Genomic DNA, 57,671 nt, shown 5'->3' on the forward strand with positions numbered 1-57,671 from the left:
AAAATCTAAAATCTAAAATCTAAAATCTAAAATCTAAAATCTAAAATCTAAAATCTAAAATCTAAAATCTAAAATCTAAAATCTAAAATCTAAAATCTAAAATCTAAAATCTAAAATCTAAAATCTACTTCAAGGCTTTCACTTTGTGACCATACAAACCAAACGATAAAATGATAACAAAACAAAGTAGAGGAATAATATATCCAGACTGAATATCATCGTGTTTCATATCAATTAAAGTTCCCATTCCGTACGGAAGAATTGCACCGCCCACGATTGACATTACAAGCCATGAAGAACCCGTTTCAGTATTCGATTTTAAACCAACCAATCCTAAAGAGAAAATTGTTGGAAACATAATGGACATAAAAAAACCGATTCCGCCCAAAGCATAAATAACTACAATTCCGGTTCCGTAAATGGCCAATAAACAAAGTACAATACTGGCAGCACAGTAAATAGAAAGCAAGATATAATCTTTTACAAACTTCAGGAAGAAAGTACCAATAAAACGTCCCGCCATAAACAAGAAGCCATAAATACCAAGATAATACCCTGCTGTTTTTTCGTCTAAACCAGCACCTTGCTGTGCAATTCTGATAAAGAAACTCGTAATACAAACCTGTGCTCCAACATAAAAAAACTGCGCAGCAACAGCCCAGCTTAAATGACGAAATTTTAAAACAGAGAAAAATCCGGGTTTTATTTCAGCTTCGGTATGTTGTGGTTTCATCGAAGGCAGATGCATGAAATAGAATATAATTGCAACTAAAACCAGCACACTTCCTAAAATAATATATGGCATTTTTACCGCAGCTGCTTCGCCTAATAAATAAGATGCCTTTTCAGCTTCGGGCATTGCGGCCATTTGTTCTGGAGTATGGTTTTTTCCGGAAAGTATAAATAATGAACCTACAATTGGTGCAACCATTGCGGCTAATCCGTTAAAAGAAGCTGCTAAATTTAATCTTTTAGAAGAAGATTCTGCCGGGCCTAAAATCGCAGCATACGGATTGGCACTTGTTTCTAAAATTGTTAATCCGCAGCCAATTACAAATAATGCAAATAAAAACAATTCATAAGTTCTTGTATTTGCTGCAGGCACAAATAGAAATGCTCCGGCAGCAAAAACTAATAATCCGGTAATAATACTGTTTTTGTAACCAAATCGCTTAATAAGCATTCCCGCCGGAATAGCCATTATAAAATAAGCAAAAAATACAGAAGTATCAATCAATGTCGATTGACGGTTGTTTAATTCGCATGCCTTTTTTAGATGCGGAATTAAAATAGAATCCAGGTTGTGTGCCATTCCCCAAAGGAAAAACAAACTGGTAATTAAAATAAATGGCAGAAGATAGTTTGTTTTTCCGCCTTCTGTCGGCACTTCGTGCTGATCGCCTGTTTGGTTTGTTACTTGCATTAGTTAGATAGTTTTTTTAAGGTTCAAAGTTACTGAGGTTCAAAGGTACTGAGGTTCAAAGATGATATTCAAAGTTTATAAATCTTTGTTCCTTTGCCGCTTTGAACCTTTGCACTTCAAGTTAATTATAATTCTGCAAATGAAATTCCTGGATTTTTGCTGCTGATGTAACAGGCTTCAACAACTTTCATGGTATCTAAAACGTCCTGTACGCTTGTTAATAATTTAGAATCTGAACCTTCCTTAAAACGCATTAAATTTGCCATAGTTCCAATAAAAGCTTCCGGGAACCACGAACCTTCAAGTTCGATTTTTTTCCATTCATATCTGCCTTTTTCATCCTCAATGGCATATTCAAAAATATCAGGAAGCCCGTCTGGATAATTCATTAATAAACCCATTTTGGTTTTGATCGCACCTTTTGTTCCTTCCCATTTAATGTAACTTTCTTCGTGATCTGGCCCAAAATGATGATCGTGGTTCGTATTGATAACGACATGTTTGTCTTCGCCATAATCTAAAATAATTGAAGAACGGCTTGATGATAATTTTTTAAGCGGATGCTTAGCTGTTTTTGCCATCACACTTTTTGGATTTCCAAGAAACGAACGAATGCAGTCAATATAGTGAACACTATGAAAAAGAATTTCCAATCTGGGATGTTCTTTAATTAACGGAAATAATTCCCAAGGCGTATTTACCGTTACTTTAAATTCAAAATCGTACAAATCACCTACAAAACCTTTATTAATTAAATATCTTGCAGCGTTTACAAATGGAGAAAATCGTAACTGGAAATTGATTGCAGCAACAAGTTTTTTTCTTTCGCAGACTTCTACAATTTCTCTGGACTGAGCCAAATCATTTCCCATTGGTTTCTGAATCAAAACTGCTGCTCCGTCAGGCAATTGCTCTAATATTTCAATATATTGATCTGGTAAAACCGTAATGTCATAAACGGCATTTGATGGTGCATTTTTAACTGCGTCGGCAACGTTTTCAAAAACATGCTGAATCTCAAATTCTTTGGCTAAATCATGCGCTTTTGCAATCGTCCTGTTAGTAATGCCAAAAACCGTAAAACCAGCCATTTTGTAAGCTGGCAAATGAGCATCTTTTACAATTCCGCTTGCACCAATTATGATAATTGGCTGTTTGGTTTCGGGCAGTAAAGGCTTATATGGAATATTCATAATTTTATATAATTTTTTGAATTACATTTTGTATTTTTCGTAAAGTGAATCAGAAAGGGTTACTTTCTGTCGAAATTATTTTATAGTCGAAAAAAATAAATGTAAAAATCACAATTACAAAATTAGAAATAAGATTGAATTGGGCAAGAAAATGTAACTTTTTACATTATTTTTTTTGATAAAACTTTTACGCAAGACTTTATTTTTTACAAAGCAAATAAAAAATGTTATAATTTATTAAAGAATGATCATTTTGTTGTATTAGTAGAAAAATAAAATGCAAATTTATATTTAATCGATTACATTTGTAATTGTGTATTTTACATTTATAAAATTATAAGCACTATTGATTAAATTAATTGAGATTCTTAAATATTAAATTATAATAAAATGTTTTCATTACAAAGTAAAAAAGCAATCATAACAGGAGGAGGCAGCGGGATTGGAAGAGCAATTGCAGTCTTGTTTGCAAAGCAAGGAGCAGAAGTTCATATTATTGATTTATCTATTGAAAGCGCACAAGATGCTGTCGATGAAATTAAAAATGCAGGAGGAACTGTATTTTCGTATGCATGTAATGTTTCCAGTCAGGCTGATGTAAAAGCGGCTTTTGAAAAAATAGGAAACATCAATATTTTGATTAATAATGCCGGAATTGCCAATGTTGGAAAAGTAGACACTACTTCTGAAGCTGATTTTGACCGGGTAATGGATGTAAACGTAAAAGGAGTTTACAACTGTTTGTTTGCTGCCATTCCACAATTCCGACTTTCAAATGGTGGTGTAATTTTAAATATGGCATCAATTGCTGCCTGGGTTGGAATCTCAGATCGATTTGCATATTCAACTGCAAAAGGAGCTGTAATGGCGATGACTTTATCTGTAGCAAGAGATTATTTAAGTGAAAATATCAGATGTAATTCTATTTCTCCGGCAAGGGTTCATACACCCTTTGTAGACGGATTTATCTCTAAAAATTATGCCGGAAAAGAAGAAGAAATGTTTGATAAACTTTCTAAATCGCAACCAATTGGCCGTATGGGTAAACCAGACGAAATCGCCGCTCTGGCTTTATACTTATGCAGCGAAGAAGCCGGATTCATCACAGGATGTGATTACCCGATTGACGGAGGATTTATTAAATTAAACAATTAGATACTGAGATTCTAAGATGTTAAGACTCAAAGAAAAAACTCAGTATCTTAGAATCTCAGCATCTTAGCAACTTTTAAAAATAACCTAAAAATAAGAATACAATGAAATTAATACGTTTTGGAGAAATCGGAAAAGAAAAACCAGGAGTTTTAATTAATGAAAAAAGATATGATGTTTCTTCTATCGTTTCAGACTTTAACGAAAGTTTTTTTGAAGAAAATGGTTTAGAAAAACTGCAAAAAGCATTAGAAAGCAATCCGGTTTTACCAGAAGTTGGTGCCAGTGTACGTTTAGGCTCTCCTGTTGCGAGACCTTCAAAAATAATCTGCATCGGATTAAATTATGTGGATCACTGTAAAGAAACAAACGCTCCAATCCCTACAGAGCCTATCATCTTTTTTAAATCGACAACTTCTTTATGCGGTCCTAACGATGATGTGATTATCCCAAAAAACAGTGTAAAAACAGACTGGGAAGTGGAATTGGCATTTGTTGTAGGTAAAAAAGCAAGTTATGTTGAAGAAGCTGAAGCTTTAGACTACGTTGCAGGTTACGCTTTATTGAATGATTACAGCGAAAGAGAGTTTCAAATTGAACGCGGCGGACAATGGGCAAAAGGAAAAGGCTGCGATACATTTGCGCCTCTTGGACCATTTTTGGCTACAAAAGATGAAGTAAAAGATGTCGATAACTTATCGATGTGGCTGAGTGTAAATGGTAAAAAATATCAGGACAGCAACACATTAAATCTGGTTTTCAAAATTCCATATTTAGTACATTACTTAAGTCAGTTTATGACTTTGCTTCCTGGCGATATCATTAGTACAGGAACGCCTCCGGGAGTTGGTTTGGGTATTAAACCAGATCCAATTTACTTAAAAGCGGGCGATGTTGTAGAACTTGGAATTGAAGGTTTAGGAACAAGCAAGCAGACTGCGGCTGCATATAAAAAGTAATTATTATCTCGTTGAGCATAATTATTTAAACACATAGAGACATAGATATTCTATGCTCAAAAAAAAAGCATTTCACTTGCCTAAATGCATAGCTATGTTTAAATGATATATCATTTATTTTAGTCTACTTATTAAAAAAGGAAAAACCTATGTTTCTATGCGTTAAATAAAATTTTACGAATTGTGTGTTCTACAGGTAGTTAAAAAAAATTAAATATGAAATTTATTGTATGCGAAAAGCCGCAGGAATTTAAACTAAAAGAAAAAGAAATTCCGGAACCAAAAGAAGGAGAGGTTCTTTTAAAAATTAAAAGAATTGGAATCTGCGGAACTGATATTCATGCTTTTGGCGGAACGCAGCCTTATTTTGAATATCCCAGAATTTTGGGACACGAATTAGCGGCAGAATATGTAAAAGGAAATGCGGCAGGTTTTAAACCGGGCGATAAAGTAACTTTTATTCCGTATTTCAACTGCGGAAAATGTGTTGCGTGCCGAAACGGATTAACAAACTGCTGTGTAAATATTAAAGTTTTTGGGGTTCACATTGATGGCGGAATGGCTGAATATGTTTCAATTCCGGAACAGTATTTACTTCATGGTCAGGGATTAGATTATGACGAACTTGCTTTGGTTGAACCGCTTGCAATTGCAGCTCACGGAGTTAGAAGAGCGGCTGTTAAATCAACTGATACCGTTTTGGTAATGGGAGCAGGGCCAATTGGAATTGGATTGATTCAGTTTGCTAAAATTGCCGGAGCAAAAGTTATCGTAATGGATATCAACGATTATAGATTAAACTTCTGTAAAACCGAATTAAAAGCCGATGAAACTATCAATCCGTTAAACGATGATGTAGCAGCGAAACTGACTGAATTGACAAACGGTGATATGGCAAATGTAGTAATCGATGCGACTGGAAATCAGAAAGTAATGAACAGCGCTTTCAATTATATTTCGCATGGCGGAAGATTTGTTTTAGTGGGACTTCAAAAAGGAGAATTGAGTTTCAGTCATCCTGATTTCCATAAAAGAGAATCTACTTTAATGAGCAGCAGAAACGCGACTATTGAAGACTTCGAATATGTAATGAAATGTTTGAAAGAAGGCAAAATCGACCCAAAAAAATACATTACACACAGAACAAGTTTCTTAGAAATGATTACTGATTTCGGACAATTAATTGATCCTAAAAATAATGTAATCAAAGCATTAATTGAAATAGAATAAATGATTTAAACACATAGAAACATAGATTTTTTTGTTCGCAAAAGAGAGTAAAAATGAAACTAGTTTCTCACACATAGCTATTGTTAATGCAAGTGAAACGCCTCTTTGCACGTTTTGATGCTATGTTTCTATGTGTTTTAAAAAAAAATAAAGCTATTGAAAACCTTAAATAACCACAAAAATGGATTTAAATTTAAAAAATAAGATTGTTGTCGTTTCCGGTTCGGCTGGAAAGGAAGGCAGTATTGGAGAAACAATCATTAACCGAATTGCAGATGAAGGTGCGATTCCGGTTTTGGTTGACAGAAATGCAAGAGGTTTTGCTTACGCGGAAAATCTTCAAAAAAAAGGAATAGATTCTTTATTTGTGCAGACCGATGTAACTGATCCTGTAGAAATAGAAAATGCTGTGAAAACAATCGTGGCAAAATACGGAAGAATCGACGCAGTTATTAACAATGTTGGTGTAAACGACGGTGCAGGTTTAGATGCTTCTTACGAGGAATTTATGGATTCTTTAAAATTAAACGTAGTAAGTTACTTTTTACTGGTTAAATATGCGCTTCCGTACTTAAAAGAATCAAAAGGAAATATCTTGAATATTGGTTCAAAAGTGGCTTTAACCGGGCAGGGCGGTACTTCTGGTTACGCTGCTGCAAAAGGCGGTGTTTTAGGACTTACAAGAGAATGGGCGGTAGATTTAATCCAATTCGGAATACGTTCAAATGCCATAATTATTGCTGAAAGTTATACTCCGGCATACGAAGACTGGATTAAAACACTGGCAGATGGAGAAACCGTTTTAAAGAAAATCAACAAAAGTATTCCGTTTGAAGGCAGAATGACGAAAACAGAAGAAATTGCAGATACAGCGCTTTTCATTATTTCTGATCGTTCATCGCATACTACAGGACAATTTGTTTTTGTGGATGGCGGTTATGTACACTTAGATCGTGCTTTAATCAACGATGTAAACTAATTCAGAATGAATAACCGAATAGATTCTCATCAGCATTTTTGGAAATTTGATCCCGTTAGAGACAGCTGGATTGATGAAACGATGGCTGTAATTCAAAGAGATTTCCTGCCGGAAGATTTATTGCCATTGCTTACAGAGAATAAATTTTCGGGTTGTGTAGCGGTTCAGGCAAGTCAGTCTGAAGAGGAAACCAATTTTCTTGTTGATCTGGCTTCAAAAAATGATTTTATAAAAGGAATTGTGGGATGGGTTGATCTTCGGGATAAAAATATATCAGAACGATTACGTCATTTTTCTTCGAATAAAACAATTAAAGGATTCCGACATGTTGTGCAAGGTGAAGCTGATGATTTTATGTTTAGAGAGGATTTCCGAAACGGAATTGCAGCTTTAAAGCCATTCAATTATACTTATGATATTCTGATTTTTGAACGTCAATTACCAGCTGCAATAAGTTTGGTAAAGGATTTTCCAAACCAAAAATTTGTAATCGATCATATTGCCAAACCAGATATTAAATCAGGAAATATTGATTCTTGGAAAAAAGGAATCGAAGAAATTGCAAAGCACGAAAACGTCTGGTGTAAGATTTCTGGAATGGTTACAGAAGCCGACTGGAAAAATTGGAAACCAGAAGATTTAAAACCGTATTTAGATGTTATTTTTAAAAATTTTCCAGTTGATAAATTAATGTATGGATCTGACTGGCCAGTTCTTAATGTAGCTTCAGATTATAATGAGGTGGTAAAAACTTTAGAAGATTATATTTCGAAGTTTTCTGTTGAAGATCAGAATAAGATTTGGTTTGAGAATGCGAATTTTTTTTACAGCTTATAATAAACCTCAATATTGTCATTCTGAGGAACGAAGAATCTTCGCAAGTGACTCCGTAAAGATAAGATAAACCCAAAGTTTGTCATTTCGATCGAAGGGAGAAATCACACACGAAACTCGACAAAGATTAGCTATCATCTTTGTGGAATTCCTAGTGTGATTTCTCCCTTCGGTCGAAATGACAAAAAAAACATAGCCGTGGTTTCAACCACGGGCTATGTTTTGAAATTTGGAATTTGAAAATTTCAAATTAAAACTTAACCGCTTTTTTAGGAACGTTTTTATCAATAGTTGTCGTCTTAGAAAAATTAGCCGAAGAACCGCTCAAATCAATATTCTTGCTCGCTTCACCATTAATCGTAATTGCATTTGATGAAGAAGGATTAAACTCGATATTTTTCAGCGAAAGGTTTTTGGTATTGTAAATTTCAAAGGCATTTTTAGCTTCAATATCCAATTGAGCGTTGCTGATTTTAATTCCGTTAGCGTCAATTATAGAAAAACCTTTTTGTGCTTTAGCAATTAGGTTTGAAATTTCGATATTTTCAAGATTCATTTCAGGAAGACCTTGTAAAAATACGGCCTGCTGTGCGCCTTTAATCGTAATATTTTTGATTACGATATTTTTAAACTGAGGCGTTTCTTCGTTTACAGGAATTGCTTTTGTGCTAACGGTATTTCCACCTTCTGCTAAAGTTTCAGCAATAGATTTTCCTCCATAATACAAATCAAACGAAATCGCTTGTGATGGAATATCAGTCATAAAAACGTCTGAGATATAAATGTTTTCTACAACACCGCCACGCCCGCGAGTACTTTTAAAACGAAGTCCGACATCAGTTCCCATAAAAGTACAATTGGAAACGTGCAGGTTTTTTACACCGCCAGACATTTCACTTCCAACCGTAACTCCACCGTGACCGTGATACACAATATTGTTTTTTACAATGATATTTTCGCAAGGAACACCTCTGTCGCGTCCGTCTTTATCTTTACCCGATTTAATGCAGATTGCATCATCTCCCACATCAAAACTAGAATTTTCAATTATTACATTTTTGCAAGATTCCACATCAAGACCGTCACCGTTTTGAGAAAACCACGGGTTGCGAACTGTTATATTTCTAACGATTAAATCTTCAATTAATAGTGGATGAATATTCCACGCAGGAGAATTTTGAAAAACTGGTCCGTCAAATAGGACTCTTTTGCTGTTTTGAATGCTAACTAAAACGGGACGCAGGAAATCATGAATGGCTTCAAAATCTTCTTTCGTTTTTAAGTCATGGCGAATATTCTGATCGGCACCTTTAGCACCTTTTAAATATTGTTCAGATGGATACCAACTGTCTTTCTTTTCATTTAAAACACCTCCGGAAGCTACAAACTTCTTCCATTGTTCATCTGTCAATTTACTCTTTTTAACTTGTCGCCAAGCTTCGCCAGATCCGTCCCAAACACCATTTCCGGTAAACGCAATATTCTCTAGGTTTTTTCCATAAATAGGAGAGATACAGCGCCAAGTGTTTAAACCTTCAAAACTGGTTTCGATAATTGGATATAAAGTTTTGTCTGTTGAAAATTTAATTAAAGCGCCAGTTTGAGCATGAAGTTCAATATTGCTTTTTAGGATAATCGGTCCCGTCAGCCAAATCCCAGGAGGAATAATTAATTTTCCACCACCTTTTTTAGAAAGAGCATCAATGGCATCTGCAAAAGCTTTTGTATTTAAAACGTAACCGCCATTTACAGCCCCGAAATCTTTTAGATTTACTGTATTAGCAGGAATTACAGGTTCATTAACTTTTGGCATTTTAAACTCAATATTCGCATAAGTATCTGCCGAAGTTGTGTTTTGAGCATTACCAGTCTGCAAATTCGTACAAAGCATAACTGCCATTGCAAGAGAAAAAAGATTTAATCGGTTGGTTTTCATTGTTAGTAATTTTTTGGTGTTATTTTTATAGATGTGAAAAATTACTTCTCACATAAATAATAATATTTAAATGTAATCGATTACACAAATCTATTAAAAAAGTTTAAAAGATAGCCACGAATTCACGAATTTTCTTTTTAATACTTTATCTAAAAATATTATTCGAATTAATTCGAATAAATAATCGCAAAGATTTTAAAAATAAAATTCGTGAATTGCTTCGCCTGTTCGCTATCGCTCGAGTCGTGGCAAAAAAACTCAAACAGGAGGGTACAGGATGCATATAACTTTATGTTCGAGTAAATTGGACGAATTATTTGGTAAAAGTGTTAAAAATACAATTATTTGTAAATTATATATGTTTAAAATTGACTGCCTTATAATTTTTAGCCAGAAAAAAAATAAAAATATTAAATAATGCGTTTGAATTCATTTACTAAAATCCTGAGCTTCTTTTTAATCTTCTGTATCTCGTTTTCTATGAATGCGGCTGAAATTTGGGTTTCTCCAAAAGGGAGTGATAAAAACTCAGGGACAAAAGAAAGTCCGTTGGCAACCGTTCACATGGCAATGCGAAAAGCGAGGGAACTTCGTCGTTTAAAAGATCCATCTATAAAAGACGGAATCCGAATCATAGTAATGAACGGAACGTATTATTTAAACGAACCATTATTTGTGCGTCCTGAAGATTCTGGAACAGCAGAAAGTCCGACAACAATTGAAGCCGATGTAAATGCAAGACCCATTATAAGCGGTGGAATCGAAATCAAAAACTGGACAAAATCTACAACCGTTATCAACGGACTTAAAAAAGGATCAGTTTGGGTGGCCGATGCTCCTAAAAAAGCGGGAAGCCTAATTGATTACAGACAATTATGGGTAAACGGAAAAAAAGCCGTAAGAGCTAAAAATACTGCAGGAACCACAATGGAACGCATTTTATCGTGGAATCACGAAGAACAAACCTGTTGGATTCCGTTTAAAGATAAATCGGTAAAGTTCGAACCGGGAATGGAAATGTTTATTGTGCAATGGTGGTCGAACGCTAACCTTCGAATCAAAAATATCGAAGTTCAAAAAGACAGCGCCAAACTTTCGTTTGAAGAACCAGAAAGCCGTATTCAAAGCGAACATCCTTGGCCAGCACCGTGGATTTCTAAAAACAACGGAAACTCTGCTTATTTCTTAAACAATGCTTTTTCTCTTTTAAATGAAGCGGGAGAATGGTATTTAGACAAGAAAAATGCTAAGATTTATTACATTCCAAGAACTGGAGAAGAAATCAGTTCGGCAGTTGTAACTGTGCCGGTTTTAGAGAATTTAGTTGAAGTAAAAGGAACAATCGATTCTCCTGTTCATCATTTTCAATTTAAAGGAATTTCGTTTCAGTACAGCAACTGGCTTCGTCCGTCACAGCAAGGTCACGTGCCGTTGCAGTCGGGTTTGTATTTGTTGGATGCTTATAAACTGAAACAACCGGGAACACCAAATCAGGCGAGTTTAGAAAATCAAGCTTGGGTAGGAAGACCACGCTCGGCAGTTGAAGTAAATTATGCTAATAATATTCAGTTTGAATCTTGCCGTTTTGAGCATTTATCTTCGACTGGTTTAGATTTAAATAAAGGAACAAATCACAATACGGTAAAAGGAAATTTATTTAAAGATATTGGCGGAAGTGCCATCAATGTTGGAATATTCTCTGAAGAAGCTTTTGAAGCACATTTACCTTTAATCATCAAAGACGAAAGAGAAATGTGTTCGGATGAAGTGATTTCAGATAATTTAATTACCAACGTAACGAATGAAGATTGGGGAACGCTTGGAATCAGCGCTGGTTTTGTTAGAAATATTACGATTGAACACAACGAAATTTCGGATGTATCGTATTCTGGAATGGCAATGGGCTGGGGTTGGACGCATACGCCAAACGTGATGCAGAACAATAAAATTCTGGCAAATAAAATCCATCATTATGCGAAACATTTACATGATGTTGCGGGAATTTATACGCTTTCGGCTCAGCCTGGTAGCCGAATTGAAGAAAATTACATTGATAAGGTTTACAATAGCCCGTATGCACACGATCCGTTTTTATGGCTGTATTTATATACCGATGAAGGAAGCGAAGGTTTTACGATTAAAAACAATTGGATTGCCGAAAAGAAAATCCTTAAAAACCATAACGGCCCAAAAGGGAATATTTGGGAACACAATGATCCGTATGTAAGTGCTAAAATTAAAGATGCAGCCGGAATCAGAGCGCCATATAAAGATTTAGAAAAAGAAGTCGTTATCGATGAAAAATGGGGATTGCAGGAAATGCCAAAACCGTATGCAATCGAATTAATAGGTTCTGATTTTGATATCGAAAAAATCAAATCAACGCTTACAGGATTTAGAATTGTAGGTCAGGAATTGTACCAATGGAAAAATCATTTGGTGATTTACGGGAAAATGAATCAGCCAGAAAGAACGAAACGAAAATTGGCGGGCGCTTTTCCTTCTTTAGAAATAAAAATCTATGAGGATTTAGTTTATGATTTCCAAAACTTCGAAAGATGTAAAGATTCAAAACCAGCATCGGATTGGGAGAATATTGTTTTGACGGCGAATTTACCTTCTGACGAAAAACTGCAAAAAGAATATATAGAGTATCATAAAACACAATTCGAAAAATGGCCAGAAGTAGCCAAAGGTTTCTGTAATGCTGATTTTCAGCAATTACAAGTCTTCAAAAAAGACAGACAATTAATCTTGGTAATCAGTATTCCGAAAGGAGAAAATCTGGATAAACTAAATCCGAAAACAACACAAAATAATCCTCGTGTAGACGATTGGAACGCCTTAATGAAAAAATACCAAAGCGGAATCGAAGGCGCAAAACCAGATGAAACCTGGATTTTCTTAAACAAAGTAGAAACGAAATAATATTTTGCCACAGATTGAAAGGATTTCCACAGATTAAAAAATCCATTTAATCCTTTTAATCTGTGGCAAAAAAAAAACAAAATCAACAATCTAAAATAACCACACCTCATGTTAAAAATAGCCATTCTAGGACTTGGAGAAGGACGAAGTACAATGTCGGCTGCTATAGAAAGTTCAAAACTAGAACTCGTTAAGATATGCGACCGAAACGAAGAATTGTGCAAACAGCGAGCAAAAGAATTCGATTTCCATTCTTACACTACTAATTATGACGATTTATTGAATGATAATTCAATTGATATTATAGCGATTTATACGCCCGATCATCTTCATGCACAACATGTAAAACAAGCTTTATTGCACGGAAAACATGTCGTTTGTACAAAACCATTTATTGATGATCTTTCGGATGCTAAAGAATTGCTAGAATTAAGCAAATCGACAGGAAAGAAAGTTTTCATCGGTCAAAGTTCCCGTTTCTTCGAACCAGCCAAAAGACAAAGAGCCGATTATGAAGCAGGTTTAATAGGAGATTTAATTACGATTGAAGCACAATATCACGCCGATCATAGATGGTTTTTAAAGAAAGAATGGTCGCTTTTGCAATCATTTAAATGGTTGTACGGAGGTTTGAGTCATCCTGTAGATTTCATCAGATGGTATTTGCCAAATATTCAGGAAGTAATGGGCTACGGAATGATCAGCAGTAACGGACAAAATGCAGGATTAAAGAATGAAGATACGATGCATTTTATCTTCAAAGCAACCGATGGAAGAATCGCGCGTGTAAGCGGTGTATATACTTCGCCAACTCAGCCAGCGCAACGCGACAGTGGCATGAGTACAATTTTAAGAGCAACAGAAGGAGCAAGTCAAGCCGATTATCATGAATTACGTTATGCCGTTACAGACAAAACTGGAGAAGAAAAAGTGATTACTTGGGGCGACAGCACGATAAAATATTATTTCCGTTTTGAAGGGCAAAGTCATCATGGCGGGGAATATCAAAATTATTTAGAATATTTTGCAGATAGTATCGAGCAAGGTTTTGAGGCTTATCCAAACATGGAAGAAGGAATTGGAACCGTGGCTTTATTACAAGCAATGGATAAATCTTTGCAAACTGGAATACCGGTTAAAATTGCCGATATTCTTAACGAATACGGGCTATGAACAGTATTTACGATAAATTAACCACGCTCGATTTTGTTATTGTTGTGGGTTATTTAGTGGCTTTATTGGTCATTGGATATGTGGTAAGTATGAAACAGAGAAAGAAAAACGAAACGCTTTTTCTGGCCGGAAATTCCTTAAACTGGTACAGCATTGGGTTTAATATGTGGGGAACCAATGTTGGGCCTTCGTCATTATTGGCTTTTGCGAGTATTGGTTACGCTACGGGAATTGTAGCGGGAAATTTCGAATGGTATGCTTTTGTGTTTTTACTGCTTTTGGCAATGGTTTTTGCGCCAAGATATATTGCAAGTAAAGTAAGTACGATGCCCGAATATATGGGAAAACGCTATGGCGACAGTACTCAGAATATCTTGGCTTGGTATGCTTTGGTCAAAATATTAGTAAGCTGGCTGTCTTTAGGATTATTCAGCGGAGGCGTTTTAGTACGACAGATTTTGGGAATTCCGATGTGGCAGAGCGTTACCGTTTTAGTGATTTTCTCTGGAATATTTACATTTGCGGGAGGATTAAAAGCGATTGCTAAAGTGAATGTTTTTCAGATGATTCTGCTAATTGTAGTTTCATTGACACTTTCCTTTTTAGGTTTGCAAAAACTAGGCGGAATCGATGTTTTAATTGCCAAAACACCTTCTAATTTTTGGAATCTAATTCGTCCTTCTGATGATGCACATTATCCGTGGCCTGCTATTTTATTAGGATATCCTGTAGCTGCAGTTGCTTTTTTCTGTACCGATCAGTCGATGGTTCAGAGTGTTTTGGGAGCTAAAAATCTGGAGCAAGGACAATTGGGTGTAAACTTCATTGGATGGCTAAAAGTAATGGCTTTGCCGTTGTTTATTCTTCCCGGAATTTTGTGTTATGCCTTATATCCAGAATTAGGAAGCAATTCTGATTTGGCTTATATGACCATGGTTACGAATCTTTTTCCAAGCGGAATGAACGGTTTGGTAATCTGTGTAATGATTGCGGTTTTGGTGGGAACTATTGGTTCTTCGTTAAATGCTTTGAGCACCGTTTTTACGAATGATATTTACGTGAAAAAAATAAACCCATCGGCGACGATTCAGGATCAAATTAAAATTGGTCGTTTAACGATTGCTGCTGGCTGTGGTTTTGCGATTTTGATTGCCGTTGCGATTGACAATATAAAGGGACAGAATTTATTCAACATTTTTCAGGCGGTTTTAGGTTTCTTGGCGCCTTCGTTATCTGTTGTGTTCCTTTTGAGTGTTTTCTGGAAACGCACTACCAAAAAAGCCGTAAATGCAACACTTTCGTGGGGTTCGGCTTTTAGTTTGTTTGTAGGTGTTTTATATTTATGGATTTTTCCTGCTGATAAATATCCAGCTTGGCCTCACTTTTTATTGATTTCCTTTTACATTTTTGCTGTGCTTTTAATAACAGCAGTGATTATTTCTGTAACCGATAAAAATCCTGAAGTTAATTTTTCAGATGAAAGAGATATTCCTAAAACTAGTAAGAAGGTGAAGCTTTTGTTTGGTTTGTTGGGATTGACGATTTTGGTTTTGTATTTGGTTTTTAATGGGAATTAAGAATTTTCAATATAAAAAAAGCACTTTTTTAGTATTAAAGAAGTGCTTTTTTTATAATTATTTTAAAGAAGAATTGAAGTTGAAAATGATTTTAAATCCCTTATATTTGAGTAAATCTATAAGAAGGCTTAATAAATTTAATTTATTGTTTAGTAATAAAAGTGTTTTCATTCAAACAGTTGCAATATTAATTTAAATGCGACAATTGTATTAAATCAATTTATGGCAGGTTTTTATTTTCCAAGTAGTGGTATTCTTCAAAAAGTTTTTGATTTAGTTCAAGGTTTTTATTTTGAAATAGATAAGAATGATACAGTCGTATTACTTTTGAAATTTGAAGCTTCAGTTATTACTAGTTTAATTAAAGGGGCTAATATTGAACTAATTTTAAGGAATCCCAAAATTTCACCTAGAACTATAACTTTGTATATTCATGATCACCCAGTAAGCCCTCTTTGGACAACATGGTATGAATTTAGCAATGAAGATACAAAATTTAAAGGTTTTGATAGAATCGCTATTAAATTATTAGAAGCTACTGAAGTTCGGGTAGTTTATTTTAATGAAATGAATATTTCCGTATTCACTAAAATTCTGAAGAAGAAAAATCATTTTGAAGAATTTAAGATTTGGTACGATAATATAGAAAGCTCAAAGACTAAGTTTGAAACTATTTATGATGGTTATTTTCTGCCTGAAAATCCATCTAAAGGATTTTCTATTCAAATTGAGAATGAAGATTATTCGAAAGAAGAAAAAATAATAATTTCTTCATATACTGAAACTTTAAATTGGGGAGAAAAATCAATTAACGATAAAGAATATTATAATTTAAATGATTTTCTTGAAGATGGAAAACATGGTTACAACCAAGAATTATCAATAAGAGCTAATCTTACACGATATTTTCTCCCTAATCAAGAATTATTTCATTCTTTACTAAAAACCGATAATACTGAATTAACTGATTTTTTGATCGAATATCGTAACGCAGTAATTATAATTGAATCAAAATATATTTTAAGTAACAAACAAAGACAATTGAATTCAGCACTTGTTAAGGCAGTTGATCAATTAAATAATGCAGAGCAAATAATATTTACTCAAACATCATCAATTCAAAATATTGAACTGAATGATAGATTACAAAATTGTGAAATTGTTATAAAGATTTGTCTACACAATGATAATGTGATTTTGACTGAAAAAAGTACTAGAAATGTAGTTGAAAAATATAATAAAAATGATTTGCCAATATTTATGTCTGTTGCTACATTTTCTCAGTTGCTTGCAAAGATCTATTTGCTAAATAATGAAAAAGTAAAATTTAATATTTTTAAAAACCTAATTACTTTGTATGAAAATCATTTAGAATCTAATGATAAAATATTAGCAATTAGTAGTACTTATTTTTGAGTAAAAGACTTAATTAGTGTTATAAAATTAAATTCGGATTACTTCGTAGTCGAAACCAACAACTCCCGAATATCAACCTTCAAATATTTAGAAATCTCATAAAGTGTTTCAACAGTTGGCTGAACTTCATTAGTACACCAACGAGAAACAGTTGATTCAGTTTTACCTAAATGACTAGCTAAATCTTTGCTAGTTCTATTATTTTCGAGCAAAACAATCTTTATTCTATTTAGTTTAAGTTTCGACAAAATGCTGTTTTATTTATTTCTAATGCAAATATGAGAAATAAATGTTAGGCATTTAATTATATTTTAAAATCATAAAATTATTTTTTTAACAAATATAATTTGCATGAAAATATAATTTGTTTTAGTATTGTGTTGTAAAAATATTCTTATGAAGATAGATGAAAATGTGAAGCGTTTAGAAAAGCGAAAATTAAAAATACATAAAAAGTTTGTTTCACGATCATATCATCGTTATGTCATATTTCCAGAAATACGTCTTTGCGGAAAATGGCTTCAGAAAATCGGTTTTAATTACGGGAATTTCGTAACGATTGAACATCAGCAAAATAAAATCATTATTACAACCAATAATGAAATTGAAACGAAATAAAAATCATCTATTTAAACATAACCTGTGGTTTCAACCACGGGGACGCAATATATAATATTCCGTTTATCAAAATACGTTTCCCGTGGTTGAAACCACGGGCTATGTTTTGAAAAAGATTATAAATAATAATGCGAAGCTATTTTATAAGTTGCCTCCAGTTTTAACTGGAGTTATATGTAAAAAGAATAGAAAAAGGCTTTAGCCAAATTGTAGATATTTTGGCTAAAGCCTTTTGAGCTTTGTATTTTTTCTCATCCCGATTTATCGGGACGCAATTAAATCTTATTTTTTTAATAAAAACTTTGCGTCTTAGCGACTTTGCGAGATTAAATTATTCCTGAACCTTCTTTTTCTTCTCCAAATTAGGCAAGAACCCAGTAATAATACCAATCAAAGGCAGAAACGCACAAATCTTAAATACATATTCAATACTAGTAGCATCGGCAATTTTCCCTAAAATAGCAGAACCTAAACCACCCATTCCGAAAGCAAATCCAAAGAAAAGACCCGCAACAAGTCCGACTTTTCCGGGCAATAATTCAGTTGCATAAACCAGAATCGCTGAGAAGGCCGAAGAAAGAATCAATCCGATGATTACAGATAAAGTTCCAACCCAGAACAAAGAAACATAAGGTAACATTAAAGTAAACGGAGCAACACCTAAAATAGAAACCCAGATTACGTATTTTCTGCCATATCGATCTCCAATTGGCCCACCAATCAAAGTTCCTGCAGCAACAGCTCCCGAGAACAAGAATAAATACACTTGTGACTGCTGAATCGTAATATGAAATTTATCTATCAAGAAGAAAGTATAGTAACTTGTAATACTACTCATATAGAAATACTTAGAGAAAATCAAAACCAATAAGATAATCAACGAAGCAATTACTCTGTTTTTAGACAGATGATGTGTTTCTATTTGGTGAGAAGCTTTATTAGCATTTCTTTCAGATAAATGTGCCGTGTACCAAATCGCAATTTTATACAAAGCAAAAACACCAACTAAAGCGATAATACAAAACCAAGCGATATAAGATTGTCCGTGTGGTATAACAATAAAAGCAGCTAATAAAGGTCCGATGGCACTTCCGGCATTTCCTCCTAATTGAAAAATAGACTGCGCCAAACCTCTTTTTCCGCCCGAAGCCAAATGCGCCACACGTGAAGATTCAGGATGAAAAATCGAAGATCCAATCCCAATTAAACTTACTGATAATAATAAATAAACAAAGCTTGAAGATATCGAAACCAGAAAAAGTCCAACCATTGTAAAACACATTCCAACAATCAGTGAATAAGGTTTTGAGTTTTTATCGGTATACATTCCCACAAACGGCTGTAAAATAGAAGCTACCATTTGATAGGTTAAAGTAATAATACCAATTTGGGTAAAACTAAGATTAAAATTTTCTTTAATTAATGGATAAACCGAAGGTATAACAGCCTGCAAAAGATCATTAATTAAATGAGAAAAACTTATGATGAATAAGATAGAATAAGTGGTTTTTTTAACTATGTCAGGATTTGCTTTAATAGTGTCCATGAGATATTTTTTGATTTTTAAATTAGGTTAAAAAACAACAGCTGCATTATTTTTTGCAAAGATTAAAAGAATACTAATGTCAGAATTGCTATATTTGGACAATGAATAGTCAATATCGGACATATAGAATGGCTACGGATTTTGGATACCAAGTAGATTCCTCAATCCCAGTTATTGGTTATACCGAAATGGTAACCAACGAGATGTGTATTTCGCACTCGCATCCAAGAGGTCAGTTAATATACGCAACTCGTGGCGTCATGAATGTTGTGGTTGGCAATCATATTTGGGTTGTGAATCCGTTGCAGGGCTTATGGCTTCCGGGCGGCGTAGAACATCAGGTTACTTTTCAGAAAGACGTTAATTACTACAGCGTTTTTATCGATCCGTCTGCAATGGAAGGATTGCCAACAAATAGTTTTTCATTTGATATTCCGATGTTTTTAAAACAGCTGGTTTTTAAAATTATTTCTTTTGGAGTTGAAGGAAATCTTACTCCATCTCAAAAAAGAATTAGTGACGTTTTTTTAGATGAATTAGCTTTAATCGAACCAAGCGCCACTTTCTTGCCAACAACCAATCACGAAAGACTTCAAAAAGTTGTTGAACTTTTAATGAATGATGTTTCAAGCAAAAATACAATAGAATATTACGCCGAACTTTCTTTTATGAGCACTAGAACTTTGTCTCGGTTATTCATCAAAGAATTAGGAATGAATTTCAGCGACTGGCGTACTCGCTTAAAATTATTAGAAGCTATAAAACGACTTGGCGAAAAACAATCTATAAAAGAAATTGCCTTCAATTTAGGTTACGAAACTACAAGCGCTTTTATTTATATGTTTAAAAAGCATTTAGGCAAAACGCCTTCTAATTATATTTTAGAAGATGAAAACGATAAATTATCGGCTTAGATTGTAAACGTAAATTAGAACGCAGATAAAACGGATTTACTTCGTAAAGACGCGGACTGACGCGGATTTTTTCTTTTAGTTTTATTTAAATTAACCACAATCATTGTCATTTCGACGAAGGAGAAATCACACTAGAAACTCCGCAAAGTATGGCGTCCAATCTTTGTAGACATACGCGTGTGATTTCTCCTTCGTCGAAATGACAAAAATGCGCAATAATTAAAATCCGTTTTTCATCCGCGTCTTCGCGATAGCGAATCCGTTTCATCCGTGTCCCATAAAATTCTAACATCATTTTTTTTAGTACTAAAAAAGTGATAACCCATAATTTTTCCCTTAAAAAATTATCAAAAAGTACTGTTTTTTATGAAATAGCAGGATAGTGCAGGGTGTGAAATGTAAAGAGAACATTTATCTTTAGTCCCAAAATACACTTACTATGCTAAACCGTTTTTCCATTTTTAAGACTTTACTTCTTTTTGCTGCTCTTTTTTCTTGTTCTTTAGTATCAGCGCAGGAAAAACGAAAAGAAGCGACATGGATCTGGTATCCAGGTGATTTTGAAGTTTGGTTAAGCAATAAAATGCAGGTAAGACGTACAGAACGTGAAGCGGTATTTCCACCGCTTTGGCAATATTACAGTCCTTATGCCTTGGTCACTTTTCAGACAGAAGTAGATATTCCAAAACCAGACGAGGTGAAAATCTTCTCAGAAGGACCTTTTCAATTGCTTTTAGATGGCGTTCAAATTTATGGACAGCCAAAATCAATTACAGTTCCTGCGGGAAAACACAAAATTTCCTTTAAAGTTTATAATCAGGAAGTGCTGCCGGCTATTTATATTTTGGGTCAGTATGTTAAATCTGATGCATCTTGGAAGGTAACCAACGAAGATAAACTTTGGATTGATGAAACTGGAAAAGCACAACAATCTGGTACGCCTTGGGTTCCTGTTGGTTCTTGGGATTTTAATTCTCCAGAAAATAAACCTTCAGGATTTAAACTAACAACCAAACCTTTGATTGCAAAGAAAACAGAGAAAATAGGAGTTGGTCAGTTGGTAGATTTTGGTAAAGAAACTTTTGGTTACATTAAAATTCACGGTTTAAAAGGAAAAGGGAAACTAGCATTGTATTATGGAGAATCTCGTGAAGAAGCATTGGATTCTGCTAAATGCGAAACTTTAGATCATTTATCTTTTGATGGAAAACAATCTGAAACCTACACACATGATGGATCGAAAGCATTTCGTTATGTTCAGGTGCAAGCAGATGCAGGAGTAAAATATGATTCTATTTCGATGTTGTATGAATATCTTCCATTAGATTATCGTGGAGCATTCAAATCTTCGGATGAACAATTGAATAAAATTTGGGATGTGTCTGCTTACACAATGCATTTAACGTCTCGCGAATTTTTTATCGACGGAATTAAACGTGACCGCTGGGTTTGGTCTGGCGACGCTTATCAAAGTTATTTGATGAATTATTATTTGTTCTTTGATTCGGCTTCTGTCGAACGAACGCTGTTAGCGCTTCGAGGAAAAGATCCTGTTACGGCTCACGTAAATATCATAATGGACTATTCGCTCTATTGGTTTGTGGGCGTTTATGATTATTATTTACACACAGGCGATACAAAATTCATCAAAACTTTTTATCCGAGAATGAAGTCTCTTATGGATTTCTGTCTAGAAAGAAGAAACAAAAACGGATTCCTGGAACCATTAGAGGGAGACTGGGTTTTTATTGATTGGGCAGACGGACTTCCAAAAACAGGAGAAGTTAGTTTTGAGCAAATGCTTTTAGCGAGAAGTTTAGAAGCAATGGCGGTAAGTGCTGAAATTGCTGGAAAAACTGAAGACCAAAAGCAATATCAAAAATTGGGTGATGACTTAAAAACAAAATTGTTTGATGTGTTTTGGGATAAAAAGGAAAACGTAATGAAACACCAGCGTATCGATGGAAAAATCCAAAACATCGTAACGAGATACGCGAATATGTTCGGTATTTTCTTCAATTATTTTACTGAAGAACAGAAACAAAGCGTAAAAAATAAAGTGTTACTTAATAAAGATGTTCTTCAAATTACTACACCATATATGCGTTTTTACGAATTGGAAGCCTTGTGCGCAATGGGCGAACAGGATTATGTTTTAAAAGAAATGAAAGATTATTGGGGCGGAATGCTGAATGAAGGCGCAACATCTTTCTGGGAAGAATACAATCCGAACAAAAAAGGAACAGAGCATTTAACGATGTACGGACGTCCTTACGGAAAAAGTCTTTGCCATGCTTGGGGCGCAAGTCCGATTTACTTATTAGGAAAATATTATTTAGGTGTAAAACCAACTGCTCCGGGATATTCAGAATACGAAATCAAACCAAATCTTGGCGGTTTAAAATGGATGGAAGGAAAAGTACCAACACCAAACGGAGAAGTTGCCGTGTATTGCAGTACTAAAGAAATCAAAGTAAAAGCAGGTGAAGGACAAGGGAAATTGATTTTTGAAAGTTCAGGTAAACCAAAAACAAATTCAGGTACCATTACAGAATTAGCAAAGAATAAATATCAATTGATTGTAAAACCGAATGTGGAGTATAAAGTGAGTTATAGGGCTTTGCGAGTTCTTAGTTATTAGTGCCTAGTAATTAGTTTATAACGTCCAGTTTGTCATTCCGACTGAAAGGAGGAATCACACTCGTAACCATAAAGATTGTCGACTACTGTTGCGGAATTCCTAGTGTGATTCCTCCTCCGTCGGAATGACAAAAAAACAAAAAAATAAAAAACCAATGTTTTCAAAAAATAAAAAATACAACTTCAAATTTAAAACCGCTTTCCTAATGTTATTAGCAGTCTGCATCCAAGCGACAGCACAAACAACAGCATGGAAACCAGCGCCATTTGAAATTGTAAAATCAAATTATAAAACTTTCAAAACGACACAATACGCTCATGTATTTTCAGGAAGCAAACACAATATTGTTCGTTTAGCTCCAGAATTGCAAGGTTTAACAGGAATTGAACTTCCTTTAGATAAATATAAAAATGGAACTGACTACTCACCTTTGCAGTTAAAGTTTAAAGAGCCAGTTCAGGTTTTAATTGGAGTTTTTCAAGAAAATAATTCAGAATATCTTCAAGCTGATAAGCTTCAAAATGCTAAATTAATTTTAGAAAACGGATTGACGATTACAGGTTTATCGTCAGTAAATGTATATGCGGTTTCTTTTTCGAAAGGAACTCAAACTATAAATTTTGGAAAAGGATTATTTGCTGTTTTGGGAGTTGTAAAAGCCTTAGAAAAACTTGAACCAAGAAATGCCAATTTCCCAGACGGAAAACTTTGGAATCCAACTTTTATTGTTGAAGGATATTCAGATGAAAAACCTCTTTTCGAAATTATTGGCGGAGAAAATAAACCCGTTATCGATGAAGGAATGTCTGGAACAGAAGGAATTCAAGGCGGTTTTGAAGGAGGACGAGTAGTAAAAGTTGGCGATACGTATCATATGTTTCCAACCGAAAGAGCAGGTGAAAAAGGAGTAGATTACTATTATGATCGTGTAAAAACCAAAATTGGACATTGGACAAGTAAAGATGCAATCCATTGGAAAAGAGAATCTACAATCTACCAAGCAAGTGGAACTTATGCGGTTACCGAAGACGATAACCCAATGAACGATCGTCGTGCTGCAATTTGGTCGTATATGCCAATTTTTAATGAAAAAGCAAACAAATGGTACGGCTATTATTTAGCTTACACCGTTAGTAAAGAAATAGAACCAAATCACTCTTTCGGAAGAATTTGGCGTTGTGAATCAACGGTTGAAGGAATCAACGGAATTGGCGGACCATATAAAGATATGGGAATCATTATGGAACCCGGATTGGATTCTCAACCTTGGGAAGGTCGTCAGGGTGTTGCTTCGTTTTTTCCGTATCAGGTTGGCGATAAATATTTCGGATTTTATAGTGGCGCTTATCCGTTTAATTCATGGGCAGATTATCCGAAGAAATCAGGAAAAGGCTGGTTTGTGGCTTTAGCCGAATCCAAAGGTTTAGAAGGCCCTTGGTTAAGAATGAACAAAGGTTTGGAACCAATTAAAACCATGCATCCGTTATTCGTAGAAAATCCAATTGTAAGTCAGTTGCCAAACGGAATGTACATCGCGATTTTCGACGGAGGCCCAGACGGCTGGGGACATCATTTACCAAATATGATTGCGTATTCATTATCAGCAGATGGTGTTAATTGGGCAGAAGCGCATTATTTACCAATAGAAACTAAAGTAGATAAATGGTGGGATATTATGAGAACGCCTTTGTGTTTAATCCCAGAAGGAAATGATGTTTACACAATCGTGTACAATGCAATCGATTTGAAGAGAAGATTTCATCCAACAGGAATGGTAAAAGTAAAATTGAACAAAGATGTGATGGAATCACGTTTAAAGGAATTGAAGAAGTAGCCCACAGATTTTTCGGATTAAACGGATTCGCACGGATTTTAATTTTAAAATGAGAATAAATCTGTGATAATCTTTTAATCTGTGGCAAGAAAAAAGAAAAAGAAATCTGCGAAAATCAGTTTAATCTGTGTCATCTGCGTGCCATAAAAAACATAAAAATGAAAATTAAATACCTAATCCTAACCATTTCAGCACTTGCCATAACAAGCTGTGCAACCAAATACAAGAAAAGAGAAATTACTGACAGTGTAATGCAGGAGATTTACGAAGAAATCAAAACGCCTTATAAATACGGTTTGGTAATGGTTCCGACCGATAACTCATATAAAATGGATTGCCCGAGTGTATTTAGAAAAGATGGCAAATGGTACATGACGTATTTAATTTACGACGGAAGAGGTTACGAAACCTGGTTAGCAGAAAGCGATAATCTATTAGATTGGAAACATCTGGGAAAAGTAATGTCATTTTCAGAAAATGAAAAACACTGGGATGTGAACCAAAAAGCAGGATATATTTCGTTGCAAGATCCAACTTGGGGCGGAAGCTACGAATGGGAAAAGTACGATGACAAATACTGGATGAGTTATTTTGGCGGAGACAGTAAAGGTTATGAAGCAGGCGTTTTATCAATCGGAATGGCTTATACCAAAGAAGCACCGACAAAACCACACGAATTTCAGAGATTAGAAAATCCGGTTTTAACGCCAAAAGATAAAGACGCCAAATGGTGGGACAATAGTACGATGTATAAAAACAGTGTAATTCGTGATAAGGATAAATTGACAGGACACAATTTTATCATGTATTACAATGCCCGTGGAGACAGTATAAATCCTGCAAAAGGTGCTGAGCGTATTGCAATGGCGGTTTCAAACGATATGAAAACATGGAAACGTTATGGCGATAAACCATTAATCAATCATCATAAAGGAATTTCGGGAGATGCTTATATTCAGCGTATTAATGATACTTGGGTAATGTTCTATTTTGGAGCTTTCTGGACGGGTTGGAATCAAGGTGCATTTAACCGTTTTGCAGTTTCGAATGATTTAGTAAACTGGACCGATTGGAAAGGAGACGATTTAGTTAAATCATCAGAACCATACGACGATTTGTTTGCTCATAAATCATTTGTGGTAAAACATGATGGTGTTGTCTATCATTTTTATTGTGCCGTTAATAAAGCAGAACAAAGAGGAATTGCAATCGCAACTTCTAAAGATTTAGGGAAAAGCAAATTGAATTTTGTAGCACCGCCGGAGAAAAAGAAGAAGAATTAAGTATTTAGTATTTAGAATTAAGTATTAAGATCCAGTTTGTCATTTCGAGGAACGAGACCCGAGCGATAGCGAATAGGCGAAGCAAATCACACTCGTAACCACAAAGATTGTCGATTAAAATTGAGGAATTTCTAGTGCGATTTCTCCTTCGTCGAAATGACAAAAAAACTAAAATTAAAATAATGTTTAAGCCAAATCATATTCAGCAATTTTTCAACTTTCGACTTTCGATGTTCGACTTTTTGACTGTAATTTTGCTATTCACAACTTACACGCAAGCCCAATCCGTAACAGGAGAACCAGCGGGAGTTCCAGAATTACATAAAAAATACGAATTCGCTCCGTGGGAAGATCCAACGATTACAAGCATCAACAGACAGCCTTCGAGAGCAACAGCTTATTCCTATACTTCTGTAGAAGATGCTTTAAAAGGCGACAGAACCAAAAGCCGAATCCAAATGTTAAACGGAGATTGGGATTTTAAATATGCTGTAAACTTGAAAGAAGCTTCAAAAGATTTCTATAAAAATACTGTTTCAGGCTGGGATAAAATCGAAGTGCCTTCGAATTGGGAAATGAAAGGATATGATAACCCGATTTACAAAAGTGCCGTTTATCCGTTTAGACCCATAAACCCGCCTTATATCCCTAAAGATTATAACGGAGTTGGTTCGTATCAAAGAAGTTTTACCGTTCCGGAAAATTGGAAAGATATGACCGTGACTTTACATTTCGGAGCTGTAAGTTCAGGTTTTGAAGTTTGGTTAAACGGAGAATTTTTAGGTTACGGTGAAGACAGCTTTCTGCCATCAGAATTTGATATTACGCCTTATTTAAAAGCAGGAGAAAATGTAGTTTCTGTTCGCGTAATTCGCTGGACAGATGGTTCTTATTTAGAAGATCAGGACCACTGGCGTGTAAGCGGAATCCAGCGTGAAGTTTTCATTATGGCTGAGCCAAAATTGCGTATTCAGGATTTCTTTGTTCAAACGAAATTAGACAAACAATATACAGATGCGATTTTTAAACTGCGACCGAAAGTAGAGAATTTGACAGGAGAAAAAATCAAAGATTATACGATGAATGTTCAATTGTACGATGCTAATAATGTAGCAATCTTCAAAGAACCGCTTCAAAGACCTGTAATTGATTTAATCAATGAAAGTTATCCACGACTGGACAATGTCCGTTTTGGATTCTTCCAAGAAACGATTAAAAATCCGAAGAAATGGAGTTCAGAAGAGCCGAATTTATATACAATGGTTATTTCCATAAAAGATAAAAACGGAAATGTTACCGAAGCTAAAAGCTGTAAAGTCGGTTTCCGTTTGATTGAATTTTCAAAAGAGAATGGAAAAATGCTCATTAACGGAAAAGAAACTTACGTTTATGGCGTAAACCGTCATGATCATCATCCAACAAGAGGAAAAGCGGTTACAAGAGAAGATATCAAACAAGATATTGCCACCATTAAAAAGTTCAATTTCAACTTTATACGTACAAGTCATTATCCAAACGATCCTTATTTCTACGAATTATGCGATCAATACGGCATCATGGTTATGGACGAAGCGAATCAGGAAACACACGGAATTGGCGGAAAATTAAGCAATGATCCACTTTGGACAAATGCTTATATGGAACGCATGATGAGAATGGTAGAACGTGATAAAAACCATCCATCGGTTGTAATGTGGAGTTTGGGTAACGAAGGCGGAAAAGGGCCAAACCATTCCGCAATGTCGGGTTGGGTTCACGATTTTGACATTACACGTCCCGTACATTACGAACCAGCGCAGGGAAATGCAAAATTAGATGGGTACATAGATCCGCTTGATCCTAGATATCCAAAAACAATTGATCATGCTTATCGATTCGAAAACCCGCAGGACGATTCCTATGTAGATATGGTCAGTCGTTTTTATCCGGGCGTTTTCACTCCGAAATTTTTGGTTGATCAAAAGAAAGACACACGACCGATTATTTTCGTTGAATATTCTCATGCAATGGGAAATTCAGTTGGAAATTTAAAAGAATTATGGGATGAATTTCGTTCGCTTCCAAGAGTGATTGGAGGCTGCATTTGGGAATTTAAAGATCAGGGATTAGTAAAATTTGATTCAAGATCAGGTCAAAATTATTTTGCTCACGGAGGGGATTTTGGAGAAAAATATCATGACGGAAACTTCAATACAAAAGGAATTGTAGATTCTAACGGAAAACCAAAAGGTTCTATTTTTGAAAACAAATGGGTGTATCAGCCAGCGATTTCAACTTTAAACGGAAATCAGTTAGAAATCAAAAATCGTCAGGCCGTTAAATCATTAGAAGGTTATATTCCGGTTTTAAAAGTTTTGGAAAATGGAAACGTGATTAAAATTCAGATTTTAAAACCATTTAAAGTTGAAGCAGGACAATCAACAACTTTAGATATCAGTTCTTATCTGCCAAAAATGAAAGCAGATGCTGAATATATTTTAAATATAGAATTCCAGCTTTCAAAAGATGAACTTTGGGCTTCAAAAGGTTACGCTGTCGCGGAAGATCAGTTTCTGCTGAAAAAGAAAGAAGTGATTTCTCCAGAATCTAAAAAAGAAACTTTAAATTTTTCTGAATCTGATTCAGATTTCAAAATCAAAGGAAAAACTTTTGACATTACAATTGAAAAAGCAAACGGAGCTTTGAGATCTTATATTTTTAACGGAGAAGAACAAGTTTTTGCACCGCTATTGCCAAACTTCGTAAGACCACTTACAGACAACGACAAACGTGGATGGAAATCGCAAAAGTTATTGAAACAATGGTATAAAGCAAAACCAAAATTGGTCAACATTTCAATTGATAAATCAGCTTCGGAAATTAAAATCACAAGTGATTACGAAATTATAAAAGATAGTGCGAGTGTAAAAGTGGTCTACAATATTTTACCAAACGGATTAATAAAAGTAGATTACAGTTTAAAAGCTTCAAACAAATTGCCAAACATTCCAAAAATCGGAATGCAGATGGGAGTTCAAAGAAAATTCGATCAGATTTCGTGGTACGGAAAAGGAGAATTGGAAAATTACAGCGACAGAAGTTTCGGTTCGTTTGTTGGGAAATATTCACTTCCAATAAATGATTTTATTGAACATTATCCAAAACCGCAGGAAAATGGAAATAGATGTGATGTGAGATGGATGGCGCTAAGCACTCCGCAAAAAAACAACGGATTTTTAGTAGTAAACGATACTAAACTTTTAAGTATGAGCGCATGGCCGTATACACAAGAAAATCTAAGTTCAGCAGGACATACGTACGATTTGAAAGACCCAGGATTTTTAACGGTAAACATCGATTTAATCCAAATGGGAGTGGGAGGAAATGACAGCTGGACATCGGTTGCACAGCCTTTAGAACAATATCAAATTAAATCTGGAGATTATGAGTACAGTTTTTATTTGACGCCTTTCAGCGGTTCAAAAAATGAATTAGAAAATAGTTTGAAGAAGTTTAAATATTAAAAATTAAGAATTAAAAATTAAAAAGGAATCTGCAAAATCAGTGAAATCTGCGAGAGTAAATTTTTCCCGCTGATTTTGCAGATTAGGCAGATTTGTAAAATTAATTAAAGTTTAAAAATACAGTTTGTCATTTCGAGGAACGAGAAATCACACACGTATATCGATAAAGATTGGAGAAAAACTTTGCAGAGTTTCTAGTGTGATTTCTCCTTACGTCGAAATGACAAAAAAAAACGACAACACAAACCCGACAGGTTTTTGAAACCTGTCGGGTTTACGAACAGAAAATAATAACAATAATGTCTAACCGTAACCACATTTTTCTTTTCAAAAAAGACTTTCGACTTTGGACTTTCCAACTTTCGACTGTTTTCTTTTTATTCTATGCAAGTATCGTCTCAGCACAAGAAGTCCATAAAAAAGAAACCTCTTTTCAGCCAACATTAGAATCCTCAAGGCCTTGGGTATATTGGTATTGGATGAAATCGGCGTATTCTAAAGCAGGAATCACAGCCGATTTAGAAGCTATGAAACAAGCCGGAATTGCGGGCGCTTATTTAATGACCATAAAAGGTCCAGCGAATCCGCCATTAATAAATCCGCCAGTTTTACAGTTGACGCCTGAATTTTGGGATATGATTCATTGGGCATTTAAAGAAGCAGATCGTTTAGGTTTGAAATTAGCTTTTCACGGAGCAGACGGATTTGCCGTTGCAGGCGGGCCGTGGATTACGCCAGAAATGTCGATGCAGAAAGTAGTGTGGTCGACGACTGAAATTTTAGGAGGAAAAAAAGTTGCGTCGAAATTGCCAGTTCCAGAACATTATAAAGATTATTATAAAGACATTGTAACTTTTGCTATTCCGATTAAAGAATATCAAATTACTTCGCAGATGCAAATGCCAAAAGTAACGACATCAAACAATACCGATGCTTCGTTTTTGGCTGATCCTAAAAAAGATGAGAATTTTAAGTTTGCTGATGCAGGATGGATTCAATATGAATTTACCCAGCCTTTTACTTGTAAATCTATTGTAATAGAAACCAAAGGAAGAGATTTTCAGGCACAACGTCTGATTGTCGAAGTGAGTGATGACGGAATAAATTTTAGATTCCACGAAAGAATAATTGCGCCACGTCACGGCTGGCAGGATATGGATTTCCCGAATACACATACTATTACGCCTGTAACGGCAAAATATTTCCGGTTTGTTTATGATCCAAAGGGAACAGAACCCGGAGCGGAAGATTTGGATTTTGCTAAATGGAAACAAAATCTGAAAGTGAGTAAAATAACCCTTTCAAATCAATCGTTGATTAATAATTACGAAGGAAAATCAGGGGCAATTTGGCGTTTGACTCCACAGACTACTGAAAAAGAAATTCCAAATTCTGATGCATTTAAAAAATCAGAAATTATCAATATTTCCCATTTTGTTGATGCCGATGGAAATCTCAACTGGAAAGCGCCAAAAGGAAAATGGAAAATTATCCGAATGGGGCATACTTCTACAGGACATGAAAATGCAACAGGTGGAGCAGGAAAGGGACTGGAAGTAGACAAATTCAATCCTGAATTAATTCGTTTTCAGTTGGATCATTGGTTTGGAGAAGCCGTTCGTTCTGCTGGACCAGAACTGGCTTCAAAAGTGCTTGAAATTCTTCATTTTGACAGCTGGGAATGTGGAAGCCAAAATTGGTCTTCGGTTTTTCAGGTTGAATTTAAAAAGAGACGTGGCTACGATCTTGTAGAATATCTTCCAGTTATGGCGGGAATTCCTGTAGAAAGTGCCGATTTTTCTGAGAAATTTTTATATGATGTTCGTAAAACAATTTCCGATTTAGTTGCCGATAATTTCTACGGAACTGTCGCTCAGATTGCAAAAGAATATAACGTTAAGTTAAGTTCAGAAAACGTTGCGCCAACAATGATGAGTGATGCTTTGCTGCATTATAAATATGTTGATTATCCGGGCGGTGAATTTTGGCTGAAAAGCCCCACACACGACAAACCTTTTGATATGGTCGATGCTATTTCGGGCGGGCATATTTATGGAAAAGATATCATTCAAGCAGAATCTTTCACGGCTTTGCGAATGGATTGGGACGAACATCCTGGAAACTTAAAAACAACTGCAGATCGAAATTATGCGCTAGGAATCAACCGTTTATTTTACCACGTTTTTGTGCATAACCCGTGGACGGACAGAAAACCGGGAATGACTTTAGACGATATTGGAACTTTTTTTCAAAGAGACCAAACGTGGTGGAAACCCGGAAAAGCGTGGTTTGATTATTGTCAAAGAGTACAGTTTCAGTTGCAAAAAGGAAAACCTGTAATTGATTTGGCGGTTTTTATTGGCGAAGATTTTCCTTCCCGTTCTTTTGTGCCCGATCGTTTAGTGCCTTTTATTCCGAATGTTTTCGGAAAGGAAAGATTGGAAAGCGAGAAAATCCGTTTAGAAAATGAAGATCAGCCAACGGCAAAAATGCCCAAAGAAGTGACCTATTCTAAAAATATAACTGATTTATCACAATGGATTAATCCGCTAAATGGTTATCAATATGATTCCTTCAATGCCGATGTTTTGATCAATCGTGCGAAAGTTCAGAATAACAAAGTAACATTTGATGGCGGAATAGAATACGGTGCTTTATTGTTTCCGGGAAGTCATAAAATGGCACCAAATAAGATGCTTTCTTTGGCCTCTGCCGAAAAAATCCTGCAATTGCTAAAAGACGGTGCAACGATTTTTGTAGATGAAAAACCGAATCTTCAGCCAGGAATTCAATCAGAAATAGATCAAAAGAAATGGCAAAATGTAATTGATGAAATCTGGAATAATTCCAATTCATCAACATGGAAAATCGGAAAAGGAACGGTTGTCAAATTGCCATATTTAGAAAATGATTTTGCTTCCATCGGAATAACACAAGACGTTTATTTTCCAAATTCAAACCGAGCTGATTCAGAAACATTGGCTTGGGCGCATCGTAAATCGGAAACAGAAGATATTTATTTCATTTCCAATCAAAAAGCAGAGAAACGTTCTTTTGAGGCGTCTTTCAGAATTTCTGGAAAAGTTCCGCAATGGTACAATCCTGTGACAGATCAAACTTTGACGTTAACCAATTGGAAAATAGAAAACGGAAGAACAATTGTGTCGATAACTTTAGAGGCCAACGAATCTGGTTTTGTGATTTTTGAAGATCAAACCAAAGAAGTTTTAGCACAAGGAAAACCTTCTGAGTTGGAGAAAGTGCAGACTTTAGATGAAAACTGGGAATTGCAGTTTGATGAAGAATTTAAAGGCCCTAAAGAAGTGGTAAAAACAAACAAACTTTTTGATTGGAGTACTTCTCAGAATGATCAAATTAAATATTATTCGGGAACTGTAGTTTATAAAAAAGAGTTTATTTGGAAAGGAAAAAACACTGATAAAATCTGGTTGGATTTGGGCGAAATTGCCAATATCGCAGAAATCAAAATCAACGGAAAAGATTGCGGAATACTTTGGACTTTTCCTTTCAAAACAGATATTTCAAAAGCTTTGCAAAAAGGAAAAAACGCAATAGAAATTAAAGTCACAAATACTTGGGCAAATAGATTAATTGGCGATCAAAAACTGCCAAAAGAAGAAAGATTAACATGGACAACAGCGCCGTTTCGATTAGAGGGAGAACCTTTGTTGAAAGCGGGTTTATTAGGGCCAGTGAGTATTGTAAAAGAAAAATAAAAGTTAGCCACTCCCGATAGCTATCGGGATAAAGGATTAAAAAGGATTATTTAATCTGTGATAAAAGAAGGGTTAGATGAATTGCCTCCAGCTTTAGCTGGAGGTTTAGAAGAAGATAAGAATTGGGCTTTAGCCAAACTAATTATTTGGCTAAAGCCCTAGAAATGCAAATACTTTATGACCTCCAGCTAAAGCTGGAGGCAATTGAAAAATTTATTAGGGCCATTGAGTATTGTAAAATAAAAATAAAAGTTAGCCACAGATTAAAGGATTAAAAAGGATTTTTTTTTGACAAAGAAAAAAGTTAGTTGCCTCCAGCTTTAGCTGGAGGTTAAGAAGAATACATAACAGGGCTTTAGCCAAAAAGTTAGTTTGGCTAAAGCCTATTGAGAATAAACATTGATGATCCCTCCAGCTAAAGCTGGAGGCAATTAAAAAAAAATAACCATATATTAAAGGGTGCAGAAGTAAGAAAAATTCGTGAATTCGTGGCGAAAAAAAATCCTTCTAATCCTTTTAATCTGTGGCAAAAAAATAAAAAAATGAAAAAATCAATTATTGCATTATTAACGATTTTAGCAACTCTTCAAATCAATGCAAAAATCAAACTGCCAGCATTGTTTACTGACAACATGATATTACAGCAAAAATCCAACGCACCAATTTGGGGCTGGGCAGAAAAGAACGCCAACATTGTAATCAAAACTTCTTGGAATTCTAAAACCTACAAGGTAAAAGCAGATGCTTCAGGTAAATGGAAAACAGAATTAAAAACGGTTTCATTTGGTGGCCCATACACAATTGAAGTATCGGGAGGAAATGAAAAAGTAACCATTAAAAATGTTTTGTTGGGTGAAGTATGGCTTTGTTCTGGACAGTCGAATATGGAAATGCCGTTAAAGGGATTTCAAGGCCAGCCGGTTAAAAATGGAAACGAAATCATCGTCAGATCAACTAATAAAAACATTCGTTTAATTACGATTCCAAGAGCAACGGTTTTAGAACCAAAAGATGATTTTGAAGGTAAATGGGAAGAAGCTTCTCCAAAATCGACTTCAAATTTTAGCGCAACAGCTTGGTATTTTGGATCGCTTTTACAGGAAGTTTTAAATGTTCCTATGGGATTAATTCATGTATCATATGGAGGTTCGAGCATGGAAGCGTGGATGAACAAAGAAATGCTGAAAGATTTTGCAAGCGCTAAAATTCCGACCACAAAAGAAGAATTGGCAAAAGATCCAAATCGTGTGCCAACGACTTTGTTTAATGGAATGCTTTCGCCTGTAATTGGTTACGGAATCAAAGGCTGTATCTGGTATCAGGGAGAATCAAATTACGAAAGAGCTTCTGAATATACCGCTTTAATGAAGAAAATGGTCAGCAGTTGGAGAGCGTTGTGGAATCAGGGAGAATTTCCTTTTTATTTCGCTCAGATTGCGCCGTTTAATTATGCTTCCTTTCATCCAAAAGATTATTTAGAAAAATACAATTCAGCTTATTTGAGAGAAGCGCAGTTTAAGGCTTCAAAGGAAATTCCGAATGCAGCAATGGCAGTTTTAATGGATGTTGGAGAAGAAAATAACATTCATCCAATGGACAAAGAAAAAGGAGGAAACCGTTTGGCTTTTCAAGCTTTGGCAAGAACGTACGGAATTGAAGGATTCGAATTCGAAAGTCCGAAATACAAATCGATGGAAATAAAAGATGGAGCTGTAACCGTTTCTTTTGATGATGTTGCAAACGGAATTACGTCTTATGATAAAGAAGTTTTAGGTTTTGAAATAGCAGGAGCAGACAAAGTTTTTTATCCAGCAAAAACTGTGGTAAGAAGAAAATCTGTGGTTCTGACTTCTGATAAAGTAAAGAATCCAGTTGCTGTTCGTTATTTATGGAAAGATTTCACGAAAGCGGAATTGTTTAGCGCAGGAGGTTTGCCGGTTTCTTCGTTTAGAACGGATGAATGGTAATATACGGGTGCTCCTGCAAGGTTTTCAAAACCTTGTAGGTGTTTGAATTATGAGTTTAAGGTCTAGTTTGTCATCCCGAGGAACGAGGGATCACACGCGTAAATCGACAAAGATTGAGGACATTCTGTGTGGAGTTTCTAGTGTGATTTCTCCTTTCAGTCGAAATGACAAAAAGAACTAAAAAAAATAGATAAATTGAAATACATAAAATACATCTTTCTCTTCACAACGCTTTGCCTCAAAGCGCAAATTCCTACGCTCGATAATTACAATCAGGTTTGGACAACGCAGAGCAATAATTCATCAGAATCTATGCCTTTGGGAGGCGGTGATATTGGTATGAATGTTTGGGTTGAGAAGGGCGATTTGTATTTCTATTTTTCGCGAAGCGGGACTTTCGATGAGCACAATACTTTATTGAAATTGGGAAGAGTAAAAGTTACGCTAAGTCCAAATCCTTTTGAAGGAAAAGAAGGCTTTCATCAGGAATTAAAACTCAAAGACGGTTATGTTTTAGTTGGGCAAAACAACACAAAAATCAAACTTTGGGTGGATGTTTTTAAACCGATTATTCATGTCGATTTAGAAAGTAAGAACCCATTAAAAATGACTGCTTCTTACGAAAGCTGGCGTTATCAAAATCGTTATCCAAAAGGAAAAGAAAATAATGCTAACTCTTATAAATGGGCGCCTCAAGGAGAACTTATTACGTATAAAGATTCTATTTCGTTTGAGAATAACGGTATCAAATTTTACCACAGAAATCGAGAAAATACTGTTTTTGACGTGACTGTAAAACAGCAGAAAATGGAATTGGTAAAAGACCAAATGCTGAACCCGATTGCCAATTTAACTTTTGGCGGATTCATGAAAGGTGAAAACCTAAAACCAGATGGAACATATCTTGGAAAATATCAGGATACCGATTTTAAAGGGTTTAATTTAACAAGCATAAAACCATCTAAAAAACATTCTTTAGAAATTTATTTAAACACCAATCAATCTGATTTTTCTACTTGGAATGACGGATTAAAAAGTTTGATTGCTGCAAATAAAAATAATTCAAAACAAGCAGAAAAAAACACTCAAAAATGGTGGAATTCTTTCTGGAATCGCAGTTTTATTTTCACTCAAAAAAATCAATCGAATGCTAAAGATTCGGTTTATCAGATTGGGCAGAATTATCAGTTGTTTCGATACATGCTTGGATGCAATGCATATGGAAAATACCCAACAAAATTCAACGGCGGACTTTTTACTGTTGATCCTGTTCGCACAAATAAAGACCTAAATTTTACGCCCGATTTCAGAAATTGGGGAGGCGGAACCATGACAGCTCAAAACCAGCGATTGGTTTATTTTCCGATGGTAAAAAGCGGAGATTTTGATATGATGAAATCACAATTGGATTATTACGTAAGTCTTCAAAAAAATGCTGAATTAAGAAGCGAAGTTTACTGGAAACATAACGGCGCTTCATTCACAGAACAATTAGAAAACTTCGGCTTGCCAAATCCAGCCGAATACGAATGGAAACGCCCCGCAGATTACGATCCGGGAATGGAATATAATGCGTGGCTAGAATACGAATGGGACACGGTTTTAGAATTTTGCCAAATGATGTTGCAACAAAAGGAATATGCTGGAGAAGATATTCAGAAATATAATCAATTTATTATAAGCTGTCTTCGATTTTTTGATGAGCATTATCAATATTTAGCAAAACAACGAGGACGAAAAGCCTTAGATGGAAACGGGAAATTAGTTTTATATCCTGGTTCTGGTGCAGAAACTTATAAAATGGCAAATAATGCAAACAGCACGATTTCGGCTTTACAGGTAATTACAGAAAGTCTTTTAAACCTTTCGGTGAATCAATTGTCCAAAGAAGATTCAGAATATTTAAAAGCATTTCAAACCAGAATTCCGCCTTTAAATTTCGGGCAGATTGAAAATCATAAAGTTTTACTTCCTGCCAAAACATGGGAAAGAATTAATAATTCTGAAGTTCCGCAATTGTATCCTGTTTATCCGTGGGGAATTTATGGTGTTGGAAAACCAGATTTAGAATCGGCTTTAAATACGTGGAAATACGATCCTGATGCTTTAAAATTTAGAAGTCATATTGGATGGAAACAGGATAATATTTTCTCTGCTCGTTTGGGCTTAACCGAAGAGGCGATGAAATATAATACGCTAAAAATGGCGAATTCAGAAAGACGTTTCCCGGCTTTTTGGGGACCGGGTTTTGACTGGGTTCCAGATCATAATTGGGGCGGATCGGGAATGATTGGCATGCAGGAAATGCTTTTGCAGGAAGCAGACGGAAAAATCTATCTTTTTTCTGCGTGGCCAAAAGATTGGAACGTTCATTTTAAATTACATGCCAAACAAAACACAACAATTGAAGCCGAACTCCTAAATGGAGAATTGAAGGTTTTAAAAGTGATTCCAGAAGAAAGAAAAAAAGACATTATAAATCTGTTAGGGAAATCTGAAGCAGAGAAAACGAAATTAAACTAAAACAAAAATGGTAAAGAGATTAGTGTGTTCTTTTGCGCTGGCGATGCTTTTGACAGCAAACGGAAAAGCACAATCAGTTCAAAATACTGATAAACAAATTGTAAAAGTTGACTTTGATTTTTTTCAAAGAAGACTAGAAGAAGTTCATGACCCAAGTTATGATTCGTGGGTAATTAATGAAGGAAAAGAAGCTGAAAAATCATTTAATAATGTATCATTTAAACTAAAAGGAAACTTTACTTCAAAATGGTATAAAGTTGGAATGAGCGCGCCGTTTTACAACAAATTAGGAAGTGACGGTTTGGTTACTTCTGAAAATTTAGAATTGAAAATCAGTGGATTGAAAGCAGGAAAACATACACTTTTGACTTTTCATAATGCTTTTGATGTCATTACAGGAAAAACTTTTTCTCCGATAAAAATCTTGGTAAACGGAAAGCTTCAGGAAACGGTAAATGCGAGTCAGAGAGCCAATGCTAAAATTGATGCTTCGATGGCGTATATTACTTTTAATGCCGAAAAAGGTAAGGATGTAATTGTTCGCTTTGAAATTGATCCAACTTCAAACCCAGATATTGTAAAACAAATTGTAATCAACGGTTTTGAGATTGATACGCCAAATTTGATGAATCAGGCGAGAACTCCAGAACCAAAAAATAGAGACGAACATGTTGAAGTGGGCAAAACTTTAACTCTAAAATGGGACGCTGTAAAAAATGTGGCATCGCATAAAATATATTTCGGTGAAGATAAAAATGCAGTAGAAAACGCAACTGAATCTTCAAAAGAGTTTAAAGGAAAACTGACTGATAAATCGTTTACACTTTCTGATTTGTACAGCGGAACAACGTATTACTGGAGAGTCGATGAAGTAGATAATAATGGGAAAGTTACATTAGGAAATGTTTGGTCGTTTAAACCTGCTCAATTGGCGTTTCCAGGTGCTGAAGGTTACGGACGTTACACTGTTGGTGGACGTGGCGGAAAAGTAATTGAAGTAACCAATTTAAATGACGATGGTCCGGGAAGTTTGCGTGATGCCATCAATCAGGAAATTGGACCAAGAACGATTGTTTTTACTGTTTCGGGAAATATAAAACTGGCTTCGAGATTAGTAGCAAATCAGCCTTATATTACTATTGCTGGACAAACTGCTCCGGGAGAAGGAATCACGATCAGCAGAGCGCCAATTGGTTTGACAGGAAATGATGGTGTAGTTCGATTTTTAAAAGTAAGAATTGGAGGCGGAACTACTTTTGACGGAATGGGATTAACAGGTGCAGATTACAGTATTATCGATCATTGCTCGATAAGCTGGACAATTGATGAATCGTTTAGTTCTCGTGGTGCGCATCATATTACGTTACAGAGAACGTTAATTTCTGAAGCTTTAAATGTAGCTGGGCATGATAAATATCCTGTTGGAAAAATGCACGGATTTGCAGCAACAATTGGCGGTGATATTGGAAGTTTTCATCACAATTTACTGGCTCATAATTACGGAAGAAACTGGAGTATTGGCGGTGGTTTAAATGGAGATGGCTACTACACAGGAAGATTGGATATTACCAATAATGTGGTGTATAACTGGGGACAAAGAACGACAGACGGCGGTGCAAACGAGGTGAATTTTGTAAACAATTTTTACAAACCAGGAGCTTCAACTAAAATATTTGTCGCGTTAAATGCACAGCACGAAGGAGTTGGAAAAGGAATGCAGCGTTATTATTTTAACGGAAACATAATGCCGGGTTACTTTGATGAGAAATCTCAGGATAAAGGCAGAAAATCTACTATAAGTCATAATGAGAAAGTTGAATATGAAACTTTCGTTGACAAACCATTTTTTCCTTCTTACGTAGAAACGCAATCAGCGAAAGCGGCGTATAAAAATGTACTTTCAGATGTTGGTGCCAATCAGCCGTTTTTTGATAAACACGATAACCGAATTGTAGATGAAACTTTAAAAGGAACTTTTACTTACAAAGGCAGTAAAAGCGGTTTAGGCGGAATGATTGATAACGAACAAGATGCAGGCGGATGGCCAAATTTTGCTTCAGAAACTCGTCCTGCAGATTGGGATACAGATCATGACGGATTGCCAAACTGGTGGGAAAAAGCTTTTGGTTTAAACGAAAATTCAAAAGCTGGAGATTTTTCAGATGCTAATCAGGATGCTGATAAAGACGGATTCACTCAGTTGGATAATTATTTAGACTGGTTGGCTCAACCTCATTATTTTATCAATTTAAAAGATAAAAAGACTTTAAGTACTGCAGATTATTTCAAAGGTTATGAAAATAAACCAGTTTATACTTTCTCGGATCTTAAAAATGGAAAAGTGGTTTTAAAAGGAAAGGAAATTCAGTTTGCAGCTGTTGAAAAAGGATTTGCTTCTTTCGTAGTAACGGTAAAAGATGCAGATGGAGATTCAATGAGCAGAACCATTAATTTCTTTGTAAAATAAAAAAATGGTTTTGCCACGAATTACACTAATTTCCACGAATTAGTTTTTTGCCACAGATTAAAAGGATTAGCACAGATTATTTAGTATAAAATCAATTTAATCCTTTTAATCTGTGGCAAGAAAAAGAAAAAATTAGTGCAATTCGTGTAATTCGTGGCAAACAAAAAATATATTCAAAATGAAAAAGAACATCATCATATCCTCTTTATTTCTTTCAACCGTGATCTTTGCGCAGAACAAAGGCTTGGTTGCGAATTCAGAAAGTCCGTATTCTAAACTACAGAGTGTAGGTTTGCAAGATGTAAAATGGACAAACGGTTTCTGGAAAGAACAATTTGATGTAGAAACCAAAAACACATTGCCATACATGTGGGATTTGTATCATAACGATGAGATTTCGCATGCTTACAAAAATTTCGAAATTGCAGCAGGTTTAAGCAAAGGAACTTTTAAAGGTCCTTCGTTTCATGATGGTGATTTCTATAAGATTTTTGAAGGAATGGCAGCAACGTATGCCGTTACAAAAGATAAAAAACTCGATGCCGAAATGGATAAAGCGATTGCGCTTTTCGCGAAAGTACAGCGCAAAGACGGTTATATTCATACGCCGGTTTTAATTGATGAACGTTGGGGAACTTTAGGCCCAGAGGAAGTGAAAAAACAATTGGGTTTTGAGAAATACAACATGGGACATTTAATGACTGCAGCTTGTATTCATTATCGTGCCACAGGAAAAACAAATTTCCTGAATATTGCAAAAGGTGTTACTGATTTCTTGTATGATTTTTACAAAAAAGCTTCACCAGAATTGGCTCGAAATGCAATTTGTCCGTCTCATTACATGGGAATTGTCGAAATGTACAGAACGACTAAAAATCCGAAATACTTAGAGTTAGCTAATAATCTAATTGACATTCGCGGAACTACAAATGACGGAACCGATGACAATCAGGATAGAGTTCCGTTTAGACAGCAGACAACCGCAATGGGACACGCTGTAAGAGCCAATTATCTTTACGCAGGAGTTGCCGATTTGTATGCTGAAACAGGAGAAAAGAAATTATTAGATAATTTAGAGTCGATTTGGGATGATGTAACGTATCGTAAAATGTACATAACTGGCGGCTGTGGTTCTTTATACGACGGCGTTTCACCAGACGGAACTTCTTATGATCCATCTGTCGTTCAGAAAATTCACCAAGCATACGGAAGACCTTTTCAATTGCCAAATGCAACAGCGCATACCGAAACCTGTGCTAATATTGGTAATGTTTTATGGAACTGGAGAATGCTTCAGATTACCGGTGATGCCAAATATGCTGATATTGTGGAATTAGCATTGTATAACAGTGTACTTTCTGGAATGGATTTAGAAGGTGAAAAATTTCTTTATAATAATCCGCTGAATGTTTCTAACGATTTGCCATTTCACCAAAGATGGGGAAATGAACGTGAAGGTTATATCGCCTTATCAAATTGTTGTGCTCCAAACGTAACGAGAACAATTGCCGAAGTTGGAAATTATGCTTACAATATTTCGAAAGAAGGCTTGTATGTCAATTTATACGGAAGTAATCAATTGAAAACAAAATCTTTAAACGGTGAAGAAATCGAAATTGAACAGCAGACTAATTATCCTTGGGACGGAAAAATAACGCTGAAAATTGTAAAAGCACCTAAAGATTTACAAAATTTCTTTTTAAGAATTCCAGGCTGGAGTCAGAATGCTGAAGTTTCGGTGAATAATGCAAAGATTACTGATAAAATCGTTTCTGGAACTTATTTGAAATTAAATCAAAAATGGAGAAAAGGAGATGTGATCGAATTGAATCTTCCGATGCCGGTTGAATTGATGGAAGCGAATCCGTTGGTTGAAGAAGTTAAAAATCAGGTTGCTGTAAAAAGAGGACCTTTGGTATATTGTTTAGAATCAGATCAGCTTCCTGCGAAAGTAAGTGTTAATGATGTGGCTTTGAATTTGAAATCAAAATTTACAACTAACAATTTCTTATTGAATAATAGAAACTTGGTTAGCATTGATGCAGAAGCTGTAATTAATTCTAATAATTCTTGGAATAAATCTTTATACAAACCGCTTTCTTCTAAAGATGCGACTGCAGTATCAGTAAAGTTAATTCCGTATTTTGCGTGGGGAAATAAAGGTAAAGGAGAAATGACGGTTTGGATGTCGCATTAAGTTTTGGACGCAGATGAAACGGATTGCCCTTGGCAAAACGCGGATTAAAACGGATTTTTAAATTAGAAGTATAAACGCAAAGTTTGTCATTTCGACCGAAGGGAGAAATCACACTCGGGAATCGACAAAGATTGGCGATATTCAGTACGGAATTTCTAGTGTGATTTCTCCCTTCGGTCGAAATGACAAAAACATAAAAAACATATGAAATATATTTTAAGCTTATTTTTAATAACAACACTTTCAATATCAGCCCAAACGCTCGATAACAAATTGGCATTGACCGTTGCTCAAGATGGTTCTGGAGATTTTAAAACCATTCAAGAAGCGGTAAATAATGTCAAAGATAATTCGGAGAAACGTGTTATAATTACTATAAAGCCTGGAAAGTATGTCGAGAAATTGGAAATTCCAGCTTCAAAACCCTTTATTACTTTAAAAGGTCTTGATCGAAATAAAACCATAATTTCATTTGATGATTATTCGGGAAAACCGCTTCGGGAACCAGATTCATCGGGCAAAAAAGAATTTGGAACAGGAACTTCGTATTCTTTTATTATTAAAGGAAATGATTGTACGCTTGAAAATCTAACTATCGAAAACACAGCAGGAAGAGTAGGACAGGCGGTTGCGTTACACATTAAAAGTGATAGAGTTATTGTAAAGAATTGCAATCTTTTAGCAAATCAAGATACGCTTTATTTATCTGAAGGAAATACGCGAACTTACTTTGAAAACTGTTTTATCAACGGAACAACCGATTTTATCTTCGGTGCTGCAACGGCTTATTTTTATAAATGTACAATCGAAAGTTTAGTGAATTCCTATATCACAGCTGCTTCAACCCCGCAAGGACAAGCTTACGGTTTTGTTTTTGTGGATTGTAAACTTACCTCAAAAGACAAATTGGTAGATAAAGTGTTTTTAGGAAGACCGTGGAGACCTTATGCTCAAACTGTTTTTATTAATACAGATTTAGGTTCGCATATCATTGCTGAAGGTTGGAATGCTTGGATCGATACTCGTTTTCCTGATAAAGATAAAACGGCTTATTATGCTGAATATGGAAGTAAAGGTTCAAGTGCTAAATATGTGTCTCAGCGTGTTTCTTGGTCGCATCAATTAAAGAAAGAGGATATTAAAAGATATGATAGAGATTTAGTTTTAAAGGGATGGAATCCAAATAAATAAACTTCAAAATAACAGCCTTAATCATAACTAAACTATAGCCCAAAACTGCTATTAAATTTCTTCCTTTAGGCATTACAAATCCTTTTATAAAATAATTATAAAAATAATATTGGTCAGATTTTACGTTTAAAAAAAATATTTTTTTAGTAAATATTTAAGGAATATTTTGTAAAGCGAAAACGTTTTCATGTTGTAAGATTTATACTTTAAAAAATGACTTTTCTGAAAAAAGAGAGAGTCATTTTTTGTGTTTTAGGGATAAACTTAACTCATTAAAATACAGAACTTGACTGTCGAATTTTGAATAAAAAACAAGAATTTTTTGTTTTTGATGCTAATTCTTCTGTTTTTGTTTTAAAAGCGGATCTTCTATTTTATTATACTCAAACTTATTACTTGTTTTTTCTATTTCGTCCATTTTTTCTTTCTTTTTTTTATTAATATTGTTTTTTTGAGTCGTTTTTTTTTAGATAATGCCAGTAAAGCAGGATAGAACAGGACGGTTCTAATTCGTCGTCGTTATATTTTTGGTATGTAAAATAAATGTGTTTTTAACATTTAATTTAAGTTCTATTAAAGTTTTTTTAAATTTTAATGATATTTAAATGAATCACATTTAACATGACTAAACTAACACTAATACCTAACCAAAAAAACAAAACATTTATGAAACAAGCACTTTTAAAGAGATGTAGTTTTCTTTTGTTTACCCTGATTACAGTGATGAGTTACGCTCAAAACTCAAATCAAGTAACAGTAACAGGAACTGTGACTGATCATGTATCTGGATTGCTTCCAGGGGTAAACGTAACTGAGAAATCTACAAAAAATACAGTTACGACTGATTTTAATGGTCAGTTCCAAATTAAAGTAAAACAAAATGCCACTTTAGTTTTTTCTTTTATCGGAATGAGAAAACAAGAAGTGCCAATTGGAACCCGTACAACAGTAAATGTTAAACTAACAGAGGATTCAAACGAATTACAAAATATAGTAGTAGTAGGATACGGAAGTCAAAAGAAAGAAAAACTTACCGGTGCAATTGCTACAATAAATGCATCAGATATTCAGGAACTTCCGGTTTCAAATTTATCTGAAGCCTTGAGAGGCCAGGTTCCTGGTTTGAGCGTTATTGATGGCGGCGGACGTCCTGGCGATCAATCCTCTTTAGAAATTCGCCAAACTTATGGTTTCTCAAAAGACGGCAGTTCAAAAACGCCTTTAATCATTATTGACGATATGATACAGGTTGACCCGGTTAACGGCAGACCATCTTTAGATGCATTTAACAGATTAGATCCTTCGGAGATTGAAAGTATGACGGTTTTAAAAGATGCTTCTGCGGCTATTTACGGTTCTCGTGCATCTCAGGGAGCAATTGTAGTTAAAACTAAAAGAGGAAAAAGCGGTGTACCAACATTTTCATATTTTAGTCAGTTTGCTGTAAATGATGCTGTTAGTCATAGTAAAACGATGTCTGCTTATGATTATGGTGTTTTCTCTAATAGATTTTTTAGAGGATCTAACAATATTGGTACTAATGGATCAAATCTATTTAGTGATGCTGAATTAGAAGAAATGAAAGATCTGAATTATGACTGGTTAAAAGAAGCCTGGAAACCGGCAATTCAGCAAAAACACACTTTAAGTGTAAGCGGAGGAACTGAAAAAGCAACTTATTTTGCAGGTATTAATTACTTTACACAAGGAGCAAATTTAGGAAGACAGGATTATAACAAATGGAATTTCCGTACAGGAATGACAGCAAAAATCAACAACTCTTTAGATTTTTCTGCAGCAGTTTCTGGTAATTCCGGTGATATCGAAAAATCATTCACTAAAGCTTCTGCAAATATTAATGACAGCAGTTATGGTTCTGCTGCAGGTGGTGAACAGGCAGATTACGGATTTTTACTTCATATGCCAAAATACATTCCGTGGGAGACTACGGTAAATGGCCAGGAATATTATATGTCTCCGTTTCCAAGAACAGATCGTACTTTAGGATCTGCAAATGCAAATAATACAATTGCAGGATGGAATTATTTTGCTTCGATAAATAATGGTTCAAAACAAACGACCAACGATTTTTCATATAACGTAAACATGTCGTTAAATTATAAAGTTCCATTTATAAAAGGGTTATCACTTAAAGGAACATATTCAAGAAGCCAGACTTCTGTAAGTACAGAACAAGTTCAGCTTCCATACGATTTAGTAAGAATAAGAAATTATGAACTTCAGGATAGTCATCTTGCAAGTGAAGCAAATCCAACTTTCTATAATATAAATACGAATCCTGATGGCGATTATTTACTTGAAACTAATGTTCGTAATGCAAGAGTATATTATGATAGCAATTTCTCTAAATCTATTCAGGCCAACTTCTTTGCAGATTATAACAGAACATTTGATAATCATGAAGTTGGAGCGATGTTCTCTGTAGAGCGCTCAGAATCAGAATTTAAAAGTACGCGTTTAGCTTTTGAAAATACAGGTAAAGATTACGGCGGATCATATCAGACAGCAGGTACTTTAAGTACTAACTCGACTGCATTAAAAGGTGAGCAGGGAACTTTATCTTATTTAGGACGTGTTAATTACAGTTATAAATCAAGATACATGCTTCAGTTTCTTTTTAGAAGTGATGCTTCTACAAAATTTGCACCAGAAAACTATTGGGGATTCTTTCCATCAGTTCAGGCAGGATGGATTGTATCTAAAGAGAACTGGTTTACTAATAATGTATCTTTTATAGATTTCTTTAAAATTCGTTATTCTATTGGTAAAACTGGAAACGATAATATCAATGCCTGGAGATGGATGAAACTTTATGATGTAATTGCAGATAAAGGATTCCAGTTTGGATCTAACGGAGGAGTTTTAGGAAGCGGTATAACGCCTAGAGTAGAACCAAACAGAAACGTAGGCTGGGATACAACAATAAAAAACAACTTAGGTTTTGATTTGGCTTTACTAAAAAACAGACTGTCTATTACAACTGATTTTTACTACGACAAATCTAAAGAAATGCTAACAGGTATGGCTGGAGCTGTAGGAGTTCCAATCTCTGTAGGCGGCGGTTTTGCCGAAGAAAATTATGCAGCTGTAGATTCTTGGGGAACAGAGATAAGTATAACGTGGAAAGATAATGTAAATAAAAACTTTACTTATAATGCTGGTGTAAACTTTGGTCTTTCTGATAATGAAGTTAAAAAATTTCCGGAACCTGCTTTAATGCATCCATCAAATAATTTAACAGAAGCAGGACGTTCTATGTTTTTTCCACAATGGGGATTCAGAACATGGAAAGGGACTTCAACAGGTGACGGTATTTTACGTACAGATGAAGATGTTGCAAATTACTGGTCATATTTAACAGAACGTGCTGCCGCTGCAGGTGTCAGTCCAAATTATATGGGTATTTCTAATGTTTCAAATATGAGAAAAGGAATGCTGGCTTATGAGGATGCCGCAGGACAGTTTAATAGTACAGATGGTACTCAGGCAGGTCCTAACGGACAAATTACTAAAAACGAGGATTATGTGAAATTGGTAAACAGAAACAGAACATACGGTTTTACAACTAATCTGGGCGCAAGGTATAAGTCATTTTTCTTCAAAACGCAGATTGCAACATCTTGGGGAGGCTACCGAGCAATTGATGTTGTAAAACAAGGAACTTCATCAACACACAATATGTGGGCACGCGAAACTTTCTGGAATGACATGTATTCAGATGATAATGTAGATGGCAGATACCCTAACTTAGCAAATCAGGATTATATTGCAGTACCTTCTGATTTCTGGCAGTTAGATACTTTCCGCTGTACAGTAAGAAACCTAACATTAGGATTTGATTTACCAAAAGATCTTTTAGATAAAATTAAAATTTCAAAATGGTCAGTTGGCGTAACAGGTAATAACCTTTGGGATTTATACAATCCATACCCGAATCATTACCGTAATATGTACGATAGTTCATCTGAGAATTATCCAACGCTTAGAACTTGGGCTGTTACCTTAAACATTACATTCTAATTTTAATTCAATAAGAAGATGAAACTAAAAATTAATAAATATATAACTATAGCACTTCTTGCAGTGCTTGGTACTTCTTGCAGCGATAATTTTTTGGAAGAAAAGAAAAATTACGGAAGTGTTGACGATTCGTTTTACGAAAGTCAGGAACGAGCTACAGCGTATATCAACAACGTTTATTTTGATTATTATTCTGCTTTTAAATCTCCTGGACAAAGTTTAGTGGGGTCTTATACAGATACGTATTCAAAAATGACTGAAGAAATAGGAGGAATTCAGCCTCTTATAAACCCAACAATTACCTATACAAATGCAGCAGACGCATCTGGTTATTACGGAGGTAAGCTTGAAGATAAAATCAATAACGTTCCCTACAACAGAATCAGAGATTGTAATGCCTTTATTGCAGATATCGATGTTAAAGGAGCGAGTTTGGATAAAACTTTTCGCGATCAGGCAAAAGGGCAATTATATTACTTACGTGCAGTTCAATATTTTGATTTAATGCGTGTATATGGCGGTGTTCCAATTGTAACAGAAGTTCAGACTCCAAGTACAGACGATCAATCTATAAAATTGCCAAGAGCGACAGTTAGCGAAGTAGTTGCTCAAATTGTAAAAGATTTAGATATGGCTGCAAGTTTACTGCCAAGAAATTGGAATTCTGCAGATTATGGCCGTGTTACAAAAGGCGCAGCTCTTGCAGTAAAATCAAGAGTATTATTAACTTATGCAAGTCCATTATTTAATAAAAGCTGGGATAGTTCGAATGAGCGTTGGAATGCAGCGCTGCAAGCCGGATTAGCAGCAGAAACAGAATTATCTGGAGCAGGATACGGATTATACGGAAGTTCAGCAAAAGACTGGCAGAATATGTTTGTTCTAGGTAACAATGCATTTTGCTCTGAAGCAATTACAACACAGCTTTTATCATCAAACAATACCAATCTTGGAGTAAATAACTCTTGGGAAAAAGGAATTCGTTTAATCAGTCAGGGAGGAACAGGTGCTATGGAGGCTCCAAAAGAAATGATTGATTTATTTCCAATGGAAAATGGCGCAAGACCAACAACTGCAAATGGCTATAATTCATTTCTTTTCTTTATAAAACGTGACCCAAGATTTTACAGAACATTTGCTTTTTCAGGTGTTAAATGGGATTATAAAGATGAAAAACAAGCAGCCAAACCAACTGTTTGGGCTTACCGTTGGTTAGACGGTACAAATGGAAATAAACCTTTCTATAGTGATTCAAATAATGAAACAAGCCCTGCATTAGTAAGAAAAATGACAGATGTAACGGCAACAAATTCAAGTAATTTTCAATATTCAGGAAATGATATATTAGAATATCGTTATGCAGAATTATTATTAAACATTGCAGAATGTTATGCTGCATTAGGACAAACAGGAAACACTATTGCTTATTTAGGGAAAATCAGAAACCGTGTAGGTATTTCTTCAGCTAATAATTACGGAATTGGAATATTAGCAGATAAATATGCTGCTATTGAAGCTGTATTATACGAGCGTAGAGTTGAATTAGCATACGAAGGAAAACGTTACTGGGACGTACAAAGATGGATGCTTTATGATAACGCAGCACTTCCGGGTACTACTGGTGGAACTGTTACTAAATTGGGATTAACACCAATTAACGGTACTCAAAGAACAGGTAATTATCTGCAATACAAAAATCCAGCAACATCTGCAGATCCTTTAGCTTCAGCTCGTGCAAGTATTTCAGCAGATCCTGATGCAGCTGATTTCCAGACACAGTTAGCGGCTTTAGCAACTTTCTATAATGATAATTTTGTATTGGCAGCGCCTCCAACACCTATGGATAACGTTAATAATGCAGCGGTTAAAATCAAATTTAATCCAAACTATTACATCATGGGATTGCAGACTGCAGTTCTTACACAAAATCCTTGGTTGAAACAAACAATTGGGTGGAGTGATGCTTCTGGAGGAACAGGAGATTATAACTACCAGGAATAGATAAATCTTTAATGCCCCAAATAAAGAATTTCTATAGAATAAAAAACATATGACAATTTTCACCTGTATTCTGTTCAGATACAGGTGATTTGTTTAAAAAGAATTACCACAACTACAAATTAACATGAAAAATTCCGCATTATTTATCGCATCATCTCTGCTTTTTTTAGGAAGTGCAAAATGTTTTGCTCAATATCCGAAGATAAGTCCAGAAGTTCAGGCTCAGGAAAAAGCAATTAAAGAAGAAGCTCAAAGACTCTCTGATGAAGCTTGGACAAAAGCTTTAATTGTTATTGAAGAAGAAGCAAAACATGGAAAACCTTATATTCCGTGGGCAGCAAGGCCAACAGATTTACCTCAGGCAGAAATTCCTGCTTTCCCAGGTGCTGAAGGTGGAGGAATGTACACATTTGGTGGTCGTGGTGGAAAAGTTTACACAGTAACAAGTCTAGAAGACCGTGGACCAGGAACATTGCGTGAAGCTTGCGAGCAAGGGGGAGCGAGAATAGTGGTATTTAATGTTGCTGGAATTATCAGATTAAAAAGTCCGTTGATTATTCGTGCGCCTTACATTACTATTGCAGGACAGACTGCTCCTGGTGATGGAATTTGTATTGCAGGAGAATCAACTTGGATTGATACGCATGATGTAATTATCAGACACGTACGTTTCCGTCGTGGAGAAACTTTTGTTGGGCGTCGTGACGATGCTATTGGAGGAAATCCTGTTGGAAACATCATGATCGACCACGTTTCTGCAACTTGGGGATTAGACGAAAATATGTCAATTTACAGACACATGTACAATCCAGGACCAGGTTACCCAGATATTAAAGTGGGAACGGTAAATATTACGATCCAAAACAGTTTATTCGGAGAAGCTTTGGATACTTACAATCATGCTTTTGGAAGTACTTTAGGTGGAGAAAACTGCTCTTTTATGAGAAATATGTGGGCTAATAATGCAGGAAGAAACCCTTCTATTGGTTGGAACGGAATTTTCAATTTTGTAAATAACGTAGTTTTCAATTGGTACAACAGATCTACAGATGGAGGCGATTATACGGCGAACTACAACATCATCAACAACTTCTACAAACCAGGTCCTGTAACCGATTTAACTCAGCCAATCAGTTATAGAATTTTAAAACCAGAATCGGGAAGAAGTAAATTGCCTTATGTGGTTTTCGGAAGAGCTTACGTAAACGGAAATATTATTGACGGAAACGAAAAAGTAACTAAAGACAACTGGGATGGCGGAATTCAGTTAGAGAATAAAAAAGGGGAATTAATGACTTACGATGAAGCAAAAGAATATTTTGCTAAAATGAAAGCAGCTAAACCTTTTCCAATGCCATGGTTTCGTCCATTCATGAAAGCAGACGAAGCATATGAATTTGTTCTTAAAAATGTTGGAGCAACGCTGCCAATTAGAGATAAAGTGGACGAAAGAATCGTAAGAACTGTAAAAACTGGAGTTCCAGAATATGCTAAAGGATTAGAGAAAAAAGAATTCTACCAATTCGAACACAGACGTTTACCGATGGATTCTTATAAAAAAGGAATTATTACCGATATTTCGCAAGTTGGAGGATATCCAGAATACAAAGGAAAACCTTATGTAGATACTGACAAAGATGGAATGCCGGATGCTTGGGAGAAAAAATACGGTTTAAACCCGAACGATCCATCAGATGCTCAAGGAGATTTAAACGGAGACGGATATACTAATATTGAAGATTACATCAACGGTGTAAATCCTGCCATAAAAGTAGATTGGAAAGATTTAGCTAATAACAAAGAAACATTAGTTAGACCTTTATTAGATTTAAAATAAGAATCGGCGAGATTAGAAACAGCAGAATAAAAATCTGCAAATCTGCTAAATCTGCGAGAGAAAAAAATTAGCCCGCAGATTTAGCAGATTAGGCAGATTAAATATTGTAATTCATAAAATTTATTAAGATGAAATTAATAAAAAATATAGGTGTTTTAATGATGTTTTTAGTGTTTGGGAGTAATATCGCACAACAGCATTTAGATCCTGAATATGTAAAAGTTACTAACGAAAGAGCTGCAAAAATTGTTACCAAATTAGATTTGAAAAACGAAGCAAAAGAAAAAGCAGTTTCAAATATCATCGCGCAGCAATTCAGAGATTTAACTGAAATTCAGGACGGAAGAGATGCTGAAATAAAAAAAGTAAAAGAAGATACTTCTTTAGCTAAAGAAAAACAAAACGAGAAAATTGACAAGTTGAAAGCAAATGCAGACAAGTCAATTGCAAAACTGCATAAATCTTATATCAAAAAATTAAGCAAAGAATTGTCTGAAGATAAAATCACTGAAGTGAAAGACGGAATGACGTATGGTGTGCTTCCTATTACGGTTGCAGGTTACAACGATATGCTTCCAAACTTAACAGCAGAACAAAAAGATTATATCTACAAAGCTTTAGTTGAAGCAAGAGAACATGCAATGGACGCAGGTTCTTCTAAAGAAAAACACGGCTGGTTTGGTAAATACAAAGGAAGAATCAACAACTATTTATCAAAACAAGGTTACGATTTAAATAAAGAAAGTAAAGATTGGCACGAACGTGTTGAACAAAGAGAAAAGAATAAAGTAAAAGATTCGACTGCAAAAGAATAATTTACTCTTTTAAAACTTTCTATTGCAACTATTAACTACAACCACACACAATTCAATGCAAAATATTTTTCCAAACCATACTTTAAAAAGAACATTTATGGCGTTGTCATTTTGTTCTCTTGTATCATCGGCTTATGCCCAATATCCCGTAATTCCAAAACCCGTTCAGGAAAAAGCCGATGCTATTTTAGCTGACGAAGAAAAAAGGCTGAGCGAAATCTGGAATGCTAATCTTCATATAATTAAAGAAGAAGCAAAACAAGGAAAACCTTATTTGCCTTGGGCATCTTATCCAAAAGATTTTGTTTTTGCTGACATTCCTGCTTTCCCAGGTGCAGAAGGCGGTGGAGCATATACACAAGGTGGACGTGGCGGAAAAATATTTGTGGTTACAAGTTTAGAAGACAGCGGAAAAGGAACTTTTCGTGAGGCTTGTGAGGCCGTTGGAGCAAGAACAATTGTTTTTAATGTTTCAGGAATCATTCAGTTGAAAAAAAGAATCAGCATGCGTGCGCCTTACGTAACCATTGCTGGACAAACCGCTCCTGGTGACGGAATTTGTATTGCCGGAGAAACTTTAGAAATTGATACACACGACGTTATTATTCGCCATATGCGTTTCCGTCGTGGAGCAACTGAAGTAACAAGAAGAGACGATGCATTGGGTGGAAATCCAATGGGAAATATCATTGTTGATCACTGCTCTGTAAGCTGGGGATTAGACGAAAATATTTCTTTATACAGACATCAATTTGCAGCTAATGCAAAATCAAAACTGGAAAAATTACCGGCTTGTAATATCACAATTCAAAACACTATTTCATCAGAAGGCTTAGACACTTACAATCACGCTTTCGGAAGTACAATTGGCGGATTAAATAGTACTTTTATGCGCAACTTATGGGCTGACAACATTTCAAGAAATGCTTCTATCGGAATGTATGGCGACTTTAATTTTGTGAATAACGTAGTATTCAATTGGTGGAATCGTACACTTGACGGCGGTGATTATCGTTCGATGTTGAATATCATCAACAACTATTTTAAACCAGGACCAATAACGCCACAAAACGAACCTATTTCACATAGAATTGTAAAACCTGAATCTGGATATATTGAACCAAAACAATACGGAAGGGCGTATGTTTCAGGAAACTTTATTGTTGGTTCTCCAGAAGTTACAGCAGACAACTGGAATGGTGGCGTACAATTGGAAAACCTTCCAGAAGCAGAAACGAAAGAATTTTTAGCAGCTATTAAACAGCCAAAACCTTTCTCAATGCCAAAATTTAATATCATGTCGGCAGAAGAAGCTTATGATTTTGTTTTGACGAATGTTGGGGCGACAATTCCGAAGAGAGATGCAGTTGACGAAAGAATTATCAAACAAGTTAAAACTGGAAAAATCGAAGTTAAAGACGGTTTAGAGAATAATATTGGAAAAGAATATATCAAAAGAAGATTACCAGCTGATTCTTATAAAAAAGGAATAATTACACACCCAGATCAAGTTGGCGGATATCCAACTTACAAAGGAAAAGCTTATAAAGATTCAGATAATGATGGAATTCCAGATGCTTGGGAAAAGAAATATGGTTTAAATCCAAACGATGCTTCAGATGCGAATAAAGATGCAAACGGAGACGGATATACCAACATCGAAAAATATTTTAACGGTATCGATCCAAACAGTAAAACAGATTGGACGAAAATCGAAAATAATACGGATACATTGGCTAAGTTAAAGTCTTTATTACAATAATGATTTTAATCAGTTAAATATTCTAAACACCAACCTGACAGGTTTTCAAAACCTGTCAGGTTTAATTACGCAAAGAATATCCATCTAGTTTGTCATTTCGACGAAGGAGACCCGAGCGATAGCGAATAGGCGAAGCAAATCACACAAGTAATTCGACAAAGATTGGCGATTTTCAGAGTGGAGTTTCTAGTGCGATTTCTCCTTCGTCGAAATGACAAGATTGTGGAAAAAGACAAACCTAAAAATTATATGAGTTTATATTACTTATATGGTTTAATTTTAAAGTCTAAAAAAATAATAAGGTGAATTTTATCCAGTTAAAAAATACAATCTCTCTTCAAAAAGATAAAATAGTTTTATCTGGTTTGGCGATGCTTTTCAGTATAAACATCACAGCCCAAAACAATTTCCCAGACATTATCAAAACCAAAGAAGGCAAACTTTCTTTCACAACAGATAGTCAAGGAGATCAAATCCCTGATTTTTCTTTTGCAGGATACAGAAATTCTGAAGTTGCGCTTCCGAATCTAGACAACAAAATTTTTGTTTCGAAACAAGAAGAAGATGCAACGCAGAAAATCCAAAATGCAATTGATTATGTCAGTGCATTAAAACCAGATAAATCAGGATTTCGTGGAGCAGTTTTGTTAGACAAAGGAACTTTCAAAATCAGCGGAACATTATATATCAGAAAATCGGGAGTTGTTTTAAGAGCAAGCGGCAATTCTGAAAACGGAACCGTACTTTTAGGAACCGGATTAGAAAGAGAAGCTTTAATTAGAATTTTAGGTGTAAACGATAAAGTGTATAAAGATTCATTTGAATTTGGAAATGCCTATACACCACTTGGAACTCAGAAAATTCAGTTAAAAAACACATCAAAATTAAAAGTTGGTGACGAAATCGAAATCAGTAAACCTTTAACGGATAATTTCATTAAAGAAGTAAATATGCAAGATTTCGGTGGAGAAACTTCTTGGATTGGCTGGAAAAAAGGTGATTGGACGACAACTTGGAATCGTGTCGTAACCAAAATCAATGGCAACGAAGTAACGGTAAACGCTCCAATAACAATGTCATTAGATGATGTTTTTGGAACTTCAAAAGTAACCGTTTACTCATGGGCAGGAAGAATTGAGCATATCGGAATTGAAAATATCTTAATAAAATCAACTTATAATCCTTCAAACTTAAAAGACGAAGAACATAGATGGCAGGCTATCAGCATTGAAAATACCAGAAATGCTTGGGTAAAACAAGTAAATTTCAAGCATTTTGCAGGCGGAGCCGTTACGATTTTAAAAACTAGTCAGCAAATTACAGTTGAAGATTGTATTGCCACAGAACCAATTTCAGAAATCGCTTCATTCAGAAGACATACTTTTTATACTGAAGGTCAGCAGACTTTATTTCAACGCTGTTATTCAGAATTTGGATATCATGATTTTGCCGTTGGCGGATTTGGAACAACAGGTCCAAATGCCTTTGTACAGTGCGAATCACATTTACCATTCGAAAACAGTGGCGCAATCGGAAGCTGGGCGACAGGAGTTTTATTTGACATTGCCAATATCGACGGAAAAGCATTAAGTTATAACAACAGAGAACAAGGCGGAAGAGGCGCAGGATGGACAGCAGCTAATTCTGTAATCTGGGAATCATCGGCCTCAAAAGTAGAATGTTATAGTCCGCCAACAGCACAAAACTGGGCTTTTGGAGTTTGGGGACAATTTGGAGGAAACGGACATTGGAAAAACGTAAACGAACATATCAGTCCAAGAAGTTTATTCTACACACAACTAGAAGCCAGATTAGGAAAACTTCCTGTTCAGCCATTTATCTATGATTTAGGTTCAGAAGCTTCTTCAAGTCCGAGTATAGAAGTGGCGGAAGAATTGACTAAAAACGCTGCTACAACGGCAAAAAGTTTACAGGAATTGATTGCAGAAGCTTCAAAAGCAAATCCAATTAATACAGATAGTAAAGGTTTAAAAAATGCAAATGACTTAAAAGTTGTTCCAAATAAAACAGAAAAATCAACTTCAAAAGTAATCACAGAAAATGGCTGGTTGACTTTTGATGGAAAAGTAATTGCAGGAAAACAAACGAACGTTGCTTGGTGGAGAGGAGATTTAACCGATGATTTCGTAAACAAATCAACTCCGCATATCACGCGTTTTGTTCCAGGAAGAACAGGAAACGGATTGACCGATAAAGTACAGGAAACAGTAGATTATTTAACTAAAAACAATATCGTTGCCTTAGAGCATAATTATGGTTTATGGTACGACAGAAGAATGGACGATCACCAACGTGTACGCCGAATTGATGACGATGTTTGGCCTCCGTTTTACGAACAGCCTTTCGCAAGAAGCGGAAAAGATTTTGCTTGGGATCATTTAAGTAAATATGATTTGACAAAATTCAACGATTGGTACTGGAGCCGTTTAGCGCAGTTTGCAACATTAGCAGAACCAAACGGACAATTGTTAATCAATCAGCAATATTTTCAGCATAACATTTTAGAAGCTGGAGCGCATTGGGCAAGTTCACCTTGGCGTTCTGCAAATAATATCAACAGCACAGGATTTCCGGAGCCACCGCCTTACGCAGGAGATAAGCGTATTTTTATGGCAGAGCAGTTTTATGATATTACGAATGCGCAAAGAAGAAAATTACATGAAGGCTTCATCAGAAAATCATTCGAAAACTTTCAGGAAAACAGCAACGTAATTCAATTGACAAGTGCCGAGTATACAGGTCCGTTACATTTTATGGAATTTTGGTTAGACCAAGCCCAAAAGTGGAAAGACGAAACGGGTAAAAAAGGCTTAATAGGTTTAAGTGCTACAAAAGACGTTCAGGATGCTATTTTAAATGATGCTAAAAGAAATAAAACCGTTGATGTAATCGATATTCGTTATTGGTATTACAAAGAAGACGGCTCAGCTTACGCTCCACAGGGAGGCGTAAATTTAGCCCCAAGACAGCACGCCAGAAAACTAAAAACAGGAAAAGAAACAGATAATCAAGTATATCGTGCCGTTCGTGAATATCGAGAAAAATATCCTGAAAAAGTCATTTTATATTCAACAGACGGTTCTTCAAGATTTGGATGGCCGGCTTTAATGGCGGGAGCTTCATTACCAAACATTCCGAAAATCGAATTGCCTCAGTTTTATACCGCTTTAAGCGAAATGAAATTAGTTGACGGAAATACGTTTTCAGACAATCTTTGGAAGTTAGAAAACAAAGGAAAAAGCTATCTTTTTTATTTGAAAAACGATCAAGATATCACAATCGATTTATCAAACGAAAAAGGAACATTTGAAGTATTTGCAATTAATGCAACAACAGGAAATATAACGAAAAAAGCCAGCGTCAGCCGAGGAAAACAAGTGACAATTCCGCAATCCGAAATAAAAGAAAAAGTGCTTTTTATAGTGAAGAAATAATTGCCCACAGATGACACTGATAAAACGGATTAACACAGATAATAATTAAAAATTAAAGATTACGGATTTTAAAAAAAATCTGCCAAATCTGCGAGAGAATAAATAAATCAGCGCAAACCCGTTCAATCAGTTCAATCAGTGGCCAGCCAAAAAACATAAATTCAAAAACAAACCAAAATGAATCTGAAAATTAAATCTTTATACGCTCTTAGTATAAGCTTTATGTTGACAGCACAAAGCGGATTTTCGCAATCTGCCAAAACAAAAGCATCTCTGCCTGAAATCAAAGTATCTAAAAATCAGCATTATTTTGTTACCGAAAACGAAAAACCATTTTTCTGGTTAGGCGACACGGGCTGGCTGGCATTCGGAAAATTGGACAGAGCAGGAATTGACAAATATTTTAAAGACAGAAAAGACAAAGGATTCAATGTTGTTCAAGTAATGGTTTTACACAACATCAACGCCGTTAACGTTTACGGCGATGCTGCTTTAATCAACGAAGACGTTTCAAAACCGTTGATTACAGCAGGAAATGA

The 57,671-nt window shown here is 35.3% G+C and carries 33 protein-coding genes (1 of these 33 running past the window's edge); 28 read left to right on the forward strand and 5 right to left on the reverse strand.

Going from position 1 to position 57,671, the window contains the following annotated elements; translation table 11 throughout:
- Positions 1-124 precede the first annotated feature (124 nt).
- Entirely contained in the window at positions 125-1,423 is a 1,299-nt protein-coding gene (gene fucP, locus LUU93_RS17105) for an L-fucose:H+ symporter permease (protein WP_232682383.1), read from the reverse strand.
- Positions 1,424-1,548: 125 nt separating this feature from the next.
- The gene (locus LUU93_RS17110; protein WP_232682384.1) at positions 1,549-2,616 is read right to left on the reverse strand and encodes a Gfo/Idh/MocA family protein; all 1,068 of its coding nucleotides are present in this window, start codon (positions 2,614-2,616) and stop codon (positions 1,549-1,551) included.
- Between the two features lie 390 nt (positions 2,617-3,006).
- Between LUU93_RS17110 and LUU93_RS17115 the strand changes: the two genes are divergently transcribed.
- From LUU93_RS17115 to LUU93_RS17135, 5 genes are all read left to right on the forward strand, one after another.
- Positions 3,007-3,771, forward strand: a complete 765-nt coding sequence (locus LUU93_RS17115) for an SDR family NAD(P)-dependent oxidoreductase (protein ID WP_232682385.1) — start codon at positions 3,007-3,009, stop codon at positions 3,769-3,771.
- 101 nt (positions 3,772-3,872) lie between these two features.
- Positions 3,873-4,727 (forward strand): fumarylacetoacetate hydrolase family protein, encoded by an 855-nt coding sequence (locus tag LUU93_RS17120; protein WP_232682386.1) that lies wholly within the window; start codon positions 3,873-3,875, stop codon positions 4,725-4,727.
- Between the two features lie 216 nt (positions 4,728-4,943).
- Complete coding sequence (locus tag LUU93_RS17125) at positions 4,944-5,957, forward strand: zinc-binding alcohol dehydrogenase family protein (protein WP_232682387.1); 1,014 nt, start codon at positions 4,944-4,946, stop codon at positions 5,955-5,957.
- 181 nt (positions 5,958-6,138) lie between these two features.
- The gene (locus tag LUU93_RS17130; protein WP_056198831.1) at positions 6,139-6,936 is read left to right on the forward strand and encodes an SDR family oxidoreductase; all 798 of its coding nucleotides are present in this window, start codon (positions 6,139-6,141) and stop codon (positions 6,934-6,936) included.
- Between the two features lie 6 nt (positions 6,937-6,942).
- The gene (locus tag LUU93_RS17135) at positions 6,943-7,773 is read left to right on the forward strand and encodes an amidohydrolase family protein (RefSeq protein ID WP_232682388.1); all 831 of its coding nucleotides are present in this window, start codon (positions 6,943-6,945) and stop codon (positions 7,771-7,773) included.
- Positions 7,774-8,020: 247 nt separating this feature from the next.
- Here the strand turns inward: LUU93_RS17135 and LUU93_RS17140 are convergent, their stop codons facing one another.
- Positions 8,021-9,706 carry a glycoside hydrolase family 28 protein gene (locus LUU93_RS17140; RefSeq protein WP_232682389.1) on the reverse strand — a complete coding sequence of 562 codons (1,686 nt, stop codon included), beginning with the start codon at positions 9,704-9,706 and terminating at the stop codon, positions 8,021-8,023.
- Positions 9,707-10,123: 417 nt separating this feature from the next.
- Between LUU93_RS17140 and LUU93_RS17145 the strand changes: the two genes are divergently transcribed.
- The 4 genes from LUU93_RS17145 (at position 10,124) to LUU93_RS17160 (ending at position 16,800) form a co-directional block, all read left to right on the forward strand.
- Positions 10,124-12,634 (forward strand): L-rhamnose mutarotase, encoded by a 2,511-nt coding sequence (locus tag LUU93_RS17145; RefSeq protein WP_232682390.1) that lies wholly within the window; start codon positions 10,124-10,126, stop codon positions 12,632-12,634.
- 108 nt (positions 12,635-12,742) lie between these two features.
- Positions 12,743-13,807, forward strand: a complete 1,065-nt coding sequence (locus LUU93_RS17150; RefSeq protein WP_232682391.1) for a Gfo/Idh/MocA family protein — start codon at positions 12,743-12,745, stop codon at positions 13,805-13,807.
- Entirely contained in the window at positions 13,804-15,384 is a 1,581-nt protein-coding gene (locus LUU93_RS17155) for a sodium:solute symporter (RefSeq protein WP_232682392.1), read from the forward strand. Before LUU93_RS17150 ends, LUU93_RS17155 begins: the two co-directional genes overlap by 4 nt.
- 222 nt (positions 15,385-15,606) lie before the next feature.
- Complete coding sequence (locus LUU93_RS17160; protein WP_232682393.1) at positions 15,607-16,800, forward strand: hypothetical protein; 1,194 nt, start codon at positions 15,607-15,609, stop codon at positions 16,798-16,800.
- A gap of 38 nt (positions 16,801-16,838) precedes the next feature.
- Here LUU93_RS17160 and LUU93_RS17165 read toward each other — a convergent pair whose 3' ends face one another.
- Positions 16,839-17,048: a helix-turn-helix transcriptional regulator gene (locus LUU93_RS17165; RefSeq protein WP_232682394.1), complete on the reverse strand. Its 210-nt coding sequence runs from the start codon at positions 17,046-17,048 to the stop codon at positions 16,839-16,841.
- A 148-nt stretch (positions 17,049-17,196) separates the two neighbouring features.
- On the opposite strand from LUU93_RS17165, the gene LUU93_RS17170 reads away from it, so the two are divergent.
- Entirely contained in the window at positions 17,197-17,418 is a 222-nt protein-coding gene (locus tag LUU93_RS17170) for a SymE family type I addiction module toxin (protein ID WP_232682395.1), read from the forward strand.
- 331 nt (positions 17,419-17,749) lie between these two features.
- On the opposite strand, the gene LUU93_RS17175 is transcribed toward LUU93_RS17170, so the two are convergent.
- Entirely contained in the window at positions 17,750-18,964 is a 1,215-nt protein-coding gene (locus LUU93_RS17175; RefSeq protein ID WP_232682396.1) for an MFS transporter, read from the reverse strand.
- A gap of 128 nt (positions 18,965-19,092) precedes the next feature.
- On the opposite strand from LUU93_RS17175, the gene LUU93_RS17180 reads away from it, so the two are divergent.
- The 18 genes from LUU93_RS17180 to LUU93_RS17265 form a co-directional block, all read left to right on the forward strand.
- Positions 19,093-19,878 (forward strand): AraC family transcriptional regulator, encoded by a 786-nt coding sequence (locus LUU93_RS17180; protein ID WP_232682397.1) that lies wholly within the window; start codon positions 19,093-19,095, stop codon positions 19,876-19,878.
- A gap of 439 nt (positions 19,879-20,317) precedes the next feature.
- Positions 20,318-22,519 carry an alpha-L-rhamnosidase-related protein gene (locus tag LUU93_RS17185; protein ID WP_232682398.1) on the forward strand — a complete coding sequence of 734 codons (2,202 nt, stop codon included), beginning with the start codon at positions 20,318-20,320 and terminating at the stop codon, positions 22,517-22,519.
- Between the two features lie 154 nt (positions 22,520-22,673).
- Positions 22,674-24,353, forward strand: coding sequence for a glycoside hydrolase family protein (locus LUU93_RS17190; RefSeq protein ID WP_232682399.1), 1,680 nt, complete (start codon positions 22,674-22,676; stop codon positions 24,351-24,353).
- Positions 24,354-24,511: 158 nt separating this feature from the next.
- A complete protein-coding gene (locus LUU93_RS17195; protein ID WP_232682400.1) occupies positions 24,512-25,636 on the forward strand; it encodes a glycoside hydrolase family protein in 1,125 nt (374 codons plus the stop codon).
- Positions 25,637-25,818: 182 nt separating this feature from the next.
- A complete protein-coding gene (locus LUU93_RS17200; RefSeq protein WP_232682401.1) occupies positions 25,819-29,139 on the forward strand; it encodes a glycoside hydrolase family 2 TIM barrel-domain containing protein in 3,321 nt (1,106 codons plus the stop codon).
- Between the two features lie 299 nt (positions 29,140-29,438).
- Positions 29,439-32,876 carry a glycosyl hydrolase gene (locus LUU93_RS17205; protein WP_232682402.1) on the forward strand — a complete coding sequence of 1,146 codons (3,438 nt, stop codon included), beginning with the start codon at positions 29,439-29,441 and terminating at the stop codon, positions 32,874-32,876.
- 542 nt (positions 32,877-33,418) lie between these two features.
- Positions 33,419-34,843 carry a sialate O-acetylesterase gene (locus LUU93_RS17210; protein ID WP_232682403.1) on the forward strand — a complete coding sequence of 475 codons (1,425 nt, stop codon included), beginning with the start codon at positions 33,419-33,421 and terminating at the stop codon, positions 34,841-34,843.
- 195 nt (positions 34,844-35,038) lie between these two features.
- On the forward strand, positions 35,039-37,366 hold the full coding sequence (locus LUU93_RS17215) for a DUF5703 domain-containing protein (protein WP_232682404.1): 2,328 nt from the start codon (positions 35,039-35,041) through the stop codon (positions 37,364-37,366).
- A gap of 7 nt (positions 37,367-37,373) precedes the next feature.
- The gene (locus LUU93_RS17220) at positions 37,374-39,833 is read left to right on the forward strand and encodes a pectate lyase family protein (RefSeq protein ID WP_232682405.1); all 2,460 of its coding nucleotides are present in this window, start codon (positions 37,374-37,376) and stop codon (positions 39,831-39,833) included.
- A gap of 178 nt (positions 39,834-40,011) precedes the next feature.
- Positions 40,012-42,030 (forward strand): aceric acid hydrolase, encoded by a 2,019-nt coding sequence (locus LUU93_RS17225; protein ID WP_232682406.1) that lies wholly within the window; start codon positions 40,012-40,014, stop codon positions 42,028-42,030.
- A 204-nt stretch (positions 42,031-42,234) separates the two neighbouring features.
- Positions 42,235-43,221, forward strand: coding sequence for a pectinesterase family protein (locus tag LUU93_RS17230; protein WP_232682407.1), 987 nt, complete (start codon positions 42,235-42,237; stop codon positions 43,219-43,221).
- Positions 43,222-43,887: 666 nt separating this feature from the next.
- Positions 43,888-47,262, forward strand: coding sequence for a SusC/RagA family TonB-linked outer membrane protein (locus tag LUU93_RS17235; RefSeq protein ID WP_232682408.1), 3,375 nt, complete (start codon positions 43,888-43,890; stop codon positions 47,260-47,262).
- Positions 47,263-47,280: 18 nt separating this feature from the next.
- A complete protein-coding gene (locus tag LUU93_RS17240) occupies positions 47,281-49,263 on the forward strand; it encodes a RagB/SusD family nutrient uptake outer membrane protein (protein ID WP_232682409.1) in 1,983 nt (660 codons plus the stop codon).
- Positions 49,264-49,387: 124 nt separating this feature from the next.
- Positions 49,388-51,100, forward strand: a complete 1,713-nt coding sequence (locus tag LUU93_RS17245; protein ID WP_232682410.1) for a polysaccharide lyase — start codon at positions 49,388-49,390, stop codon at positions 51,098-51,100.
- Positions 51,101-51,228: 128 nt separating this feature from the next.
- Positions 51,229-51,915 carry a DUF3826 domain-containing protein gene (locus LUU93_RS17250; protein WP_232682411.1) on the forward strand — a complete coding sequence of 229 codons (687 nt, stop codon included), beginning with the start codon at positions 51,229-51,231 and terminating at the stop codon, positions 51,913-51,915.
- 55 nt (positions 51,916-51,970) lie between these two features.
- Positions 51,971-53,677, forward strand: coding sequence for a polysaccharide lyase (locus tag LUU93_RS17255; protein ID WP_232682412.1), 1,707 nt, complete (start codon positions 51,971-51,973; stop codon positions 53,675-53,677).
- 302 nt (positions 53,678-53,979) lie between these two features.
- On the forward strand, positions 53,980-57,132 hold the full coding sequence (locus LUU93_RS17260) for a DUF6298 domain-containing protein (RefSeq protein WP_232682413.1): 3,153 nt from the start codon (positions 53,980-53,982) through the stop codon (positions 57,130-57,132).
- Positions 57,133-57,309: 177 nt separating this feature from the next.
- A protein-coding gene (locus LUU93_RS17265; protein ID WP_232682414.1) for a glycoside hydrolase family 140 protein crosses the window boundary here: on the forward strand, positions 57,310-57,671 show its 5' portion. 1,045 nt of this gene lie beyond the right edge of the window; the window shows 362 of its 1,407 coding nt (coding positions 1-362); the start codon lies at positions 57,310-57,312; its stop codon lies beyond the right edge, outside the window.

The sequence above is a fragment of the Flavobacterium soyae genome (assembly GCF_021245985.1).
In the GTDB taxonomy this organism is placed as follows: domain Bacteria; phylum Bacteroidota; class Bacteroidia; order Flavobacteriales; family Flavobacteriaceae; genus Flavobacterium; species Flavobacterium soyae.

Excerpts from the sequence above, each read along its gene's own strand:
- fucP (WP_232682383.1), bottom strand. The coding sequence starts at position 1,423 with ATGCAAGTAACAAACCAAACAGGCGATCAGCACGAAGTGCCGACAGAA.
- LUU93_RS17110 (WP_232682384.1), bottom strand. The coding sequence starts at position 2,616 with ATGAATATTCCATATAAGCCTTTACTGCCCGAAACCAAACAGCCAATT.
- LUU93_RS17115 (WP_232682385.1), top strand. The coding sequence starts at position 3,007 with ATGTTTTCATTACAAAGTAAAAAAGCAATCATAACAGGAGGAGGCAGC.
- LUU93_RS17120 (WP_232682386.1), top strand. The coding sequence starts at position 3,873 with ATGAAATTAATACGTTTTGGAGAAATCGGAAAAGAAAAACCAGGAGTT.
- LUU93_RS17125 (WP_232682387.1), top strand. The coding sequence starts at position 4,944 with ATGAAATTTATTGTATGCGAAAAGCCGCAGGAATTTAAACTAAAAGAA.
- LUU93_RS17130 (WP_056198831.1), top strand. The coding sequence starts at position 6,139 with ATGGATTTAAATTTAAAAAATAAGATTGTTGTCGTTTCCGGTTCGGCT.
- LUU93_RS17135 (WP_232682388.1), top strand. The coding sequence starts at position 6,943 with ATGAATAACCGAATAGATTCTCATCAGCATTTTTGGAAATTTGATCCC.
- LUU93_RS17140 (WP_232682389.1), bottom strand. The coding sequence starts at position 9,706 with ATGAAAACCAACCGATTAAATCTTTTTTCTCTTGCAATGGCAGTTATG.
- LUU93_RS17145 (WP_232682390.1), top strand. The coding sequence starts at position 10,124 with ATGCGTTTGAATTCATTTACTAAAATCCTGAGCTTCTTTTTAATCTTC.
- LUU93_RS17150 (WP_232682391.1), top strand. The coding sequence starts at position 12,743 with ATGTTAAAAATAGCCATTCTAGGACTTGGAGAAGGACGAAGTACAATG.
- LUU93_RS17155 (WP_232682392.1), top strand. The coding sequence starts at position 13,804 with ATGAACAGTATTTACGATAAATTAACCACGCTCGATTTTGTTATTGTT.
- LUU93_RS17160 (WP_232682393.1), top strand. The coding sequence starts at position 15,607 with ATGGCAGGTTTTTATTTTCCAAGTAGTGGTATTCTTCAAAAAGTTTTT.
- LUU93_RS17170 (WP_232682395.1), top strand. The coding sequence starts at position 17,197 with ATGAAGATAGATGAAAATGTGAAGCGTTTAGAAAAGCGAAAATTAAAA.
- LUU93_RS17175 (WP_232682396.1), bottom strand. The coding sequence starts at position 18,964 with ATGGACACTATTAAAGCAAATCCTGACATAGTTAAAAAAACCACTTAT.
- LUU93_RS17180 (WP_232682397.1), top strand. The coding sequence starts at position 19,093 with ATGGCTACGGATTTTGGATACCAAGTAGATTCCTCAATCCCAGTTATT.
- LUU93_RS17185 (WP_232682398.1), top strand. The coding sequence starts at position 20,318 with ATGCTAAACCGTTTTTCCATTTTTAAGACTTTACTTCTTTTTGCTGCT.
- LUU93_RS17190 (WP_232682399.1), top strand. The coding sequence starts at position 22,674 with ATGTTTTCAAAAAATAAAAAATACAACTTCAAATTTAAAACCGCTTTC.
- LUU93_RS17195 (WP_232682400.1), top strand. The coding sequence starts at position 24,512 with ATGAAAATTAAATACCTAATCCTAACCATTTCAGCACTTGCCATAACA.
- LUU93_RS17200 (WP_232682401.1), top strand. The coding sequence starts at position 25,819 with ATGTTTAAGCCAAATCATATTCAGCAATTTTTCAACTTTCGACTTTCG.
- LUU93_RS17205 (WP_232682402.1), top strand. The coding sequence starts at position 29,439 with ATGTCTAACCGTAACCACATTTTTCTTTTCAAAAAAGACTTTCGACTT.
- LUU93_RS17210 (WP_232682403.1), top strand. The coding sequence starts at position 33,419 with ATGAAAAAATCAATTATTGCATTATTAACGATTTTAGCAACTCTTCAA.
- LUU93_RS17220 (WP_232682405.1), top strand. The coding sequence starts at position 37,374 with ATGGTAAAGAGATTAGTGTGTTCTTTTGCGCTGGCGATGCTTTTGACA.
- LUU93_RS17225 (WP_232682406.1), top strand. The coding sequence starts at position 40,012 with ATGAAAAAGAACATCATCATATCCTCTTTATTTCTTTCAACCGTGATC.
- LUU93_RS17230 (WP_232682407.1), top strand. The coding sequence starts at position 42,235 with ATGAAATATATTTTAAGCTTATTTTTAATAACAACACTTTCAATATCA.
- LUU93_RS17235 (WP_232682408.1), top strand. The coding sequence starts at position 43,888 with ATGAAACAAGCACTTTTAAAGAGATGTAGTTTTCTTTTGTTTACCCTG.
- LUU93_RS17240 (WP_232682409.1), top strand. The coding sequence starts at position 47,281 with ATGAAACTAAAAATTAATAAATATATAACTATAGCACTTCTTGCAGTG.
- LUU93_RS17245 (WP_232682410.1), top strand. The coding sequence starts at position 49,388 with ATGAAAAATTCCGCATTATTTATCGCATCATCTCTGCTTTTTTTAGGA.
- LUU93_RS17250 (WP_232682411.1), top strand. The coding sequence starts at position 51,229 with ATGAAATTAATAAAAAATATAGGTGTTTTAATGATGTTTTTAGTGTTT.
- LUU93_RS17255 (WP_232682412.1), top strand. The coding sequence starts at position 51,971 with ATGCAAAATATTTTTCCAAACCATACTTTAAAAAGAACATTTATGGCG.